The organism is Natronococcus sp. (genome assembly GCF_047921035.1).
In the GTDB taxonomy this organism is placed as follows: Archaea; Halobacteriota; Halobacteria; order Halobacteriales; family Natrialbaceae; genus Natronococcus.
Genome location: NZ_JBLRWX010000001.1, coordinates 53336 through 109361, shown reverse-complemented (window position 1 = coordinate 109361; position 56026 = coordinate 53336). Strand labels below are relative to the sequence as shown.

Genomic DNA, 56026 nt, shown 5'->3' with positions numbered 1-56026 from the left:
TCGGGGAGTTCCTCGAGCCGCTCGAACGGGTCGACGATCGGGCCCTCGCCCTCGTGGGTGTAGCCCAGCACGTCGATCAGCCCGCTCGCGTTCCGGAGGGTGCTCTGCTTGTGGGTGACCAGTCGGACGTCGGCGCCCTCCTCGGCCGCGGCGAGGGCCGCCGTCGCGCCGGCGATCCCCCCGCCGATCACGAGGACGTCGTCGCTGATCGCCATCTCAGTCACCCCCGGATCGCTGCCGTGAGGGGGTCCGCGCGCTCGAGTCGCCCGAGTCGAACGCGCCGTAGTCGACGTCCTCCGTGCGGCTCGCGGGATCGTTGTCCCGGTTCATCGTCGTCGCGTGCAGGGCGTAGTTGAGCATCGCCTGGGAGAGCTGCTCGCCCCAGAGGGCGTGGCGCTCGCCCTTCCAGCGCTCCTGGAACAGCTCGTCGAGCGCCTCTCGAGTCGTCTCCTCGTCGTACTCGGGGTGGAGCTCGTTGGCCATATTCGCACAGCAGAAGCCGCCCTGACAGTTGCCCATCGACGCGCGGGTGCGGATGCGGACCGCGTTGAGGTCCGAACCGGACTGCGAGATCGCGTCCTGCACTTCGGCCCGCGTGACGCCCTCGCACTGGCAGACGACGGGGTTCGGCTCGTCGGTCTCGAGGACCTCGGCCGAACGGCTTCCCAACCGTTGCTTGCTCCGGCGGGCGATCGGCGAGCGCAGCCCGAAGTCGTCCATCCCCTCCTCGAGGACGGCGAGGTTCTCGCTGCCGGGCAGGGCCTCCTCGGCGGTCGCACAGGAAGCGCGAACGCCGAGCTGATCGCAGACGTGGTTCGAAATTTCTTCGGCCATCGCCCGGTAGGTGGTGAACTTCCCGCCGACGATACTGGACATGCCCGAGACGCCGTCCCGCTCCTCGTGATCGAGCAGGAAGAAGTCGCGGGTGATGTCGGTCGGGTCCTTCGTGCCCCGGCCCGGGGGCTCGTACAGCGGTCGGACGCCCCAGAACGAGCGGATCGTGCGGGCCTCTTTCAGGATCGGAACGAGCTCCGAGAGGGTGTCGATCATCATGTCGACCTCCCAGCGCTCCTCGGGGTAGTCGTCGGGGTCGGAGACCTCCTCGTCCGTCGTGCCCAGAATCGCGGTCGTCTCGTGGGGGACGACGATGTCGGCGTCGCCCTTCGGCCGGCAGCGGTTGATCACGGTGTCGACCTGCCGGACGTTCATGATCGTCATCACGCCCTTCGAGGGGCGGACCTCGACGTCCAAGTCGGCCATCGCGCCGATCTGGCCGGCCCAGGCGCCGGTGGCGTTGACGACGTACTCGGCGGTGATCTCCTCGGTCGTCCCGGGTGACTTGTGCGTGCGCTTGCCGGGCCCGGAGTCGTGGCGTACTTCGACGCCGTAGATGTCGTCGCCCTCACGGAGCAGGTCGATCACCTCGGCGTGGGTCTCGACGCGGGCGCCGTAGTTCTCGGCGTCGATCGCGTTCGCGACGCAGAGCCGGAACGGATCGATCGCGCCGTCGGGCACCTGAACGGCGCGTTTGACGTCTTTCGCGAGGTAGGGCTCGACCTCGCGGGCCTCCCGCCCGGAGAGCACCCGCGCCGGAATATTACATTCCCGGCAGCCCTCGAGCTTCTCCCGGAAGTAGTCGTCGGGGTCCTCGGGCCGTTGAACGAACAGTCCGCCGGTCATCTCGACGCAGTGGCCGGCGATGTCCCGGAGGATCTCGTTTTCCTCGATACACTCGACCGCACTGGCCTGGTCCGAGACCGCGTATCGTCCCCCGCTGTGTAGCAGGCCGTGCATCCGGCCCGTCGTCCCGTCGGTCAGATTGCCTCGCTCGACGAGCGTGACCTCGAGGCCGCGCATCGCCAGATCCCTGGCGATGCCACAGCCGGTCGAGCCGCCCCCGAGCACGAGAACCTCGGTGTCGTGTGCCATCCCTTGGTCCGTACCTAGCCCTCGTCCGCCTTTATTTTATCGACGCTATCTCACCGTCGATAACAACCAGCTAGTGCGCTGATCAGTTCGATGCGAAACAGTTTCTCATGTTAGACTTTCATTTGAAATGGTATTTATTTGGTCGTTTAGAGCCGACTTTTCGGCCCGTTCGAACACGTTTCGTTTGGCAGTAACTGACAGTCACGTTACCGCTTCGACAACGTTTATAATGATCGTAGGAAATGTTTACCAGTAGGATGCGATCGTCAGTAAAGACATCGCTCGGGACGATCCGGGGTGACCACGAATGACAGCACAGACGTACGTCGGCGCGGTGGATCAGGGAACGACCGGGACGCGGTTTATGGTGTTCGACCACGGCGGGCAGGTCGTCGCCAACGCCTACGAGAAACACGAGCAGATCTATCCGGAGCCCGGCTGGGTCGAGCACGACCCGATGGAGATCTGGGAGAACACGAAGAGCGTGATCACGACGGCACTCGGCAAGGCGGGAATCAGCCCCGACCAGCTCGAGGCCATCGGCGTCACCAACCAGCGCGAGACGACGCTGCTGTGGGACGCCGAATCGGGCCGGCCGGTCCACAACGCCATCGTCTGGCAGGACCGACGGACGACCGATCGCGTCGAACAGCTCGAGGAGGACGGCCTCGTCGACACCGTCCGCGAGAAGACCGGTCTCGAGGCCGACGCCTACTTCTCGGCGACGAAAGCCGAGTGGCTCCTCGAGAACGCCGATCCGATCAAGATGGAGCGGACCCGTCCCGAGGACATCTACGACCGGGCCGAACAGGGGGAGGTGCTGTTCGGGACGATCGACACGTGGCTGATCTACAACCTCACCGGCGAGCACATCACCGAGGTCACCAACGCCTCGCGAACGATGCTGTACAACATCCACGACCTCGAGTGGGACGACGAACTGCTCGAGGAGTTCGGCATCCCTCGGGAGATGCTGCCCGAAGTCCGGCCCTCGAGCGACGACGAGACCTACGGCTCGACCGATCCGGACGACTTTCTCGAGGCCGAGGTTCCCGTCGCCGGCGCGCTGGGCGACCAGCAGGCGGCGCTGTTCGGCCAGACCTGCTTCGACGCCGGCGACGCCAAGAACACCTACGGCACGGGCTCGTTCTTCCTGATGAACACCGGCGAGGAGGCCGTCGAGAGCGATCACGGCCTGCTGACGACGATCGGCTTCCAGCGCTCGGACGAACCCGTCCAGTACGCCCTCGAGGGGTCGATCTTCGTCACCGGCGCGGCCATCGAGTGGCTCGAGGACCTCTCGCTGATCGACAACCCGGCTCAGACCGCCGAACTCGCCCGCAGCGTCGACTCGACCGACGGTGTCTACGTCGTCCCCGCCTTCACGGGACTGGGCGCCCCCCACTGGGACCAGCGCGCCCGCGGGACTATCGTCGGGATGACCCGGGGCACCCGCAAGGAACACGTCGTCCGGGCCACCCTGGAATCGATCGCCTACCAGACCCGCGACGTCGCCGAGGCGATGGAGGCCGACTCGGGTATCGAGATGACGAGCCTCCGGGTCGACGGCGGCGCGGTCAAGAACAACTACCTCTGTCAGCTCCAGGCCGACATCATCGGCTCGAAGATCGTCCGGCCGCAGGTCGACGAGACGACGGCGCTCGGTTCGGCCTACGCCGCCGGACTGGCCGTCGGCTACTGGGAGGACATCGAGGGCCTGCGCGACAACTGGCAGATCGACCGCGAGTTCGACTCCGAGATGGACCGCGACGAGGCCGACCGGAAGTACGAGCGCTGGGGCGACGCGCTCGATCGGGCGCGGGACTGGGCCCGGGACGGTGACTGAGCATGCTCGACGCGCTCCTCGACCTCGCCGAGATCATCGCCGCGTTCGGCGGGGGCGCCTTCGGCGCCGCGCTCGGGCCGCTCCCGGCGTTTATTTTCACCGGCTTCATGGTGATCGCCGGCGAGGCCGCGACGCTCGTCGATCCCGAGGCGGCCGCGATCACCGACCAGGTCGCGTTCGGACCGCCGTTCTCGCCGGCGATTAGCTTCGCCGGCGGTGTCGCGGCGACGGCCTACGCCGCCCGCCGAGGGTATATGGACACCGGCTTCGACTACCACGAGGCCAAGAACATCGCCTACGCGCTCGGGACGAAACCCGACGTGCTCGCGGTCGGCGGCGCGTTCGGTATCCTGGGTTACTGGCTCGTCACGCTCTCGGCCGAACTCGGGATGCCCTACGACCCGATCGCGATGGGCGTCGTCCTTTCGGCCTTCGCCCACCGGCTGATCCTCGGTTACAGCATCATCGGGAAGGTTCGCGGCGCGAACATCCTCGACATGGGCCCCTTCGAGCGCGAGGAGATGCGCGTCATCGGCGAGTCCGCGACCGACGGCGGCGAGGCGGCCGACCGCGCGGAGGGGAAGCCGACCGCCGCCGCGGCGCCGCAGAAAGAACGGCTCAAGGTCGAGCCGTGGCTCCCTCACCAGTACAAGTGGGGCCACGTCGCGATGATCGGCCTCGCGGCGGGGATCCTCGGCGCCTACGTCGGGATCGTAACCGGCAGCGCGTTCCTCGGGTTCGGGATCAGCGCGGCGTCGCTGGTCTTCCTGAACTGCGGCGTCGAGAAGATCCCGGTGACCCACCACATCACGCTACCGGCCGCGACCGCCGCGCTGGCGGTCTACGTCCCCGGTGACGGCGGCGTCGCGGAGGGCGCCCCGGTCGCCTACGACGGCGGCGCGCTGCTGGCGGGAACCGGCGCCGAGGCCGCCCTGATCGTCGGCCTCGTGGTCGGCGTGATCGCTGCGCTGTTCGGCGAGGTCTTCCAGCGGGTGTTCTTCGCCCACGGCGACACTCACGTCGACCCGCCCGCGGCGGCGATCGTCTTCGGGACGTTCCTCGTCGCGATCCTGTACGTCCTCGGCGTCTTCCCGACGACGGTATGGGTCCCGTGGTTCTGATCGCTCGCTGAGCCTTCCTTCGGTTTTATCGCCGCGTTCGACGCGCTCGAGCGATCGCACTCGCGCTCGTTCGGATCCGTTCGCTTTAGGCGACCGCGGCCCGACCTCCCGGCATGACCGCCGACCCGCCGCTGGTTCTCGACATCGACGGCACCCTGACCCGCCCCGACCGGTGGGGGATCGACCCGCGCGTCTTCGACCCGATCCGCGACTGGGAGGCCCCGGTCGTGATCGCCACCGGGAAGGCGTTCCCCTACCCCGTCGCGCTCTGTCACTTCGTCGGCGTCCCCGAACTCGTCGTCGCCGAGAACGGCGGCGTCGTCTACACCGGCGACGACGTCTTCTTCACCGCCGACCGGGAGGCAGCCCAGGCCGTCGCCGAGCGCTACCGGGGCGCGGGCTACGAACTGGGCTGGGGCGAGGAGGACACCGTCAACCGCTGGCGCGAGACCGAGGTCGCGATCAACCTCGAGCAACCGATCGAACCCCTCCGGGAGATCGCCGCCGAGTACGGCCTCGAGGTCGTCGACACCGGCTACGCCTACCACGTCAAGGATACGGATCCGAACAAGGGCGACGGGGTCGAGACGATCGCCGACCACGTCGGCTTCGACCTCGCCGAGACCGTCGCGGTCGGGGACTCGATCAACGACGTCTCGACGTTCGAGGCCGTCGGTCGGAGCTTTGCGGTGGCAAACGCCGACGCGGCCGCGACCGAGGCGGCCGACGAGGTGCTCGAGGAGGTCCACGCCGACGGGACGCTGTCGGTGCTCGAGCGCGTTCGCGGGAGTCGATAACGCTCGAACCTGTTCGGCCCGCGGACCTACGTCGACGAGGGGAGCTTCCGGCGGTTCGTCTGGAACGAGTTTCAACCGACCGAATAACGCTCGGTGGCGCGCGCTGTCGGCCGTCCGAACGCCAGAGAGGACGGTCGACAATGTTGCGCGAGGGACGAACGAGCGCAGCGAGTGAGTCGGCTGGGGAGGGCGTGGCGATCCCCTGTGTTCGCGTGAGCAGGACTACCACTCGTCGGTATGACCGCGAAAGCCCCTGGCCCGCTCGCGATCACTGCGTCTGCTCACAGGTCACGGACCCGTTCACGGTTCACTTCGTTCCCCGTTCACATCGCGGTTCTCGCTCGCTGCGTTCGCTCCGAACCGCGCACCGTTCACATGGTATGTGAGACCGAAGGTCTGGCGCTATTCGCTTTTCGAGGCACTCGCATACTTGCACCTCGAGACGCTCGAGCGCTCGACAGCACAGCGCCACCGCAGGAGGACTGATCGGCCCGAGTTCAGTTTGACAACTGATACGTAGATCACCTATACCGGACAACGTTTTCGCTCGCTCGAGCGCGTCGATACACGCGAGTGACTCGCCTGAGCGACGACACCGGCTCAAGATCCCCTCTCACTCGGTTTCGCTCGTCACCTCGAGAAAGACGTCCTCGAGCGTCGGGTCCGCGCCGGACTCCAGGCGCTCGAGCAGCTCCTCGGGCGCCCCCGACTCGACGAGCCGTCCCTCGTAGAGAATTCCGACGTCGGTGGCGATCCGTTCGACGACGGGGAGGACGTGCGTCGAGAGGAAGACGGTCGTCCCGTTCGCCGCCAGCTCCGTCAGTAGCTCCCGAACCGTGCGCGCGGCCCGCGGATCCAGCCCGGAGGTCGGCTCGTCGAGAAAGACCACGTCGGGATCGGAGAGGATCGCCTGGATGAGCCCCGTCTTCTGGCGCATCCCCTTCGAGTACGTGACGATCCGGTCGTCGGCGTCCGCGGCGAGCTCGAGTCGCTCGAGCAGTTCGTCCAGCCGATCCTCGACCTCGCCGGGAGTCATCCCGCAGAGGCCGCCGTAGTGCTCGAGCTGCTCGCGGGCCGTCAGCTGCTCGTAGATCGGCGGCGACTCGGGGAGGTAGCCGATGCGGTCGACCAGCGCCTCCCGGTCCGTGATCGGGACGCCCGCGACGGTCCCGGAACCGCTCGTCGGGGTCGCCAGCGCGGTTAGCAGTCGAATCGTCGTCGTCTTGCCGGCGCCGTTCGGGCCGAGAAAGCCGTAGATCGAACCGGGCTCGACCTCGAGCGTGAGGCCGTCGACGGCGGTCGTGTCGCCGTAGCGCTTCGTGAGGGCGTTCGCGACGACGGCCGGCTCGCCGTTCAGCTCGTCACACGGATCGTCGGGGTCGCCGTTCGGCTCGTCGCTCGGATCGTCGGAGGTGTCGTCGTTCGATTGCCGTGTCATGATCACTCGAGTCGGTAGTCGCGGTAGCGGTCGACGGCGACCCGAAACGCGAGCCTCGAGACGCCGACCGCGAGGACGATCGAGACGACGCCGAAGTTCTTCGCCAGCCCCGAAAACGCCCCCCAACCCGGCTCCGAGTACGCCGGTCCGTCGGTGAAGAAGCCGGAAACGGGGACGAGATCGGCGCGGTCGACGTCCAGTTCGATCGCGGCATTGACTGTCGCGGTACACGCACAGAGCGCGACGCCCGTCACCGCGAGCGCGCCCGTCTCCGCGAGGCTCGCGTCGCTGACGATCCCGAGGGGAACGACCACGAGGACGACGAGCGGAACGCCGAGCAGGAGGCTCGCAAGGACCAGTCCCCCGACGAACTGCCGTCCTCGGACCGTCGTGAGCAGCATCGGGAGGACGCGGTAGGCGCTCCCGATCGTCTCGGCGGTGAAGACGATGCCACTCGCCGCTCCGAGGCCGAACACCACCAGCAGGAAGCCGGGGGTTCCGAGCAGGGCGCCGAACACCGGCAGTCCGACCAGGGCGACGAACAGGAGGACGTACCCCGTCGACAGCAGTCCCCTGGGAGCGCGTCGCTCCGCGAGCAACCGCTCCCGGGCGACGGTGAGCGTCGGCCGCGAAACGGAGCCGCCCAGCAGGCGTTCCAGTCGGCCGCCGCCGGCCAGCGAGCGCGAGTCCGAGGGGATCGTCGACCGCGTCGAACCGACGGGGTCGGTCACCCAGAGACGCCGGGCAAAGACGGTTGTCGAGCCTAGCAACGCCGGGACGACGACCGCGACGGCGCTGACCGCGGCCAGCGCGCGAAGCGGTTCGACCCCAGTGGCCTCACCGGCCCCCAGGAACGCGAGGTCGACCAGCAGCGCCAGCGGCAGCCACTCGAGCCACGCTCCCAGCGCCGCGGCCGACACCGACAGCTCCCGGAGGAGGAACCACAGCGCCACGAGCGGCACCCAGCCGAACAGGACGAGGAGGTCCCGGTACAGGCCGCCCCGCGCCAGCCGTCGGCCGACGAGCGAGCCCGCGAGCCTACCTGCGACGCCGACCGCGACGGCCAGCGCTGTGAGCGCCACAATTGCGGCGACGGCGGAGAGGGCGATCCACGGCGTCCCGGCACCGAGCGCGAGCCCGATGGCGACGCCGACGGTCGGAAGCGCGACCGCGACGCCGACTCGAGCGTCCGAATTCGCGTTCGTGGCGTCGCCACTCGATCCGGGCGATCCGCCCACCGTCGCCGAGCCAGCCGTCGAACATCCGATCGGTTCTCGAGCGAACGTGCAAACGCAGCGCACATATCTCTTTACCTACAGCTTCGCTCGAGCGCGGTCGCGAAAAAACAGCGGAAACCGGTCGTCCGTTACGTCAGGCTTCGTCCTCGTCCGTGAGATCCTCGATCCAGCTGATCGCGGCCATCGCCTGCGGGAAGCCGAGCGTCGGGATCGAGAGCGCGGCGACCTGTTTCAGCGCCTCGGGGTCGACGTCCTCGTCTAACCCGCGGCGAACGTGGGAGTGGACGGCTCCCTCCGATTGGGCGCCGATCGAGAGCGCGAGTTTGACGAGCCGTTTCGTCTCGTCGTCGATCGGGCCGGCCTCGGAGCAGGCCTCGCCGAGGTCGGCGTACGCCTCCCAGACCTCGGGGTAGTCGTCTGCGAACTCGCCCGCCGTCGACGGCAGTTCGTCGGGATCGTCTATTTGATCGGCCATCTGTGTGCGAGACGTTAGCCCGAATCGACAAGATAGTTCTGCCGGAACCCGATCGGTGGGAACCGCGGGAGCGGGGACTCGAGCGAGCGGTCGCAGAACGCTTTTCTATCGACCACCCCGTCTCTCGAGTATGGACGGATTGGACGTCGCGGTGGGGGCCTTCGGCCTCAGTGGAACGGCCGCGATCTTCGCGCTCGTTCACCGGGACGCGATCGGCCAGGGGATCTCCCGGCCGCGGCTGTGGGCCGGGATCGCGGCGATCCCGTTCCTGCTCGGGATCGGGCTCTACCTGTTCACTCCGGCGCCGATGACGGGCGTGATCATGACGGCCAACACGGGGATCGTCCTTTACACGTTCGAGCGCGAGATCGCCAGCGAGAGCGACGAGGACGACGGCGAGTCGGTCGAACCCGGAACGCTGCCCGATCGGAAGTGACGCCCTCGAATCATCCCCTCGTTCTCGAGTAGTTCCCGACACCACACGGCTTTTGCCCGCGCCGCCGAAAGGGAGGCCAACATGAGCGACTCCGCGGATCCCGCGACCGGGTCGGGGACGCCCGAGGCCGACGACGGGGAGACCGACGACACCCCCGCGCAGGTCTCGAGCCCGAACTACCACAGCGAGAACCACACCGCGGCCCAGACCTGCGGCTGGACGGCCAACGCCCTCCGCGGGGAGGGGCGGTGTTACAAGAACGTCTTCTACGGCATCCAGTCCCACCGCTGCATCCAGATGACGCCGGTGGTCAAGTGCAACGAGCGCTGCGTCTTCTGCTGGCGCGACCACCGGGGCCACGCCTACGAACTGGGCGACGTCGAGTGGGACGACCCCGAGGCGGTCGTCGACGCCTCGATCCGACTGCAAAAGAAGCTGCTGTCGGGGTTCGGCGGGAACGACGAGGTCCCCCGCGAGGTGTTCGAGGAGGCGATGGAGCCCCGTCACGTCGCCATCTCGCTGGACGGCGAGCCGACGCTGTACCCCTACCTGCCGGAGCTGCTCGAGGCCTTCCACGACCGGGATATCACCACCTTCCTCGTCTCGAACGGCACCCGTCCCGAGGTGCTCCGGGAGTGCGATCCGACCCAGCTGTACGTCAGCGTCGACGCCGCCGAGCGCCACACCTTCGACCGGGTGGTCAAGCCCGTCGAGGACGACGCCTGGGAGCGCCTGCTCGAGACGATGGACGTCCTCCGCGAAAAGGACGAAACGCGGACCGTCCTGCGGACGACGCTGGTCAAGGGCGAGAACATGCACCACCCCGACTGGTACGCCGGCTTCTACCAGCAGGCCGACCCGGACTTCATCGAATTGAAGGCGTACATGCACGTCGGCCACTCCCAGGGGCGGCTCGACCGCTCGTCGATGCCCGACCACGAGGAGGTCGTCGACTTCACCGAGCGGGTACGGGAGTACATGCCCGAGTTCACCGAACTGCGGGGCGTCCCGCCCTCGCGGGTGACGCTGCTCGCGAAGGACGAGGAGACGTGGGTGCCGAAACTCGAGCAGGGGAGCGAGTTCTGGGCGCGCGATCCCGTCACGGGGGATTGAGCCGACTGTCAACTCGTACAGTCGATCCGTCGACGCACCCGGCGGCGAAGGTGTTAGCCGGAGGCCTTTTACCGACGTCGGGCTGACGTGCAGTACGAACCGAATAAACGGCCGCCAACTGCATCACAGTTCTGTTACGCGTTCCATATCCGATACGCTTTTGAGCACCCCTGCGAAATCCCTAGGTATGTCAGTGACAGCCGAGTCCGCCGTCGGCCACGACGAACTCGCCGTTCTCAAACTGCTCGCGCTCGAGGGCGGACTCGAGGGCGACGTCAAGATCTCCTGTTCCCGCCTCGCGGACCGACTCGAGGCGTCGAACCAGACGGCCTCGCGCCGGCTCCAGCGCCTCGAAGCGTCCGACCTGCTCGAGCGCGACACGGTCAGCGACGGCCAGTGGGTCGCGGTTACGGACGCGGGCGAACGCGCCCTTCACGCCGAGTACGAGGACTACCGTCGCATCTTCGAGACCGACCCGGAGGTCGAACTCGAGGGGACCGTCACCAGCGGGATGGGCGAGGGGCGCCACTACATCTCGCTGTCGGGGTACAAACGCCAGTTCGCCGATCGGCTGGGGTACGAGCCGTTCCCCGGGACGCTGAACGTCGACCTCCGGGAGGACAGCGTCCGCCGACGGAGCGCGATGGCCTCCCTCGAGCCGGTGCCGATCGACGGCTGGGAGGACGAGGACCGGACCTACGGTCCCGCGGTCTGTCACCCGGCGACCGTCGAGACCGCAGACGGCGACAGCTACGAGGAGGCCCACATCATCGCCCCCGAACGCACCCACCACGACGAGGACCAGCTGGAAGTCATCGCCCCGGAGAAGCTCCGTGAGGAACTCGATCTCGAGGACGGAGACCGCGTGACGGTCTCCGTGGGTGATCGCCGATGACCGGGCGCCACGCCAGCGCGAACGCCGGCGCGGGGTCGCAGGCGCCGACGGCGTTCGAACGCGCCCTCGAGTCGCTGCGAGCGGGCGAGCCGGTGTTGGTCCACGACGCGGCCGACCGGGAGGGCGAAACCGACATCATCTACCACGCCGATGCGGTCACGCCCGACGCCGTCGCCCACATGCGAAACGACGCCGGCGGGCTGGTCTGCGTCGCCCTCACCCACGAGATTGCCGAGGCGTTCGACCTCCCCTTTTACACCGAGGAGATCGACCACCCCGCCGCGGCCGACCACGAACTCGGCTACGACGAGCGCTCGTCGTTCTCGCTGACGGTCAACCACCGCGACACCTACACCGGGATCACCGACGCGGATCGCTCGCTGACGATCCGGACCCTGGGCGAGGCCGCGGCCGAGCCGTCGGCGACGGAGTTCGCGACCGAGTTTCGGGTCCCCGGTCACGTCCACCTGCTGAAAGCGGCTCCCGACCTGCTCGCCCAGCGGGAGGGCCACACCGAACTCGGCCTCGCGCTCGCCGACGCCGCCGACCTCCCGCCCGCGGTCGTCGTCTGTGAGATGTTAGACGACCAGACCGGCGAGGCGCTGACCCCCGCCGACGCCCGCGGCTACGCCGACCGCCACGACTACGTCTACCTCGAGGGCCGGGACGTCCTCGAGCGGCTGAGCTGAGGTCTCCTCGTCCGATCTGGTGGACGTTTCCTCCGGTACAACCGCCGCTCGGGTCGCGGTTGGGCCGGTACTGACGTACAGTAAACCGTATCAGTCGCCGTCGCTCTCGACCGACGTTCGGTCGGCACCGGGACCGCTGCGGTACACCGCGTAGAGGACGAGAACGGCGATCGAGAAGTCGACACCGTGCTCGAGGAGGTGGTGAAACGTCATCGGCACGAGCCCGAAGACGGTTCCCAGTCCGACGATCGATCGCGTGGCGAGCAACCCGAGCGCGATCGTAATCAGCAGATACCGCGTCGACCGCCGTCGAGAGTAGGCGACGACCCCGAGGCAGAACAGCACCGCCGTTCCGGCGACCGCGAGCACGATGACGGCGAGCAGGACGGGCGTCAGCTGGGGGTCCACCCACTCGACGTCGAACGGGTTCGTGTGCTGCATCTCCGTTGGTAGACCTCGAACGGAGAGTCACCTATGTGCTTCGATCGAAAAACAGGGTTATAGTCGTCCGGAACGGAACGCCGGTACGAACCGCGGACGGCGAAGCGGGAGCCGACACCGTTCGCTCCACTCACAATGACAGAGACGAGACGACAGATCAGAGCGCACGTCCACGCAAACGCCGGGATCCACTTCAACGAACTCGTCAGGGAGTCGTCGTTCGCACCGGGGCAGATCCAGTACCACGTCCGCCGATTGATCGACGACGGCGAACTCGTTCGCGGGGAGTTCTACGGTCGAACCCACTACTACCCGCCGGAGTACGACGAACGCGAGCGGGCGATGCTGGCGGTGTTCCGGCGCGAAACCGCCCGTGGGATCGTCGTCCACCTGATCGAGCACGAGCCGACGGGACCGAGTGGGGTCGCCGACGCGCTCGAGATCGCCCGGAGCACGCTCGAGTACCACCTCGAGCGACTCGTCGAACGGGGGGTCGTCGAGAAGACCTACGACGAGCGCAACCGTGTCGTCCTCCGACTCGCGAACCGCGAACGCACCGCGGCGTTGCTGTCGACGGTCGAGCCGACGGTTCCGGATCGCCTGCTGGACCGGTTCACCCGCCTCGTCGACGATCTGCTCGAGGGCGGCCCGGGCTCGGGGTAGCGCCGAGCGTCGACGGCCCGGTCTCGATCGCCCGGGGACGAGAGGCGCATCTCTCCTGTGACAGGTGATTTCGAGAGTCGTACCCTGATTTCGACGATCGCACCAGAAGGAACGTAGTCGACCGTGAGGAGAGTCGAGTATGGACCGATCGGTCACGCGACGGCGTTTCGCACAGGTAGCTGGAAGCGGACTCGTCGTCGGTATCGCGGGCTGTGCCGGTGAGGATGGCGACGACGAGGAATCGGAGACCGACGGCGAGAACGGCGACGGCGAGGGACTGATCTACGCCTTCGCCCCGAACGCGATCGCGGTCATCGATCCCGAGGACGGCGAGGTCGTCGACGAGATCACCGACGGACTCGAGGACGAGGGATGGGGCGACCCGCGGATCACGGCCGACTACAGCGAGATCTACGTCCTCAGAGAGTCGCCGTCGCAGGTGCTCGTCATCGACACCGAGAACCACGAGATCGTCGACGAGGTCGATATCGGCCCGGATCCGACGCACATGTATCACCCGAACGACGACGAGATGTGGGCTCACGCCGACGACGAGGGCACGTTCTACGTCATCGACACCGACTCCCACGAGGTCACCGAGATCGTCGAGTCGGGGCTCGAAGCGGAGGGCCACGGCAAGCTGCTCTACCACGAGGACATGGGCTCGATGGGCTACGCGACGAACGTCAACGACCCTGCGGCGCTGATCATGGACCTCGAGGAGTACGAGCGAACCGATTACATCGAACTCGAGAACGAGGAGGAGGGAACTCACTACAAGGCCTACGCCCCCGAGACGGAGCTGGCGTACTTCGAGCACGGAGACGAGACCGCCGTCGTCGACACCGAGAGCGACGAGGTCGTCGAGTACCTCGACTTCGCGGGCGGGATGTACCTCTCGCCCGACGAGGAGGTCCTGGGCGTTCTCGACGGGAACAGCGTTCGGTTTCTCGACGCAACCAGCGAGGACAGCGAGGAGCTCGCGGTCGTCGAGGTCGACGAAGGCCCGGACGCGCTCCGCTACCACGAGAGCGAGGACGGAACGCTGTACGCCTACACGGCCCACACTCGGACCGATCAGGCGTCGGTCATCGACGTCGAGGCCGGCGAGGTCGTCGAGACGGTCGAGATCGGCGACATCGAGCGCCCCGAGGGAGCACAGCACCTCCACCGGACCGGCGTCGCCGGGGGCGGCTACTTCGTCAGCCCCGCTGACGCCGACGGTACTGTCGCCGTCGTCGACATGGACGCCCAGGACGCCGTCGCACAGGTCGAGGTCGAGGAGGGCGTCGACACGGTCCAGTACGTCGGCGACTCCGGGACCGGCTACACAGGCAAGCTCCGCTAACCGATGCCGTCGAACTCGTCGCTCGCCGGGCGCGGATCGCGAACCCGCACCTCGCTCCTCGCGGCGGTACTGGCGTGTCTCGTCGTCGCCGGCCTCGCGATCGCTCTCGTCGCGACCCCGGTCGCGGCCCACGCCTACCTCAGCGAGTCGGATCCGGCGAACGGCGAACAGCTCGAGACACCTCCGGATGCCGTCACGCTGTTCTTCTCGGGCGACGGGATCGTCAACGCCGATGTCTCCGTCCAGGGGCCCGACGGCGAGGACGTCGCCGGCGAACCCGAGATCGATCCCGACGATAGCCAGATCGTTCGCGTGCCGATCGAGGGCGCCGACGAGGAGGGGATGTACGCCGTCGACTGGGAGATCCTCGCCGACGACGGCCACACCACGTCGGGCTCGTTCTTCTTTGCCGTCGGCGACGAACCCCTCGACCGCGACGCGGTGCTCGAGGCCCAGGAGGGCGACGAGACCGACGAGTCGATCTCGCCGATCGAGGCGGGCTCGAAGGGGCTGTTGCTCGTCGGGATCGTCGGACTGGTCGGGATTCCGGTGACCGCAGCCGTCGCCGCCGGCCCGGTCTTCGCTCGGAATACCGGCGATCGGCGGGCCTCCCTCGACCGACGAATCGGTCGACTGCTCGTCGGCGCCGCGGTTCTCACCCTCGCGAGCGCACTCGTGCTCGGGCTCGTCCGGAGTACGAGCCTGGGTCCGCTTTCGGTCGACACCCTCACCCAGTTCCTCGAGACGCCGCTCGGGCAGGCCTGGCTCGCCCAGCTGGTCGTGGCGGTACTCGTCACCGCGGTCGTCGTCCGGCGGAGTCGAGGTGGTGCCCGCGGATCCGCGCTTGCCGGCACGTTCGTCGGGGCGCTCGCCCTCGCGGGAACGGTCGCCTGGACGAGCCACTCGGCGACGGCGATCGATCGCCTCCAGGGAACGATCGTCGACGTCGTTCACATCGTCGGTGCCGGGCTCTGGATCGGCGGCCTGGCGGTGCTCGCTCTCGCCGTCGTTCCGACGGCCCGGGAGGCCGCGGTCGGCGACCGAACCGCCCTCGTCGCCGACACGATCCGGCGATTTTCCGTCCTCGCACTGGGCGGTGTCACCCTCGTTGTAGCGACGGGATTCGTCCTCGCCTCCTGGCACGTTCCCGAAGCGGACGGCCTCACCGAGACGACGTACGGGCTCGCCCTCGTCGCGAAGCTGGCACTCGTCGCCCTCGCACTCGGGCTCGGGGGCGCGACGCGGTTCGTCCTCCTGGGACGGCTCGAGTCCTCCCGTCCCGTCAGCTCGGCCGGATCCTCGAGACCGACGACCACCGACGGCGGAACCGACGCCCGCGAAGCCGACGGCCGGTTGCGAACGACCGTCCGGACCGTCCGGCTCGAGCTAGCCGTTCTGGTCGCCGTATTGCTCCTCTCCGGGCTGCTCACGTCGGCGCCGACGGCGGCCGTCGCCGGCGCGGACGACGACCTCGTCGAGTCGACGATCGAACGCGAGTACGACGACGGGCTCCTCGAGATCGCCGCGGTCCCGGCCGCAGAAGAGGGCGACGGGGACGACTACTTCGTGCTCGAGGCCGACGAACCGATCGTCTTCGAGGTGGCGTTCCTCGACGACGACGGGGAGCCGATGGCCTCGGAGCAGCCCGTTCGGTTGCTCGCGAGCAGCGAGGACGGAACCGAGATCGAGGTCGAACTCGAGGAGACCGACGACGGCGCCTACGCGACGGTCCAGCCGCTCCCCGCCGCGGGCCACTGGGACCTGCGCGTCACCGGCGCGCCCGACGGCTCGTACGTGAGCGAGTGGATCGACGCGATCGCGGTCTCGGGCGACGAGCACGCGGATCACGACCACGGCGACGATGCCGCCGATCCCGATGCGGAGCACGATCACGACGAGCACGATCACGGCGCGGACCACGACGACGGAAGCGAGGATTCGCCGTTCGTCGTCCTCCTGCAGTTCGGCGCGGTCGCGGTCGCGGTCGTCGGGGCCGTCGCCGTCGCGCTCGAGGCGGTTCGGCTCCGGGATCGGTAACGGACCCTGTCGGTCGCAACACGTTCCTTACCCGTCGCCCGGCGGCACTTCTCCGGTCAATCGCGAACGTTCATTACGGAGGGCTCCGTCCCCCCGTCCATGGGATTCGACGAGATGGACGTCGACACGATCTGGATGGACGGGGAGTTCGTTGACTGGGACGACGCGCAGATTCACGTCCTCACGCACGCCCTCCACTACGGAAGCGGGATCTTCGAGGGGGCGCGCTGCTACGACACCGAGGAGGGGCCCGCGATCTTTCGCTGGGACGCCCACCTCGAGCGGCTCTACCAGTCCGCCAAACCGTACGAGATGGAGATCGGCCACGACGCCGAGGAGCTGACCGAGGCGACGCTCGAACTCGTCCGGAGCCAGGACCTGGCCTCGTGTTACATCCGTCCGGTCGCCTTCTACGGCTACGATAGCCTCGGCGTGAGCCCGAGCGACTGCCCGACCCGGATCGCGATCGCCGCCTGGCCGTGGGGGACCTACCTCGGCGAGGACGCCCTCGAGAACGGGATCGAGGTGATGGTCTCCTCCTGGCGGAAACACGCCTCGAGCCAGATTCCGACGAACGCGAAGACGACGGGGCTGTACGTCAACAGCATGCTCGCCGGCGAGGAGGCCCGCCGGAACGGCTACGCCGAGGCGATCGTGCTGAACAAGGAAGGCGACGTCGCGGAAGGGCCCGGCGAGAACATCTTCATGGTTCGGGACGGCGAGATCTACACGCCGGGGCTCTCGGAGTCGATCCTCGACGGCATCACCCGCAAGACCGTCATCACGCTCGCGGAGGATCTGGGGTACACCGTCCACGACAGAGCCTCGATCTCGCGGGGCGAACTCAACACCGCCGACGAACTGTTCTTCACCGGCTCGGCGGCCGAGGTCACGCCCATCCGGAAGGTCGACAACGTCGTCATCGGGGACGGCGACCGCGGCCCGGTTACCGAGGAGATCCAGTCGAAGTTCTTCGAGGTCGTCGAGCGTCGTACCGACGAGTACGACGAGTGGTTCACGTACGTTTAGGAACCGCCCTCTGTTCTGCGGTCTTTCGCGCTATGCGGCAGCGACGCCGCTCTAGCAGCGTCGATCTCGAGAAGTCGGAAAGAAGACGGCTTGAGAGCTCCGCGTGACGCGTGAGTCTGCCGTAGCAGGTACCAACCGAACGCCTTTCGTGAGGACGTTCGTCGGCCCAGTTTCGGACTCGCTCGTCAGGGCGGCCCTCACTCGGTAGTCGACACCTCGAGGACCATCTCGTCGCCGTCCTCGAGCGTGTACTCGGTCGGGTCGACCGATTCGCCGTCGACCAGAAACGTCATTTCGGTGCTGGCGTCGGCCTCGTCGTAGGTGTCGCCGTCGTGCTCGAGGACGTAGTCGTCGCCGACCGTTTCGAACGAGAAGTACGGCAGCAGGTCGATCCCTTCGGCGAACGTGACCCGTTCCTCGCCCTCCATGTACCACTGATCGCTGCCCTCGTGGAGGTGGAAGTCCATCGAGTGGTTTTCGGCGTGTTCGGCCTGGTACCGATCCTCGGAGAGGTTCACCGGCTCGCCGTCGATCACGATCTCGATCTCGCCGCGGTCGTCGACCTCGTCGTCGGAGAGACAACCGGCAAGCACGGCGAGGCTCGAGGCTCCGGCGAGAACCGCTCGTCGTTGCATAGTCGATCGGAGGGGGGCGCCGGCTCAAAAGGTTCTGGTTTCCCTGTCGAACGGGCTCGCGGCCGACGTTCTCGAGAACGGCTTCGACGGGTGTTCGCGGTCAGTCCTCGAGCCGCCCCTTCTTGGCGTCGGTCTCCCCACCGTCGGTCGTCGCCTCGTCGACGACGTCGATCGAGACGCCGGCTCCCATGTCCCGGTTTCGGCTCGAGTCGCCGAAGCCGGCACTCAGCACGCGGGTCAGGGCGTCCTCGACGTCCTCGTCGAGTTCGGTGATCCGGCTGGACTCGACCTCGATGACGAACCCGGTCGTGATGTTCGGCGACGTCGGCAGAAAGAGGACCTCGCGGCCGTCCTCGGTCACCTTCCCGGTCTTGAACGCGGTCATTCGAAGCCCCTCCCAGGTCTCGAGCTTGACGGGTTTCTGCAGGGAGTCCTGCTCGCCGAAGGCGGTCTCGGCGGCCATCTTCGAGGCGTTGTAGACGACTCGGATCACCGGCACGCGGTTGGCGACGTTGTCGACCAGCCGTTCGACCAGCCCGCCGACGGTCGTCCGCATGAGGTAGCCGACCGAGAACGTCAGGATCACCAGGACCGTCAGCGCGACGATCACCCGGAGGAACTGGGCGATCTCCTCGCGGGTCTGCTGGGCCTGGGCGCCCTCGCCGGGGATCAGCGGCCGGAGCGCGGCCTCGTCGAGGATCAGCCCCGGAGTCAGCCCTGCGATGAGCCCGTAGAGCCAGTAGATGACGTAGAGGGTCACGAGGATGGGGCCGAGGACGATCAGCCCGCTCGCGAAGTCCCGCTTCCACGAAGCCATTGTCCGTCATCTCTCACCAGGGGCTAATGAGCCCTTTCCTTTACCGACCCAGAACCGCCCGAACCGCGAACCAGAGGTTCTCCTTGCGTTCCATCGCCCGGCGGTAGAAGTACGACATCCAGCGGTCGCCGTAGGGGACGTACTGGTAGACCTCGTACTCCTCGGCGAGTTCGAACTGGGCGTCGTCGCGCACGCCCATCAGCATCTGGATCTCGAAGCCGGTGCCGTACTCCTCGTGGAGTTCGATCGCGCGGTCGATCATCGCCGGATCGTGGCTGCCGATCGCGATCCCGCCCTCGAACTGTTCGAAGGCGTACTCGAGCAGGGCCTCGTACTCCCGGTTGACGGCCTCTTTGTCCTTGTAGGCGATCTCGGCCGGCTCGTCGTAGGCGCCCTTGACGAACCGGACCTTCCCGGGGATGTCCGCGAGCCGCCTCACGTCCTCCCGGGTCCGTTTGAGGTTCGCCTGAACGCAGACGCCCACCCCTCCCCCGTGCTCCCGCGCCAGCTCCTCGTAGGCGTCGAGGGTCGCGTCCGTCGTCGTGTGATCTTCCATGTCGATCCAGACGAACACGCCCCGGTCGGCCGCCGCGTCGACGATCCCCTCGAGGTTCTCCCGGAAGACGTCCTCGCCCAGATCGAGCCCGATCTGGGAGGGTTTGACCGACACCGTCGCCTCGAGGTCGGACCGCGCGATGTCCGCGACGAGTTCGCGGTACTCGTGGGCGTCGGCGGCGGCGGCCTCGCGGTCGTCGTAGTGTTCCCCCAGCAGGTTCACGATCGCCTTCACGTTCCGTTCGTTCAGCTGGCGAACGTGCTCGAGGGCCTCGGCTGGTCCCTCCCCGGCGACGAATCGGCCCGCGACTGGTAGCATCATACGGTAACTACGTCGCCGAGCTTATATGGAGCTGATGTTATCGACGGCGCGACGGGTCGGGGACGAACCACCCCCGATTAAGACCTGCGGGTTCGTCCCGCCGAACATGGCAGTACTCGAGACGATCGTCGTCGCCTTCTGGGCGATGTTGCCGGCCTACGTTCCCAACAACGCCGCGGTGTTGGCCGGCGGCGGTCGGCCGATCGACGGCGGACGGACGTGGGGCGACAAGCGCGTACTCGGCGACGGGAAGACCTGGCGGGGAACCGCCGCGGGGATCCTCGCGGGCGTGCTCCTCGCGGGCGCGCTGACCCTCGTCGCCGACGACGTGAGCGCGGCGTCCGGGATCGACGTCCCGGCGTTTACGCCGCTGGCGGCACTCGGCCTCGCCGCGGGGGCGATGCTCGGCGACATCACGGCCTCGTTTCTCAAGCGCCGAACCGGGCGCCAGCGCGGCGCGATGTTCCCCGGACTGGACCAGCTCGATTTCGTCGTCGTCTCGCTTCCGCTGACGGCGCTACTGGCAACCGAGTGGTTCTTCGAGGTGTTCACGTGGGGCGTAATCGCCGTCGTCGTCGTCCTCACGCCGATCCTCCACGTCACGACGAACATGATCGCCTACCAGCTCGGACTGAAGGACGAACCCTGGTAACCGCTCGAGTCGAGGGGATCCGTTCTCCCGTCCCGTTCCCGCGGCGGTTCGGCGACGCCTTTCGTCCCGTTTATATCCTCGTTCGTCCTCGGTAGTGAACGTCTAGCGACACCGATTCCCGTGTACGCCCGTCGTCCGCGCGGCTCGACCGCCGGTTATCGAACCGATTTCTGTGTACGTCCTCTATAGTTACTGTGGACAAATTATTTATCACTGTTCCTCCTGGCCCTACGTATGACGAGCAGTCCACCGATCGACGAACTCCACTACGACGAGGCACCGAACGTCGACAGCGTCCCAGGCCAGCGCTCGCGGGAACTACTCGAGAAGCAACGCGAGATCGACAGCAGCGCGGTCGCCTACCCCGAGGACATCCCGGTCGCGTTCGAGGAGGGCTCGGGCGCGACGGTCCGTGACGTCGACGGAAACACCTACATCGACATGTTCGCGGGCATCGGCGTGCTCAACGTCGGCCACGCGAACCCCTACGTGCTCGAGGCCGTCCACGAGCAGGCCGACAAGCTTGTTCACACGGTCGACTTCCCGACCGAGGCCCGCCTCGAGCTGATCGAGAAACTCGACGAGATCGCTCCCTCGGGACTGCAGGGCAACCAGAAGGTCGTCTTCGGCGGCCCGACCGGCAGCGACGCCATCGAGGCCTCGATCAAGCTCTCGAAGTACAACACGGGCGGCGACGGCCTGATCGCGTTCCGCGGCGCGTACCACGGCGCGACGACCGGCGCGATGAGCGTCACCTCGAACAAGAGCTTCAAGGAACACTACACGCCGCTGCTGCCCGACGTCGTCCACGCGCCGTATCCCAACCCGTTCGAGCAGGGCAAGGAGCCCCAGGAGGCCGTCGACCACGCCCTCGAGGAGGTCCAGGCGATTCTCGAGGATCCCTACGGCGGACTGGCGAACCCCGCGGGAATGATCGTCGAACCGATTCAGGGCGAGGGCGGCGTCATCACTCCCCCGGAGGGATTCCTGCAGGGACTGCGCGACCTCGCGGACGACAACGACGTCACGCTCGTCTTCGACGAGATCCAGAGCGGCTTCGGCCGCACCGGCGAGTGGTGGGCCAGCGATTGGGCCGACGTCACGCCGGACGTCATGACCTCGGCGAAGGCGCTTGGCGGCGTCGGCTTCCCGCTGTCGGCGACGATGTACCACGAGGACCTCGACACGTGGGGTTCGGGCGACCACGCCGGCACCTACCGTGGCCACGTCGTCGCGATGCGGGCCGGCAGCCGCGCCATCGAGTACATTCAGGACCACGACCTGCTGGCTCACGGCCGCGAACTGGGCACGTACATCCGCGATCGGCTCCGGGAGGTCGCCGACGGGAACGACCACCTCGGCGACGTCCGCGGCCAGGGGCTGTTCATCGGCGCCGAGTTCGTCGATAGCGACGGCGCGCCGGCCGACGATCTCGTCGACGAGATCCAGCAGTACTGCTTCGAGCACGGCGTGCTCGTCTGGTCGGCCGGCCGCCACGGCAACGTCCTCCGACTGCTGCCGCCGCTGGTGCTCACCCGGGAGCTCGCGGAGACGGCGCTCGACGTTATCGCCGACGCGATCGAACACGCGACCGCCGAAACCAAACAGACGGCCTGACGCTCCGAACGATGTCCGACACCGAACCCATCAGTACCGACGGCGCACCGAACAACGACAACCCCTACTCGCAAGGCGTCCGCGCCGGGGACACGCTCCACGTCTCGGGCTACGGCCCCGTCGATCCCGACACGGGTGAGGCCGTCGACGGCGACATCGAGGCCCAGACCGACCGCGTCCTCGAGAACATCGCCGCGGTCGTCGACGAGGCCGGCGGCGACGGCCTCGCCGACGTCGTGAAGGTGACTGTCTACCTCACCGATCTCGAGGACTACGAGCGGGTCAACGAGGCCTACGGGGAGAAGTTCGGCGACGAGCCGCCCGCCAGGGTCTGCGTCGAGGTCTCGAGGCTGCCCGAGGATGTCCGGGTCGAGATGGACGCGACCGCCTACCTCGGCTCGCAGTAGGTTCGGATTCGGTTTCCGTTTTCGGGTCGAGCTGATTCGAACCGAATCCCGCTATTGACTACCGTTAAGTGTACCGGCTTCTTACCGCCACGAAAGATGGTGTACGACGTTCGAAGCAGGGTATCGGAGCTCAGACGGGAGTTCCACCGATGTCCGGAGCCGGGGTGGCGCGAGTTTCGGACGACGGCCCGAATCGTCGAGGAACTCGAGCGGATCGGCGTCGACGAGATCGCCGTCGGCCGCGAGGCGCTCTCGACCGACCAGCGGATGGCGGTCCCCGAGGTGAGCGAGCTCGAGCCCTGGCTCGAACGCGCCCGCGAGGCGGGGGTTCGCGAGGACGTCCTCGAGCGGACGGCGGACGGCCACACCGGCGTGGTCGGCGTCCTCGAGCGCGGCGACGGGCCGACGATCGGGCTCCGGGTCGACATGGACGGGATCTCGATGACCGAGTCCGATCTGGCCGAGCACCGCCCCGCGGCGGAGGGGTTTCGCTCGGAACACGAGGGGTACATGCACGCCTGCGGCCACGACGCCCACATCGCGATGGCGCTGGGAACGATCGAGGCGATCGCGGGAAGCGATGAGCGACTCGACGAGTCGCGATCCTCGTCGGAGCGGGGTTCCGACGGCGATTTCTCGGGGACGCTGAAGGTCTTCTTCCAGCCCGCCGAGGAGATCTCGGGCGGCGGGAAGGCGATGGCCGAGGGGGGCTATCTCGAGGACGTCGACTACCTGTTGGCGCTCCACGTCGGGCTCGACCACCCGACGGGCGAGATCGTCGCCGGCGTCGAGAAGCCGCTGGCGATGGCCCACCTGACGGCGACGTTCGAGGGGGCGAGCGCCCACGCGGGGAAGGCGCCCAACGAGGGCGGCAACGCGATGCAGGCCGCGGCGACGGCGATCCAGAACGCCTACGCGATCCCCCGACACAGCGACGGGCAGACCCGCGTCAACGTCGGCCGAATCGAAGGCGGCACCGCGAGCAACGTTATCGCCGAGGAGATCACGATCGACGCCGAGGTCCGCGGCGAGACGACGGGGCTGATGGAGTACATGCGGACCGAACTCGAGCGGGTGCTGTACGCGGCCGCGGAGATGCACGACTGCGACGTCACGCCGCGGGTCATCAGCGAGTCACCGCGGGCCGACAGCCACCCCGCCTTGCGCGAACTGATCGGCTCGGTCGCCCGCGAGGTCGAGGGGGTCGACCGGGTGATCCCCTCGACGGAGTTCGGCGTCAGCGAGGACGTCACCTACCTGATGAACCGCGTTCAGGACGACGGCGGGCTCGCCTCGTACCTGCTCGTGGGGACCGATCACCCGACCAACCACCACACGCCGACGTTCGACGTCGACGAACGAAGCCTCGAGATCGGCGTCGGCGTGCTCTCGGAGACGATCGCCGAACTCTCCCGACGACCGATCTGACGCGCTCGCGACCCGCAGAACTATCGGATACCCGTCACGTTGTGCGGATCAGAAACGTTAATTCGCGCGCTCCACCAGTAGCCTGTATGAGCCAGGATGACGTCCCGCAGTCGCTTCGAACCGCGGCCGACTCGGACCGGCCCCGCGGGATCCTCACCCCCTCCGACCGCGATTTCCTGCTCGGCCGGAAGACGGACTACACCGACCACTCGAAGAAACAGAAGCGCAACCGGATCCGTCGCCGGGTTCGAAACGCGGTGCTCGATTTCAGCATCCTCTTCGAGTACATGGAGGAACGGGACCGGGAGACGGTGTTCGACCCCGACGACGAGGACCGGGACGCCTACACCCAGGGGATCACGGACATGCTCGCCTTCCTCCACCTCGGTACGATGGGGTACCACACCCCGTTCAAAGACATGCTCTCGGAGGGCGTCGGTAAGGCCGAACAGCGCCTCGCGGGGTCGAACTACCGGATGGTCAACGTCGAGTTCAGCGTCGAACCGGTCGGGCAGATCGACGTCGATGAGGTCGTCGAGAAGCTCGAGAACGAGGAGTTCGCCCAGCTCACCGACGAGGAGCTGCGAGCGTTCGTCCGGCTGCTGACGATGTCCGACTCCTTCTCTCCGGAGGCGACCCGCGAGGAGATCAAGGACCGCGTCGACGAGTTCGCCGAGCGCGCCGAGGAGAGCGCGGCGGCTCGCGAACGCAACCTCGAGGAGCTGACGAACTGACAAGTTCCGTCTCGGTCACGGCTCGGACGGGGACGCCGGGACGAGATCGAATACAGTTCGTGAGTACGACGATTTGTAATGCGGACGCCGGGTAATTCGTCGAGAGACGGTTCCGAGCGACAGATGTGATCATCGAACGCTATGTCGTAAAGACCTGAAGATATATCTATATACTCTGCACGAGTGTTAAATTATAGATACTGTTGAGAGACTTCGTACGGGATCCGTATAATAAACGCAATCTGTGTATGGCGGGTACGAAAAGGAAATGTTTATGCAAGATACTGGCAATTGGTTCGGTATGCCATCGCAGCGCACGGCGAGCGGGTGGGAGGATCGACGCGGATCGAACCGGCTACTCGGCTCGAGAGCCGGAGGTGAGTCCCCGTGAGCAATAGTGAGCAGGGGATGGTCGGTCGATTCCTCGACGAACTCGATCCAGTCGTCTTCGTGTTCGGCGCGTTGCTTACCGTCGGGGTGATCGTGGCGTTTTTCCTCGACCGGGATCTCGTCGCCGGCGGGATCGAAACCGTCCACGGGGAGATGCTCAGCTACATGAGCTGGGCGCTGCTGGTGATCGTGTTCCTGGTCGTCGTCTTCCTGTTGTACCTGATCGTCGGCCCGTGGGGGAAGCTCAAACTCGGCGACCAGGACCCCGAGTACAGCTTCCTCTCGTTTTTCGCGATGCTGTACTCGGCGGGCTTCGCCGCGGGCGTCGTGTTCTGGGGGCCGACCGAGGGGCTGTTCTACTACGCCGATCCGAACCCGCTGTTCGGCATCGAAGGGGGAACGAGCGAGGCGATACCGTTCGCGATCCAGCAGACGCTGTTTCACTGGGCCCTGCCCCAGCTGGCGGTGTTTACGATTATGGGGATCGCGATCGGCTACTTCGCGTACAACTACGACAAGGTTCCGCTGCGGGTTTCGTCGGCATTGACGCCGATCATCGGAAAAGAGAACCTCGACGGACCGGTCGCCAAGGTCGTCGACATCCTCGCGGTGTTCGCGACCATCGGCGGGGTCGCGACGTCGCTGGGCTTTATCGGTAGCCAGTTCATCAGCGGCCTCGAGTACCAGTGGGGACTGAGCTTCGGTGACACCGGCGTCTTGCTCGTGGTGACGACGATGACGATCCTCTTTACGATCTCGATGGTGCTCGGCGTCGACAAGGGGATCCGCCGGCTCTCGAACTTCAACATGGGGCTGTTCGTCGTGATCATGCTGGCGACGTTCATCCTCGGACCGTCGATGTTCCTGCTGTTGCTCGGCTCGCAGGCGATCGGCGGGATGATCAGCAACTTCGTCTCGATGAGCCTCTACACCGGTGCCGGCGACGGCGGTACCGGCTGGGTCGAGAGCTGGACGGTATTCTACTGGGCGTGGGCGCTCTCGTGGTCCCCCTTCGCGGGGCTGTTTATCGCCCGGATCTCGAAGGGCCGAACGATTCGCGAGGTCGCCTTTACGGGAATCGTCGCGACCTCCGCTGCGACCATTCCGTGGTTCACGTTCGTCGGCGGAACCGCCGTCTACCTGCAGGACACCGGCGGTGCGGACTTCAGCGAGGTCATCGCGGGAGAGGTCGGTGCCGAGGTTTCGGGCTTTATCCTGTTCGACGCCCTGCCGTTCGGCGCGGTCTTCATGGTCGCGTTCCTCGTGATCGTGACGACGTTCTTTATTACGTCCGCTGACTCCTCGACGCTCGCGGTCTCGATGATGACCACGGGCGGCAAGGAATCTCCCTCGACTATCAACCGAGTCTTCTGGGGCGTCGTCCTCGGGGTGACCGCCGCGATCCTGATGATCATCGGCGGCGAAGGTGGCGCCGGCGCGCTCGAGCAGGCCGTCGTCATCACCGGCGCACCGTTCGCCATCGTCTGTTTCCTCGCGATGCTGTCGCTGATCAAGAACCTGAGTGGCACCAACGGCCGCGTATTGCTCCAGGAGGAGACGGTGATCGTCGGCTCGACGGAACGGCGATCCGACGACCCGGCGACGACTGCGGAGCCGGGCGACGACGACTAACGGAGCCGTTCGGTCCAATTCTGTAACCGCTTGCATCGGGTCGTTCGGCGCGACGACCCGGTCCTCGCCTCCCGGCGACTGTGCTCATCTATAACAACATTTAATGTACGACGTACACATTATCTGTGTATGGACAGGGACACTGCCGAACCGAACGTGGACGCGTTCCCCGGCCCCAACGCCCAGGAGTGGGTCGAGTTCCACGGGGAGAACGCGGCGCCCAGCGAGTACTCCCACGAGTTCGTCTGGGACGTGACTCGCGAGGCCGACGGACCGTTCGTCACCGACGTCGACGGCAACGTGTTGCTCGACTTTACGTGTCACATCGGCGCCGCACCGCTCGGCTACAACAACGAAAAGGTCACCGACAAGCTGCGGGAGTTCGACCTCGTCGAACCGATGAAGATCGCCGGCCAGGACATGTACTTCGGCGCGGGCCCGACCCCCGAGGAGTCCGACGTGCCGGGCTCGAGTCACCTCATGGAGAAACTGGTCGACGTCTCGAGCCAGTACGGGATGGACACCGTCTTCCTCTCGAACTCCGGCGCGGAGGCCATGGAGAACGCGATGAAGATCACCCACGACCACCGGGCGCCCGCGAAGTACGGCGTCGCCTTCGCCGGCAGCTTCCACGGGCGCACCTTCGGCACCCTCTCGATCACCAAATCGAAGGAGGTCTACACGCGCCACTACCCCGAGATCAGCGGGATCGAGACGGTCCCGTTCTGTGCCGACCGCGGCTGTGACGCCGCCAGCTGTGACTGTGGCTTCTTCGCGAACGAGGGCTCGCAGCTTCGGAACTCGCTGTCTCCGGAGGGCGGCCACATCAATCCCGACGAGATCGCGTTCCTGACCCTCGAGCCGATCCAGGGCGTCGGCGGCTACCGCTTCCCCAGCGACGCGTTCATGCAGGAGGTTGCCGACGTCACCGACGAGTACGACATCCCGCTGGTCGTCGACGAGATCCAGTCCGGCGTCGGCCGCACCGGGAAGCTCTGGGCCTCCGATCACTACCCGATCGAGCCCGACGTCATCTCCGCCGCGAAGGCACTGCGCGTCGGCGCGACGATCTCCCGCTCGGAGATCTTCCCCAGCGAGAAGAACCGACTGGGCTCGACCTTCGGCGGGGGCGACCTGCTTGGCTCGATGATGGGCGCGTTCACCCTCGAGGCGATCGACGAGTACGATCTGCTCGAGAACGCTACCGACCGCGGCGAGCAGGCGAAGGAACTGCTCCGGGACGATTCGCCCGACCACGTCGTCGACGTTCGAGGCAAGGGACTGATGCTGGCCGTCGAGTTCGACACCCCCGAGCGCCGCAGCGCGGTCGTCGAGGAGTCCCTGCGCCGCGGGCTGTTGACCCTCGGCTGCGGGAAGAAGACGATCCGGCTGCTCCCGCCGCTGGACTCGAGCGAGCGCGAGATCGACCTCGGGATCGGGATCTTCCTCGAGGCGATCGAGGCCGCGGGACGAAGCGCAACGGTAGCGTAACGGAGTCGACCGGGCAGTTTCGAAGTTCCGGGTTGCCGGTCCGGTTTCCCGCGTTCCACAGTACAGACGGACCGAGACGACGTTCTACACCGCGGGAAGCGTGAACGTGAACGTCGTCCCCTCGCCGGGTTCGGACTCCACCCGGATCTCGCCGCCGTGGCGTTCGACGATCCGCTCACAGAGCGCGAGTCCGATCCCGGTTCCGGGGTGTTCCTCGCGACCGTGGAGCCGTTCGAACACGTCGAAGACGCGGTCTTGCTCGTCGGCGTCGATTCCGATTCCCTCGTCGCGGACCGCAACCGCCCAGGTTTCGCCGACGCGCTCGGCCTCGACGCGGATTCGGGGCGCCCCGTCGCCGGAGTACTCCATCGCGTTGCTCAGGAGGTTCTGGAAGAGCTGTCGAAGTTGGGTTTCGTCGCCCCGCACGCGGGGAAGCGACTCCGCCGCGATTTCGGCTCCGCTCTCGTCGATCTTCATTCGGAGGGTATCGAGCGTCTCATCGAGCACGCCGTCCAGGTCGACGGGCTCGAACGGCTCGCCTTTCGTGTCGACGCGCGCGTAGTCGAGCAGCCCGTCGATCATCTCGCGCATCCGGTCGGCGCCGGCGACGGCGAACCCGATGAACTCCTCGGCGTCCTCGTCGAGGTCGTCGCCGTACCGGCGCTCGAGCAACTCGAGGTAGCTCGTGATCATTCGCAGCGGCTCCTGGAGGTCGTGGCTGGCGGCGTAGGCGAACTGCTCGAGTCGCTCGTTGGACTCCTCGAGCCGCTGTTCGTACGTTTTCCGCTCGGTGATGTCGGTGAGCGTCACGATCGCTCGGATCACGTCTCCGGCCGCGTTCCGCACCGGCTTGCCGTGTTCCATGATGATCCGACGCTCGCCGTCGAACGCGTGGATCTCGTACACGTTGGGATCCGTGACCGATTCACCCCGAAGTACCTGGGCCATCGTCCACTCCTCGGGATCGACTGGCTCGCCCGTGTCGGCCCACACCGCGGAGTACTTGTCGTACTCCTCGACGGACTCCGCGTCGAACACGTCTCCGCCCCAGATCTCCTCTGCGACGTCGTTGGCTTTGAGCAACGTTCCGTCGCCGTCGGCGACGACCGCGCCGACGGGAAGCACCTGAAACAGCGTCTCGAGCTGCCGCGACTGGTTCTCGGCCTCGAGTTCGGCTCGCTTTCGGTCGGTGATATCGGTGAGCGTTCCGGGGAACGTCAGCGGATTCCCGTTCTCGTCGCACTCGACGTGACCCCGGGCGACCACCCACCGGAGTTCGTCGTCGGCGTTGCGAACGCGGTACTCGGCCTCGTACTCCCCGCACGTCTCGACCGCGGTTTCGATTTTCTCCCTGACGCGCTCGCGGTCGGCCTCGTGGATCGAGGAGACGAACTGCTCGAGCGGAACGCCCTCGCGGGCGGCGTCGGGATCGATCCCGAACTGATCGGCGAACGACGCGCCGACGACTATCCGGTCGTCGGGAACGTGCCACTCCCAGGTCCCGACTGCGCCGGCCTCGGTCGCGGCCTCGAGCCGCGATTTCGCGTCCTCGAGATACTTTTCGTTCTCCTTTTGCTCGGTGACGTCCTGTACGACCCCGATCGCACGAACCGGCTCGCCGTCGGTGTCGTAGTAGAACTCGCCCTGGGCCGCGATCCACCGCTGTTCCTCGTCGGCTCGGGTGATCCGACAGTCGAACTCCCACGTTCCCGTCTCGAAGGCCTCCTCGAAGCTGTGCTCGACGAACTCGCGATCCTCCGGATGGACGTGCTCGAGAAAGATCTCGAAGCTCCACTCCTCGCGGGGCTGCTCGTAGCCGAAGATCCGATCGTGCTGGGGCGAACGGACGGGCGACTCCCGGGTCTGGAGGTCGAGCTCCCACATGCCCAGCTCGCCGGCCTGGAGCGCGAGCCGCAAGCGCTCCTCGCTCTCCTGGAGGTCGCGCGTTATCTCGTAGCTTTCGCCCTCGTACTCGAACTCGCGGTGCTGTTTGCGCCAGTCGAGTTCCGTTCGGTCCCGGCGGGAGATCTCGCGGACGGTTCCGACGGCGCCCCGCAGGGACTCGTCTTCGTCGAAGGGATTCACTCGAATCTCACAGAGCACCAGGTTCTCGTCGGCGGTCCGGACGGGAACCTCGAGGAGCCCACTCTGTTCGGCGGGATTCGTCCGGAGTCGCTCGATTTCGCGCTCGATCGCCGACCCGTCGGTGTCGAGGACGTCGGCGATCCCCTCTCCCAGCAGTTCGTCGTACGCGTACCCCGTTAACTCGGCGATAACGTCGTTTACCGCGACGAAGCGGCCCTCGACGTCGAGCTGAAAGATGCCGTCGCCGATCGTGCGAAGGAGCGTTCGATACCGCTGATGGGCCTCGTCTTCGGCCGCATCCTCCCAGAACGCCATCCCGGGCGCGCTCCGCTCACTCATACGTTAGTAACGCCCGGCGACCCGGATAAGCCCTCTGCGAGAGCGACAAGGGTCGAGATCCCGTCGTGGCGGAGTCCGTGGTCGAACGGACAGCTGCCAGTCGGCCCGCCTACTCGGCCCAGTACGCCTCGCCGGGCTGTTCGCGGAAGACAGCCCGCTCGAGGATTTCGACCGCCTTCTCGAGACCTTCGCGGGAACTGGTCAGCGAGTCCTCGTGTTCGATCGAGAGCGCGCCGTCGTAGCCGACCATCCGCAGCGTCGAGACGACGTCCTTCCAGTGGCCCTCGCCGTGGCCGTAGCCGACCGACCGGAACAGCCACGAGCGATTGGGTTCGTCGTCGTAGGCCGTGGTGTCGAGGACGCCCTTCTCGCGGGCCTGTTCCTCGTAGACCTTCGTGTCCTTGGCGTGGAAGTGGTGGATCGCGTCGCGCTCGCCCAGATACCGGATCGCGTCGGTGATCGAGATATCTTGCCAGTACAGGTGCGAGGGATCGAAGTTCGCGCCGACGCGCTCGTTCGTCTCCTCGCGCAGGCGGGCCATCCCGTGGGGTTCGTAGACGAGCATGTTCGGATGCATCTCGATCGCCAGGTCGACGCCGCGGTCGTCGGCGTACTCCGCGAGCTCCGACCAGTAGTCGACGGCGACCTCCCACTGGTAGTCGTGGGCGTCGGCGTGTTCGGTCGGCCACGGCGCGGTGATCCAGTTCGGAACCTCGTCGTCGGGACCGCCGGCGGGGAGTCCCGAGAAGCAGGTTACGGTCCCGACGTCGAGCTGGTCGGCGAGTTCGATCGCCTCGCGGAGTTCGGTGTCGGCCGTCTCGGCCTGCTCGTCGTCGGGGTGCAGCGGGTTGTTGTGCGTCGCGAGCGCGCTGATCCGCATGTCGAACTCCGAGAGCAGTTCCTCGAGTTCGGCCTGGGCCTCTTCGTCGTCGAGATACTCCGCCCGGACGAGGTGGTCGTCGCCGGGGAAGCCGCCGACGCCCGGTTCGATCGCGTCGACGCCGATATCCGAGAGGTACGCCAGGGCGCCCTCGAGCGATTCGTCCGCGAGCGGTGGGGTGTGTACGCCGATATCCATACGGGTAGACCGTCGTGACGAGAGTCAATAAATCCGGGTGGAGCGAGGTCTGCGGAAAGCGGAGAGACGGCCTATGAAACGGCGTTTCCGGAAAAATCCACTGGGCGTTCAGTTTCCACGCATCGCTCGAACCGAGATCGAAAACGGCTTCTGTCGGCCGTTCAGTACAGCTGCTGTTCCTGCTCGTTCTGCTCTTGCTCGCGTTCCTGTTTTGCCTGCTGGCGCTTGCGTCCGCGGCGGTACTGCTTGATACCGGGGATGACCTTGTTTTTCACGTCCAGAGCGAACGAGACGATCCCGTAGATCCAGAAGAAGAACAACACGAGAAAGCCCCCGTAGTAGACGACGGGAACGAGACTACTCATGCTGTCCCCTGGATTCGGCCGCCGCTTCCGTTCGCTCTGCCTCCGAGAGGTCGACGATGCCGTGTGCCAGCGCGTCGCCCGATGCGGTGTCGAACAGGTGGACCTTCGAACGGTCGAGGACGACCGAGACCGACTCGTCGGCCTCGATCTCGGTGTCGGGATCGACGCTCATCAGCAGCTGGTTGGCGGCGCCGGCGGCCTCGTCGCTGGTCATCGAGGAGCTACTGGAGCCGTCCAGCGTAAGGTAGACGAAGATTTCGTCGCCCATCGGCTCGAGGACGTCGGTCGTCGCCTCGATCACTTCGGAGGGGGAGGTGACCTCGTCCTCGTTTCTGATGAGGTAGATGTCCTCCGGGCGGACGCCGGCCGTGATCTCGTCGCCCGGTCCGACGCCGAGTTCGGTCGTGTCGAACTCGATATCGAAGTGTTCGGTCGTGATGCCGCCGTCGACGAGTTCGCCGTCGGTGAAGTTCATCGACGGCGAGCCGATGAAGCCGGCGACGAACAGGTTCGCGGGCTCGTTGTAACAGGTAAGCGGCGGGTCGATCTGCTGGAGCTGACCCGCGTTGAGGACGGCGATCCGATCGGACATCGTCATCGCCTCGGCCTGGTCGTGGGTGACGTAGATGATCGTCGTGTCCAGTTGCTTGTGCAGGCGCTGGAGCTCGGTCCGCATGTGCACCCGCAGCTTCGCGTCCAGGTTCGCCAGCGGCTCGTCCATCAGGAAGACGTCGGGGTTGCGAACGATCGCCCGTGCGATCGCGACCCGCTGTTGCTGGCCGCCCGAGAGCTCGTTGGGCTCGCGATCGAGCATCCCCTCGAGCTGAACGATCTCGGCGGCGTCGTCGACCCGCCGATCGATCTCGTCCTGGTCGTACTTCCGCAGCCGAAGCCCGAACGAGATGTTCTCGTAGACGTCCATGTGGGGGAACAGCGCGATGTTCTGGAAGACCATCGACACGCCCCGATCCTTCGGCGGCAGGTTGGTGACGTCGGCGTCGCCGATCCGGATCGTTCCCTCGGTCGGCTTCGTGAGGCCGGCGATGGTCTCCATCGTCGTCGACTTCCCACAGCCCGAGGGGCCGACGAAACAGACGAACTCTCCGTCCTCGATCTCGAGATTCATGTCGTCGACCGCGACGACGTCTTCGTAGCGCTTCGTGACGTTGCTGAGTGATACGCGTGCCATAGGTTACTCCTTGAGTCCTCCCGCAGTTAGTCCGCTAACGATTCGTTCCTGTGCGACGATCACGAGGATCAGGATCGGGATGACCCCGACGATGCTCGCGGCCGCCATGAGATTGAAGTCGGTCGTGTACTGGTCCTGATAGCTCAGGATCCCGCCGACGAGCGGCGACCAGTTCTCGGGGACGTTCTCCAGGGCCATGATCGAGCTGAAGAAGTACTCGTTGTAGACCGCGATGAACGTCAGGACGGCCGCCGTCGCGACGCCGGGCGCCGACAGGGGGATGATGACCCGGAACAGCGCGCCCAGGCGGGTCGTCCCCTCGACCCGAGCGGCGTCCTCGAGCCCGTCGGGAATCTGTGAGTAGAAGGTGGTGAGGATGAAGATCGCCAGCGGCATGAACAGCGCGCTAAACGGCAGGATCATCGATCCTGGCGTGTTCACCAGCCGCGGCGGCTCGAACAGCTCGATCCCGAGGAACGGGATCACGACGGCGTTCCCGAGGAACGCGTCGAACAGCGGGATCAGAAACGCCGCCGGCGGGAAGTACGACACCATCAACACGGCGAGCATGAGCGGTCCCTTGCCGGGGAAGTCGAGCCGCCCGAAGACGTAGCCGGCGAGGCTCGCGACCAGCAGGACGATGATCGTCGTGACCGTCGCGAGCACGAAGCTGTTGAACACGTAGAGGTGGAACGGGATCTGCTGGAACACCTCGACGAACGCCTGGGGGTTGAACCCCTGCGGGTGCGGGAACTCGATCCCGATTACCGGCAGCGACCAGTCACCCGTGAGGATCTGGCTGTTCGGCGTCAGCGCCAGCACCAGCAGCCAGTAGAACGGGAACAGCGTCGTCACGAGGAAAAAGCCCGCGGCGACGTAAAACAGCACCCGGTAGAGGCGGCTGCGCTTCTCGTCGTCTCCGATGACGCCCTGGGTCCACTGCGCGAGGACGCCGTCCTTGGTGTCCGAGCCGTCGGACTGTTGTTCGGTTGTCGTAGCCATGTCAGAATCCCTCCTTGTACTGTCTGTAGATCACGATCATCGCGAGGATGCCGATGATCCCGGCCGTCACGAACGCGATCGCGGACGCGAGTCCGCGGTTCGTGTTGAACGTCTCGACGACCATACACGACAGCGACGGGACGACCGTACAGCTCGAGGCGATGTCGATCAGGCCGTAGACCCGCATCGCGTCGATCGTCCGGAACAGCACGGCGATGGCGACGGCCGGCAGGACGAGCGGCAGCGTGATCAGCCTGAACTGCTGCCAGCGGCTCGCGCCGGCGACCTTCGCGACGTCGTAGAGGCTGCGGTCGACACTTTGCAGCCCGGCGAGGATCAGCAGGGCCATAAACGCCGTCGTCTTCCAGATGTCGGCGACGGTGACGATGATCAGGGCGCTCAGCGGATCGTTGAGCGTGTTCGTCGGCGCGAGAAGTCCGAAGTTCGCCAGGTACTCCGTGAGAAAGCCGGTGCTCGGGTGGAACATCAGGTAGAAGATCATCCCCTGAATGACCAGCGGCACCGCCCACGGGATGATGATCGCGACGCGGACGAGACGCCGGCCGCGGAACTCCTGGTCGAGGATCAGCGCCTGTCCGAACCCGATAAGCGTCTCGAAGAAGACGCTCACGACGGTAAACACGAGCGTCACGATCAGTGCGCTACGGAACCATCCCTCGACGTGGACGAACGGGAAACTCGAGCTCGTCGCGATGTCGGGAAGGAACGTCGTCGATCCGGGGAAGTCCGGATCGCGATCGCCGGTGAACATGTCGACGTAGTTCTGGAGCCCGACGAACTCCGGGTCGCCGGTGCCGAGCACGTTGATGTACATCGACAGCTCGAACGTCCGCAACAGCGGGTAGAGCGCGATCGCCCCCAGGATGACGAAGACGGGCGTCAACAGCAGGTAGGCGAACGCGGTTTCGCCGAGGTTTTCCAGCCACCGCGTGACCGCTACCAGCGGTCCCGAGCGCCGCGATTCCCGGGTTGCGGTGTCCGGTTCTTGTTCAGTGCTCATCCTTACGATTCGCTTTCTTCGAGCGCTTCCTGGAGATCAGCCGCGGTGTCCGCGGGACTCTGGTCGCCGGCGACCGCCTGGTTGACCTGTTCGGCGATGATCTCGGCCTGGGACGGCCACTGCGCGGTGACGGGGCGGGGCATCGCGTTCTCGCCGGCCACGCGCAGCGTCTCCATGTAGTGGCCGATCGGACCGACGTCGTCGGGATCGGTCGCCTCCTCGTCGTCGAACAGGTCGGGTTTGGGCGGCAGCCAGGCGACGATCTCGAGCATGCCGAGGTTGAAGTCGTCCTCGGTCATCGCCTGCATGACCTGTATCGCCTCCTCCGTGCGCTCGGAGTTGGGGTTGAGGCCGATGTGCCAGCCACCCTGTGCGGACGCGGTGCCACCGGCGCCGGGCTGGGCGGCCTCGTCCTCCTCGACCGCGTAGGGGACCGGCATCGCGCCGAGGTCGTCCTCGTCGTCGAACGGGTAGTCGTCGCCGTCGAGTGTCGCCGGCACGATGTACGGCCAGTTGCGAAGCATCGCGGTCTGGCCCGAGGAGAACGGCTCGCGGGCGCCCTCCTCGTCCCAGGACGTGATGTCCGTCGGAGCGATCCCGGTCGGGAACTCGTCGAGGGTGTCGTCGTCCTGCTCGTCGGAGACGAACGTCCGCATCATCGCGAGCGCGTCGATGAACTCCTCCTCGTCGACGGTAACTGGTCGGTCGCCGACGGGACCGCCGAGGTTCTCCTCGCCGCCGAAGTACGCGCCGCCCCAGGAGGTCATGACCTCGTTGAAGCTACAGCAGGAGGTCCCCTCGTAGATGTCCCACTGCGTCGCCAGTCCGGCCTCGGCGTCGGAGGCCTCGAGCATCTCCCCGGTCAGCTCGGCCCACTCCTCCCAGCTCATCGGCTCGGTCGCCCACTCCTCGAAGTCGTCGTCGTCGTAGCCGGCATCGCGGGCGTAGCTCTTGTTGTAGTACATGCAGCCGTAGTCCGGGAACAGCGGCAGCGCCATCAGGTCGCCGCTCTCGGGGTCCCGGGCGGTGTCGACGAACGCCTCGAAGTACTCCTCGTCGATCAGGTCCAGCGTGTCGTCGTCGAGCTCCTCCGAGAGGTTCGCGAGGTAGCCGTTCTCGATGAGGACGTTGGTCCAGCCGGTGTCACACATCATGAGATCGGGCTCGGTCTCGCCGGCCTCGATCAGCTGCGAGTAGGTGTCTCGCTGGTCGCCGGTGTCGTCCGACTGGGAGCTGAAGGCGATCTCGATGTCCTCGTCGAGTCCGTTCTCGTAGAGCAGGTCCGGCATCCCGTCCTCGACGTCGTCGATGGTGGTCGACCCCATCGCGATGACGACGTCGCCGTCGCCCTCGTCGCCGTCGCCGTAGATACAGCCGGCCAGGCTGACCGTCGCGCCGGTCGCCCCGGCTGCGGCGACGAACGTCCGTCGCGAGACGCTGGATTCGTTTTCGGTACTCCCCCGTGAATATCTACCACTCATGAACAGGACCATTGAATTGTACCTATTTATAATTGCTGGGTTGAGTACAACGGATGTAGTTAACTTCTCTCGCCCGTGTCGGGAAACGAGGATGTTCCGATCCTCGACTCGTCGCGAATCGGCCGTCAGTCGGCGTCGATCGCGATCACGCGGCCGAGTCGATCCGGATCCGAACCGCTTCGACGTCCTCGACGATCGCTCCCCAGCCGCCGACGCTGTAGGTTTCGCTCCCGCTCTCGAGCGTGAACGCGGCTTTGCCCGCGAACTGCGTGATCGGCACCGATCCGCCCTCGCCGCCCGCCGTCCCGGTGTAGCTGACGTCCGTCACCGTACCGGAGACGGTCGTCTCGTTTCCGGTGTCCGTCTCGAACCCCTCGACGACGGCCTCGACGCGCCGGTCGTCCTCGAGGAGCGGTTCGACCCGGCGCAGACACTCACGGATGTCGACGTACGTGATCGGAGCGTGCTCGTTTCGGTCCGAGTAGACGGGGTCGTACACGTCCCAGAGACAGGTGTTGAAGTACCAGTAGAAGACGTACGCGTGGGTGCGGTCGTTGACGATAACGCCGTACTCGTTCGCCGAGTGCCTGTTCGGCGCGAAACACGTCCAGGTGCGATCGACGAGCGCGACGAACGGTGCGGGAATCCGACGGTACCGGGCCTCGGTACACGTCCTGGCGAGCCGTTCGGTCGACGGCAGCGACGGCTCGTCGGCCGTCTCCGGGAACAGACACACCTTGACGTCGGCGCCGCCCGCGAGGGCGGCCTCGAGGGCGCCCTCGAGCGCGTCGAACTGCGCGGGGGTGAGTCCGATCTGGACCTGGTGGTCGGCCGACCGGACGAGTTCGTTCGCCCGCGTGAGGACGGTGTCGAACCGCTTGACGATGCTGACGGCGTGGTCCTCGATGTCGGGACGGGTCCACCGGGTCTCGATCTCGTCGGCCGCGCTCTCGAGGCGGGTCGCCCGCGACCGGAGGTCCTCGAGCACCCCCGCGGGGTCACACGCCCGGGCCTGAAGACTTCCCTGTTCGTACGTTTCGACGTACCCGCGGTCCTCGAGCCCTCGCAGCACGTCGTAGATCCGCGGGTCCGGAACGGAACTCGCCTGTGCGACGTCCGTCGCGGACGCGGAGCCGCGCTCGAGCAGCGTCACGAAGGCGTCGGACTGGTACGGCGAGAGCCCCGCCTCCTCGAGGGTCGCCACGAGTTCGTCGGGGTTCATCCGGCGACCACCGCGGGAGTCACGCGACGAACGGAGCGAGCGCCCGTCAGACCGCGCCGAACCGTCCGCAAGCGGTTGCCCACGCTACGCCACCGGAGACGCCCCCCGCGTCGTGTGACCAGTTGTCGCATAGCAACGGTGTACAACAGTAATTGTAAAAAAGACTCTCGTTGTCGCTACACTGAAGGCCGTCGGGTCGAAACGCGACCGTATGACCCGCCTCCTCGAGCGGATTCGACGCCCCGAGTACACCGGCTCGAACCGGTGTTGGCCCTGCACGATCACGAACGGCGCGCTGGTCGCGGTCGCCGCTGCCGCGCTCGCCGTGGCCCGCCGCCGACGACTGGCCGCCGCGGTCGGGGTCGCCGGGCTCGCTTCGATCGGGCTTCGGGGCTACGTCGTTCCGTACACGCCCCAGTTTGCGCCCCGGCTCGCGGCCGCGCTCTCGCTGGATCCACACGACGCCGACGAGCCCGGCTCGCTCTCGGGGGTTTCGGACGGCGACGAGACCGACGACGAGGCGGTCTCCGGCGAGGCGGTTCTCGCCGCGCTGGTCGAGGCGGACGTCGTCGTTCCCGACGGCGAAGAGCTCCGGCTCGAGCCCGCGTTCGGATCGGCCTGGCGCGACGAGATGCGATCGCTTCGCGACCGCGACCTCGAGGAACTCGCCGCGCTCGCCGACCGGCACACGGCGCCCGACACCGAAGCCCGGGTCGGGAGCAGCTTCGGGCGCTCCTACCTCGTCTTGCAGGGCGAGGGCGGCGGTATCGTCACGCTCCGCCGGGAGATCGCGGTCGCCGAACTCGGCGCCGCGCGGGCGCTCGAGTCGCGGGTCGACGATCCCGCGATCAGGCGTGCGGCCGGCCGCCCGCTGCGCTCGCTGCTCGAGGCGTGTCCGCTCTGTGACGGCTCCCTCGAGATCACGCAGTCGACCTGCTGTGGCGAGGTGACGCCGATCGGCTCGCTGCCCGCGGAGAAGTTGTTCTGCCCGGACTGTAACGTCCGACTGTTCACGTTCGGCCGGGACGAGTGAGGCCTACTCGTCGGCTCTGATTCGCCGAACCGCATCGCGATCCGGCAGCGCCGTCATCGCGCCCGCGGCCGTCGTCGCGGCGGCGCCGACGGCGTTGGCGAACGCGAGCGTCTCCTCGAGATCCTCTCCGTCGGAGAGCGCCGCGATCGCGCCGGCGACGAAGGCGTCGCCCGCCCCCGTCGTGTCCACGACGTCGGCCTCGTACCCGGGGTGGTCGGCGGTTCCGGACCACGGCGCGTCCTCCCCGGCGACCGCGAGCGCCCCCTCGCCGCCGCGGGTCGCGAGGACCGTCGATGGCCCCTCCTCGAAGGAGCGGGCGTCCCGGGCCACCTCCTCGACGCCCGCTCCCGCGAATCCGAGCGCCTCGAGTTCCTCCTCGGCCGCCTTCAGCACGTCGACGTGTGCCAGCGCCTCCCGAACGACCGCCCGGAACTCGGCGTCGTCGGACCACAGCTCCGGTCTGGCGTTCGGGTCGAACGAGACCGTACAGTCGTTGGCGGCAGCCCGTTCGAGCAGGTCCAGCGTGGCCTCCCGCGAGGACCCCGTCGAGAGGGCGACCCCGCCGGCGTGGACCCACTCGAGTTCTTCGAGCACGGCGTCGTCGATCCGACCGGGCTCCATTCGAGTGTCGGCAGTGTCGTCGCGGTAGAACGAGAACTCCCGGTCGCCGGTCTCGTCGTGGGTGACGAACGCCAGCGTCGTCTGGGCCGCGGGATCGCGCTCGAGGAACCGATCCGGAAGCCCGTGTTCGTCGAGCGTCTCGACGAGGTAGCGGCCGAAGGGGTCCTCGCCGACGCGGGTCCAGAACAGCGGCGTCCGCTCGAGGCGCTCGAGGGCGACGGCGACGTTCGCGGGCGCGCCGCCGGCCCGTCGGTCGAAGCGCTCGACGCTCGAGATCGGTCCCGGATGCTCGGGCAGGAAGTCGATCAGCGTCTCGCCGGCGACCAGGATGTCGCGAGTCATGTGCCCCCGTTCGTCCGCCGAGTGATAATGTGTTGCGAAGCGGGACGTCGAGTCAGACGATCAGTAACGAGCCGACCACGACGGCCGAGACGTACAGCGTGACGACGGCGGCGTAGGTCGCGAACTCCCGCCAGTCGAACCCGTAGATCGAGAGCACGCTGGCGAAGAGGAACGCGAGCCAGAGGTTCGAGACGCCGGCGCCGTACATGGTCGCGACCAGCGCGGGCACCCCTTCGACTCCCGCGGCCGCCACCGCGGGGCCCTGGAGCAGCCAGAGGGAGCCGGGATCGGGCACCAGCAGGCCGAGCCCGAACGCGGCGACGTAGGAGGCGACGTACGGCAGCCCGGTCGCCGCCAGCGCGTCGCCAAGCGGCGCGTACAGCTCCGCCTCCGTCAACAGCGCGAACGTCGCGGCGTACAGCAGGAACGGGATCGCCATGTGGTTGGCCCACCGCGTCGCGTCCTCGGTCTTCTCGCGGAACGCCATCGGCGGCCCCTGCACCGCGAGCCCGACGACGACCAGCCCGAACGCCAGCCAGGGCAGGGTCAACGCCCCGCCGGTACCGAAGTGCCACCCCAGCGAGGCGACCCCGATCGCGACGACGATCCAGGTGAGCGACTCGGCGTTCTCGAGGCGGTCGCCGGGCTCCCAGTCGACGGGATCGCGAACGGGTGCGTAGTGGTCGAGGGTCTCGGCGATCGAGCCCTCGAGGATGCGATCCCGGTCCTCGAGCGGTTCGATCTCGTCCTCGTCGTCGGGCGCCAGCCACACCAGCAGGAGCGGCAGCGTCAGGACGAACAGCAGCGTCGGGGCGAGGTTCGCCGGGTGGAGGAGGAACTCGCTCATCCCGATCGTCCCGACGTCGTCGATCATGAAGTTCGCCAGCCCGGTGTCGTCGGCCGCGATCAGGGCGCCGAGGCTCGAGGGCCCCTGGTTGGCGACGACGAGCGCCAGCAGCCCGCCCGTCAGCACCGACGGGTAGTGAACCGCGGTGCCGCTCTCGCGGGCGCGCCGACAGAGCCGCTGACCCAGCAGGACGCCGCCGATCAGGCCGAGCGCCCAGTTGAGCCAGCCGAGCGCGAGCGAGGTGACCGCAGTCGCGTAGATCACGCCAGTTTGGCTCGTCGGCAGCCGGATCGCGAGGCGGTCGAACGCGGCGCCGACCCGCGGGGACTCGACGGCCGAGGCGCCGAGCACCCAGTAGAGGAGCAACAGCATGTGCAACGCGAACAGATCGTAGACGTAGAACCCGCCGCCGAGCAGCTCGAGCTGGGTCGTCGGCTCGAGTTCGGGGACGGTGGCGACGATCGCGAGGGCGGCCAGCCCGAGCGCGCCGACCAGCGACTCGGGAAAGTACTTCCCGAACGTCGGGACGAACGCGGTTCGGAGGTCGGCCTCGGTTTCGCGGTCGGCGTCGGCGGTATCGACGGGTCGTTCGTTCTCTGCCGAGGTTGGTTCTCCCGCCATCGCGATCACCCGAGCACCCCGATCATGAGCGCGCCGGTTCCCATCACGACGCCCGAAAAGACGAACAACACCGCGACGTAGCCCATCATATCGCGGATCGTGAGTCCGGCGATGCCGAGCACCGGGATCGCCCAGAACGGCTGGATCATGTTCGTCCACTGGTCGCCCATCGCGAACGCGATCATCATGTGGTTCATCTGGGTGCCCTCGATCGACTGGGTCGCGGAGGCGTAGATCTCGCCCATCACGACCCACTGCCCGCCGCCGGAGGGAACGAAGAAGTTGACGATCCCGCCGGAGACGAACACGAGCGCGTACCACGTCGTGTCGGTGGCGTACTGGGCGGCCGTGGTCGCGATCAGTTCGACCAGCCCCGAGAACACCATGATCCCCATGATCCCGCCGTAGAACTGGAACTGGATGATGATCTGGCTGGCGCCGCGGATCGCCTCGTGGAAGACGTCGATGTAGCTCCGCAGCGACATGTGCGCCAGAAAGCCCAGCCCGAACATCGCCGTGATGAGGACGTTGATGTCGAGGACGTCCATGAACGGCTGGGTCGAGAACAGGTAGAGGAGGTAGGCCCAGATGGCGGCGCCGACGCCGACACACACCAGCGTGCTGTCGAGCACGGCCGCCTTGAGCCGCGAGTCCCGCATCCGATGGGGGCGCTCACCGACGTCGCTGCCCTGCGCGCTCTCACCCCGGGCAGCCCGCAGCTTCTCCTCGGGGACGGTCGTGACGTTCTCCCGATCGGGCGCCATCAGCGGCATGAGGACGACGACGACCGCGACGACGGCGGCGATCATCACGAGGTTGATCGGGTGGAAGATCGTCTCCGAGACCGGGATGACGCCCATCGTCTCCTCGGCGAAGTGGCCATCGGTCGCGACGAGTAACAGCGCCGCCCCCGAGAGCCCCTGGTGCCAGGGCAACAGCCCCGCGTAGGCGGCCGCGACGAGCAGCGGGTAGTGGACATCGGTCCCCTGCTCGGCCATCGCGATCCCGACCTCCCGGGCCAGGATCGCGCCGGCGACCAGGACGACGCCCCAGTGAAAGAGCCCGAGTAGCTGGCCACAGAGCGCGACGACGAAGATCGCCTGCGTCTGACTGCTCGGTATCGAGGCGATCCGTCGGAGCCCGCGTTTGATCGGCGGCGAGTCCGCCAGCGCCCACCCCGTCAGCAGGGCGAGCGAGGCCTGCGTCGAGAACGTGATGACCTCCCAGAACCCCTCGCCCCAGTGGGTCGCGACGCTCGCCGGCCCCTCGTCGGTGACGACCACCGCGATGACCATCGTCAGCAGCGTCAACAGCAGCGCGAAAATGAAGGCGTCGGGCAGGTACCGCTTGATCAGCCTGCTCGCGACGTTGCCCAGCTGCGTAAAGAAGCGTCCGATCCGTCCGGATCCCGCCGAACCGATCGTACTCATCGTTCGCTCCGGGCGAGCGTCGGTGCCCGCCGTTTCGAAACCGCTCGGCGATCGTGATTCGGCACTGTCATCTACCGGCTACGGATTCCGGAACCGGAAAAAGATGCAGCCTGATTGGAAGGCTTGCCGGCTTTCGGCCCGAGCGAACGGCGGTTCCCCGCCCGCTACTCGAAGCCGCCCCGGTGGACGATCTCCTCGAGCGGTTCGCCGGTCATCGCGCGCGGCGACCAGCGGTTGACGAACAGCGGGTCGATCTCGTGGTCGGGCTCGCGGTGGTCGGCGACCTCGTCTCGGATCTCGCGTCGCTCGGCGAACGTCTGCATACTCGAGTGAAGACGGTCGCGACCTATCACTGTTCCCGGACGCTCGAGTCACCCGGTGACGGTCGCGTCGTCGGAACGCGTTCACGCTTCTCTCGGTACCCGGTACCGCTGGTCGACGTGGTTCAGCCCAGCGAGATATCGAGATACAGCATCACGATCACGCCGAGGATCGTCCCGAGGGTCGCGACCCGTTCGTACCCGCTCGCGTGCGTCTCGGGGATGATCTCGTCGCTGATGACGAACAGCATCGCCCCGGCGGCAAACCCCATCGCGTACGGCAGCAGCGCCGAGATCGAGACGACGGCGTAGGCGCCGAGGACGGCCATCGGAATCTCGACCACGCCCGCCCGAATCCCGGCGAGAACGGCGTAGAACCGCCTGTCCAGCCCGGCGTTGACCGCCGCCAGCGAGACCGCGAACCCCTCCGGTATATTCTGAACCCCGATCGCGAGCATCAGCGGGATCGCCGTCTCGAGGTCGCCGCTGCCGAAGCCGACGCCGACGGCGAGCCCCTCGGGCATGTTGTGGAGCGTGATCGCGAGGATGAAGAGGACGACGGCCGCCAGCCGCTCGTCGTCGACCGGGAGTTCGGTGCCGGGTTCGGCGGCGTCGCGTCGTCGTCGGCCGGTGAGCAGGAAGTGGGCGTGAGGGACGAGCAGATCGGAGCGATCCAGAAACAGCGCGCCGAGCGCGACCCCGACGAGAACGGGTATCGGATTTCCGTCCGAGTAGGTTTCGATGCCGGGGATGATGAGGCTCGTGAAACTCGCTGCGAGCATGATCCCCGCGGCGAACCCGAGCGCGGCGTTCATCGCCCGATCGGAGGGGTTTCGCCAGACGAAGATCAGCGACGCGCCCAGCAGGTTGAGCGCGGCGATGACGAGGCCGCCGACGAGACCGTGAACGATCGGATCGGTGCCGAACAGATCGACGAAGGAATCGACTACCACGCGCTCCACCGCGGTCGCGTACCACCGCTGTCGAGCCGACGAGGACGCCACCGCCGCGTTCGACGAGTCATGACGAACGCCCCTATGACCTCGAGCGGAAAGAAACTGTGACATCCTCCTCGCCGTAAACGGCGAGGCTTCCCACAACAGTGGGATTCCGGCTATGCCGTAGGTTTCAGTCCGAGTAGGCCGCGAGCGTCATCTGCGAGGATTTCTCGCTCGTCTCGCGGTGGACTGTGGCGCTGTCACTGGCGCTCCCGTTCCGTGGCGAGTCATTGCGTTCCAGTTTCCAAGGAACGCTCTCTCCCCACGGATCTACGCTACCGGCGATGTTCGCCGCCGCGTTGATATCTGCGTGGAACTCTGTTACGTGGCAGTCGTCGTTCGTGCACTTGAACTCGGCTTGCGACCCACGACGGCCGATGTAACCGCACTCGTGGCACGTTTGGGACGTGTAGCGCGGATTCACGAACCGGACCGGAATACCGGCCTCGGTGGCCTTGTCCTCGATACGACCCTGAAGACGGGCGAACGCCCATGCGTGGAGGCGCCGGTTCATGTACTTGCCGTAGTCCAAGTCCTCCCGGATGTACGATAGATCCTCCATTACGATTACTGGATCGTCGAACGACTCGGCATACTCAACGGCTTCCCGAGAAACCTTCTCAACGATATCCGTCAGCGCGTTCTGGTAGTAGTCGAACCGTTCGTCCACACGCCATTCGGCGGCGTCGCGTTCCTGAAGGCGCTTCAGGGTCGTGAACATCTCTTTACGGAGGTGTCGCGCACGACTGCCAGTTTCGAGCATTGGTTTCGTCGGCGTGTTGCGCTTGAGGGCACAGCCCGTAATCAACGCGGATTCGCCGATATCGAAGCCGATGTGCGTCTCGTCGCCGTCCGTCTCTGGTTCTTCGACCGAGTATGTGACGGCAATGTGCAACACCCAGCTGCTCCGGTTCTGCTGAAGCCGGATCTGTCCGGCTTTGGCGTCTTCGCCGAGGAGGTCGTGCCACAGCGATTCCTGTTCGGGGTTGATCCGAAGCGGAATCCAGAAGTTCGTTCCGTAGCCCGGAAGCGGCACGTTCCAACAAATCTCGTGGTGTCGAGATTCGTCGCGGTCGAACTTCGCGGCCTGATTCGTGAGCCGGATCGGGTGTTCGTCGTCTAACTCGCGTGCGTTGTACGTTTTCCGGAGTTTCGGGACGTAGCTGCACAGTGCAGCCTTCGCCTGATACGGTAGGTCGAACGGCGTTACTACGTCGGAGACGCCGTTCATCGTATCGGCACCGGAGTCGAACGCATCGTGCAACGCCTCGCGGTAGGTGGAGAGAAGGCGCCGGAGACGCACCGATTTCCCCTGTGTCGGTGGGGAGAGCGTCGCCTCGAGCGTTTTCGTCACCTCCTCTGCCATACCCATCTATACACATAAGCCACACTTATACATTGCGGAGTTGTAGCGTGACGTGATGCAACGGAAGCAGATAACGATTCGAGAGGATCAAGTCGAATGGATCGACGAAAACCACATCAACCTATCCAGCCTCGTGAGAGGCTGCATCGACGAACGTATGGAATCCAGTTCCGCCGAGTAGCGGCGGCTGCGAAATCAAGTGACGCGATTCACGCCCGCCGTGAACGGCGCGATTCTCTCGCTGTTTAAGGATAGGCGCGTCCCACCACACGCGATCGGCGTGCCCCGCGGCGCGCTACTTTTCCCAGTCGATCGCGTCCGTTCGCTCCGCCTGCCGGAGGATGAACGGCCCGAGCGAACCGGTTCGTTTCGAGATGGTCGCGATTCGCAACACGTAGGCCGCGAGGAGGAAGAAGGGGACGAGCGTGATCGTCGTACTGGCGCTGACGAGCCACACCATGTTATCGACGCCGAGGAACGTCCCGGGAACGGAGTCGGGCTCGAGGTACAACACCGTCGCGGTCGCGACGACCACTCCAGGTAGCCCGGCGTACAGTATCGACCGCGTGAGGTGGACGAGTTCCCACTGGAAGTACAGCGACTTGAAGTGCTCGAGCGCCGGGCCGAACAGCCGCAGCACGTCGATCAGTTCGTCGAAGGTCTCCAGCTCGTCGTCGTCGAGGCTGTCCTCGTGCTCGTGTCGAAGCCGCCGCACCGCGTAGATCTTCCACGAATAGTTGTAGTTCAACCCGGATCGCAGGACGCCGAACTCGCCGAACTCGGAGGTCTCGAGCTGCGAATCGATCTCCTCGGAGTTCCGACAGACGTTCTCGACGAGCCGATCGGTCCGGCGCCGAAGCGTCTCGTCGGCGTTATCGGCGACGACCTCTTGAAGCGCCTCGGCCCGTTCGCTGCTCGTCTGCACGAGCGCCTGCAGGAACTGGGAGGGGTCGGGCGGGCCGACCGTTCCGAACAGCTCCTCGACGCTGCGTCGGTACTCCATCGCCTCGTTCATCCACGCCTGCTGGTCGCCCAGCCGACCGAGTTCCTGTGAGAGCACCAGCTGATTGATCGAAACGACGAGCGTCACGCCCGTGAGGGTCGCGGCGATCAGCGCCTGGAACGCCGTGTCCACGGGCGACCCGTTCGCCATCATCTCCCGAAGCGGCAGGGCGACCGCTCCGAGCCCGACGAGCGCGGCGAAAGTCGCGACCGAGAGGAGTCCCGCGAGCAGCCACCGGTTCGCGTCGAGCAGGAGCCAGTGGGCGATCCGACTCTCGCCGGTTCGGCCCCGAAGCGTGTCCGTCGACAGCGGGTTCTCCATACCCTTCGTTCAGCCTCCAGCGGAAAAGCGGTTGAGCTTGGAAGCGGAACCCGTCAGGTGCCGAAACGCTCCGGTCCGGAGAGTGTGAAAAATCGGTGCCCGTCGTTCGAGCGGTCAGACGGGCCGCTGTACGTCATTTGTGGTGCAACCGTGACCGTCTTGTGGTTGCGCCGGCAAATCGTTGCAGCAGTCCGTCTCAGTCGTCCGCGGGCGCCGGCTCGCCGCGTTCGACGTCGATCTCGCCCGCGTCGAGGGCAGCCTCGACGTTGCGGGCGGCCTCGACCATGTTCGCCATCTTGCCGTAGGCGACCTCGCGCGGGAGGAGTTTTACGCCACAGTCCGGCGAGACGACGAGCTGTTCGGGCGGGACGACCTCGAGTCCTTTCTTGATGTTCTCCTCGATCTGCTCGACCGATTCGACCTCGCCGACGTGGACGTCGGTGACGCCGAGTGCGAGATCCGCAGTGAACTCGGGATCCTTGAACACGTCGAGCTGGTCGTAGTCGCCGTTGGCGAGCTCGAGGTCGAACTCGTCGACGGGGAACTCGAGGATCTCGGGGTAGATCCGGGAGTAGTCGCCGTAGCAGACGTGGAGGCCGATGCGGACCTCCTCGGGGATGTCAGCGACGATGTGCTCTAAGGCCTCGCCGACGATGGCGTGGTCGTCGGGCGTCGTCGCCAGCGCGGGCTCGTCGATCTGGATGTAGCGGGCGCCGGCGTCGACGAGCTTCTCGATCTCCTCGTTGACGAGGTCCGCGAGCGCCAGGGTGAGTTCGTCGTCGTCGTCGTAGGCCTCGTTGAACGACCAGTTCGCCAGCGTGTAGGGTCCCGTGATCGGGACCTTGACGGGACGGTCGGTCGCCTCGGCGACGAACTCGTACTCGTCGACGAGCCAGCTATCCGTGTACTCGACCTCGCTCACGACGGAGGGTTTGTCGAAGTAATTGTGTCCCCAGACCTTGACGGGGCCGTTGAACTCGTAGCCCTCGATCCGGTGGGCGAAGAACTCGACCATCTCGTTGCGCCGCATCTCGCCGTCGACGACGACGTCGAGTCCGGCGCGCTCGTGTTCGTTCGTGATGAGCCGGGAGGCGTCGTCGAGGGCCTCCTGGTAGTCGTCGTCGTCGAAGCCGTGGTCGGGGTCCTGGTGGAGTTCCTTCGCGCGGTTGAGCCACTTGGGCTTGGGATAGGAGCCGACGACGGTCGTCAGCAGGAAGTGGTCGTTCTCGTGATCCTCGGGTCGGAACTGATCCTTGTTCTCGTTTGTCATGCGGCTTTCACCTCCGCGAGGTCCGCGGCTTCCGCGAGGACGGCGAGTTTCTCCTGGAACTTCGCGTAGGGGAGGTAGAACGTCTCCGTGTTCGTCGTCAGGTAGACCGTCTCGAACTCCGAGACTGGGACCTTGTCGTACACCCAGTCGACGCGGTCGCGGATCGCCTCGGCGTCCTCGAGGAGGGTGTTCTGGCCGTCGGCCAGGCCGAGCGAGAGCTGGTCGGTCGCGCCGTACTCCTGGAGGTTGTAGACGTTGTCGTCCTGCTCGGTGACGAAGTCGAAGCCGACCGCGTCGATGTCGGCGTCGAGCAGGTGGGCGTAGACCTTCTCCTCGAGCGCGCCCCAGTAGGGCTGGACGACGACGTCGGCGTCCGTCGCGCTCGCGACCTGATCGATCGCCTCGCTTGCGCGCTCGTCGACGCCGTCTTCGGGGGCGTTCTCGACGAGCGACGGCTCGAGCAGGAACAGCGTCTCGTGGTCGGGGAAGGCGTCGACCTCGCCCGCGAGGAACTCGCCGACCGCCGCGAGGAACTCCTCGTCGTCGCCGTAGTGCTCGTCCGTTGCGAGGTCGGCCAGGGAGTACGGACCCGGCAGGACGGCCTGCAGGTCGTCGCCGCCCGAAAGCTCCGATGCGGCCTCGAGCTCCTCGGCGACGTCGCCCGAGAAGTCGAGGTCGCCCTGCACGACGGGGTCGCGGTAGAAGTTGTTGTTGTCGTAGTAGCGGACGATCCCCTGGGTGTCGACGGCGTCGTGGACGGCCAGCGGGTGGGCGAGCATGTCGTCCCAGCGAAGCTGGCCCTCGCTGATCCGGTCGAGGCCGGCCTCCTGCTGTACCTCGATCACTTCCTCGCGGGCCTCGTCGTAGGCCGCGGTGATCTCCTCGCCCTCGTCGCCGCTGACGAGGTCGCCCTTCTGGTGACCCTTCAGATCCGAGAGGTCGTCTTTCGCCCAGTCCGGGAGCGGAAACAGCCCCGGCGTGGTCGAGACGTATTCGGTCATCGTGAGCGCGGCTAGGCTATGCCGATGCTTAATATTTTCCATACCGATTGATACGTGGGAGTAATTACTGCAGGTCTCTCGGGCTCGACCGATTCGCGACCGGCGGCGACACGGACCAGCGGCGGGAGTTATGCCCTCGGCGCACGGATCGCGGGTATGGCTCTCACCGTCGATCACGTCCCTTTGGCGTTCGCGGACCTCGAGGCGATCACCGCGGAGTTCGAGCGACTCGGCCTCGCGCCCGACTACGGCGGCGCCCACGACAACGGCGTCACCCACATGTCGGTCCTCGGCTTCGACGACCGCTCGTACGTCGAACTCATCGCCGAGCGCGACGAGGGCGACCACGACTTCTGGCCCAGGCACATCCGCGCCGACGCGGGGCCAGCGGCGTGGTGCGTCCGGGTTCCCGATATCGTCGACGAGTGCACGCGGCTGCTCGAGCGCGGCGTTCCGGTTCGCGGCCCCCTACCGGGTGCTCGCGAGCGCGAGGACGGCACCCTCGTCGAGTGGGATCGCGCGGAGTTCGGCCGACCCGATCGACGGCTCCTGTTCCCGTTCGCCATCGCGGATCGAACGCCCCTCCCGTACCGGGTCGCCCCCTCGCCGAGCGTCGCCGGCGGGCCGCTCTCGGGGATCGGCCAGGTCGTCCTCGCCGTCTCGTATCTCGAGGACGCGATCGAGCGGTTCGAAACCGCCTACCGGTTCCCGACGCCGGTTCGCGAGGAGGTTCCGGAGTTTGGCACTGTCGCCTCGGTCCCCGGCCAGCCGGTCGCGTTCGCCGCGAGCGACGAGGGCTGGCTCGCCGATCGACTCGAGCGGTTTCCCGACGGCCCCTGTAGCTGTCTCCTCGCGACCGACGACCTCGCGGCCGCGCGGGAGGCGTACCCGCTGGGCGACCCCCTCGAGTGGCCTGACGGCCGCGTCGCCTTTTTTGGCTCCGAACTGCTGGGCCGACAGCTGGGCGTCGTCGAACGGGTCTGAGAACGGCGAGCCGTGCTCGAGTCGGCGCTACTCGAGCGCTAGCAGCGAAAATTCGTCGTCGACCTCTGCGACGACGTAGCAGACGCCGTCGTCGAGCACCGGGCCGCGACCGACGTGGCCGTCGAACTCGTGTTCGAACCGAATCGCGGGCCCGTCGCTCGGATCGCCGGTCGGCGCGGGATCGAGCGCCCAGAGGCGGTCGCCGCCGACGAACACCGTCTCGCGACCGACGACCGGCGCCGTGCGGTTCGTGTCGCCGATGCCGAACGTCCAGCGCTGCGTCCCCGAGTCGGCGTCGATCGCCCGCAGCGTGCTTCCGGCGGCGGCGAGGACGAGGCCATCCGTGACGGCGAGGCCCGTCGAGACCTGTCCCGTTTCCGCAGACCAGACCGTCTCTGAGACGGTGTTTCCGGTGTCATCGACCGACAGCGCGTACGTCTCGCCGTCGTGACACGGGATGTAAACGACGTCCTTGTCCGCGGTCGGGGAACCCCTCGGCCGGGCCGGCAGCTCCCACCGGGCGTGCGCGATGCCGTCGTACAGGACGTACACCATCCCCGCCTCGGTCGCGACGGCGACACCGCGAGGACCCGCGTAGGCCGGGTGGTCGAGGACCTGACCCAGGAGGTCGCGTCGCCAGCGCTCGGAGCCGTCCTCGGGGTCGAGTTCCAGAATCCGTTCACCGACGCCACAGAGCACCCCGTGGCCCCTGATCGTCGCCGGCGCCGTAACGCTGCCCGGCGCGTCCAGCTCTCGGCTCCAGATTTCGTCGCCGGTCTCGGCCTCGAGGGCGGAGACTCCTTCGTGAGTCGAGACGTAGGCGGTTCCCTCCAGCAGGAGCGGGGGTTTCCACACGTCCTCGGCCGTCCACAGTTCGGTTCCGTCGCCGACGTCGAAGACGCGTAGTCCCCGGTTCTCGACGACGTAGACGCGCCCGTCGGCGACGATCGGTTCGTAGAAGCCGAGTTCGGCAACCTCGACCCGCCAGCGTTCGGAGACGCCGCCGACGGGTGCCTCGCCGTCCCCGACGGCCCGCGTGTTGGCGGCGTTGCAGCCGAAACTCGACCACGAGCCGTTGGCGCCGTGGACGCTGTTGCTCGGATCGGGTTCCCCGTCGACGCCGGCTGCGGGCGGTTCGCGGGGTTCTGGCGGTTCGTCGGCGTCGCCGCTCGTAAACTGCGAGCAGCCGGCGAACAGCGCGCTGCCGGGGGCAACGGCCGAAAGAAACGCGCGTCGCGAGGGAGTCATCGTGTTCCTCCCTGCCGAGGTGGGGGCAAGTGCTTTCTGCTCGCTCGAGCACCGTCAACGAAACAGCTCGAGCACCGTCAGCGTCTCGAAGGGGAAGGAGTGGTCGGCGACTGCCGCGGCGCTAAAGCCCTCCTCGCCCGCGCGCTCGACCACCGCGTCGACGTCGGTGAGGCTGCTGACCAGCAGGTAGACGGAGCCGCCCGGAGCGAGCACGCGGTCGACGCTCGAGAGGAACGGGTCGATGATCGCCCGACCGTCCTCGCCGCCCGACAGCGCCCGTTCCATCCAGTCGTCCCACTCGGTGTCGGGCTCGGTCGGCAGGTACGGCGGGTTGAACGCGACGGCGTCGAACGCGCCGTCGACGAACGGCGAGACCAGGTCGGCGCGGACGGCCTCGAGCCCTCTCTCCCGTGCCTGTCGAACCGCGTGGGGATTCAGGTCCGAGGCGATCACGCGGGCGTCGGTCTCTGCGGCGATGCGGCCGGCGACGTACCCCGAGCCCGTGCCGACCTCGAGGACGGTTCGCCCGGAGCCACCGCCTCGATCGGTACTTCCTCCATCGTCCGACAGTCGCTCACAGACCGCCTCCGCGAGCAGCTCGGAGTCCTCCGCCGGCTGGTACACGTCCGTTTCGAGTCCGCGTCGTTCTCGTAGGTCCATTATTCGTCCTCCGGTGGTGGCGTCGGCTGTCTGTCGTCGGTCGGCTCTCGGTCCGTTTGCGTCGTCGTCTCCGGTTCGCCCTCGTCGGCGACCCGGAAGCCGCCGGTCTCGGCCCGTCCCGAGAGTTCGCGCTGCGGGTACGGGATCTTGATCCCCTCGCGCTCGAACGCCGCCTTGATCGCGTGGATCGCGGCCGTCCGGGCCTCCGCGTGTCGCCTCGCGCTTGGCTTGTCGATCCAGAACCGAACGCCGAGGGTGATCGCGGAGTCGGCGAACGACTTCGTGACGACCTGCGGCGAGGGGGCGTCGATCGACTCCTCGAGGTCGCCGACCGTCTCCCGTGCGAGTTCGCTGGCGCGCTCGACGTCCGCGGCGTAGTCGACGCCGACGTCGACCTCGACCCTGAGCCGGCCCTGTTTCGAGCGGTTGGTGACGACCTCGCTGGCGATCACGTCGTTGGGGATCATGATGAACTCGCCGTCGAACGACCGAATTCGGGTGTTGATGATCGAGATGTCGGTGACGATCCCCTGGTCGCCCTCGACCTCGATCCAGTCGCCGATCTCGAACGGCCGGGCGAACATCAGGACGAAGCCGGCGAGAATGGTGCCAAGAACCTGCTGGGCGGCCATCCCGATGATGATCCCGAGGAAGCCGGCCCCGACGAGCAATCCGCCTAAGTCGTCGATCCAGAGCGCGAGGATCACGATCACCGAAACCGACAGGATGATCACCTGCGAGAGCCGGTGGGTGACCTCGCGCTGGTGGTCGGTCACGGCCGCCGCCGAGCCCAGCACCTCGTCGATCAGGCGGTGGACGACTCGGGTGACGATCAGCGCCGTGACGCCGATAACGAACGTGATAACCGCACGAGCGACGGCGTCGCCGCCGACGTCGTACTCCGAGGCGATGTACCGGAGCTGGTCGGTCTGTCCCCAGACGCCGACGATCGTCGCGAGCGCGAGCAGAAAGGTTCCGACCAGCACCGCGGTCGAGAGGATGTCGCTGTACAGCGGCCGCATCCGCCTCTCGAGGCGCTCCTGGAGGCGCTGGAAGGAGAGCACGACGGCGACGAGCGCACCGATCGCTACGAGCGTCACCGCGATCCGGAGCGGCGTCGCCTGGAAGACGTCGGCCAGCCAGTCCAGTCCCGTCGTCTCGGTCATCGTTCCGTTCTCGAGCGAGTCGGCGATCCAGCTACCTGTATCCGTCGGTCAGTTCGTTGCGCGAGCCGTTTCGATTGGATTAGCCGTCCGTCGGCTCGCCGACCTCGAGCGCGAGCGTCGCCAGTTCGGCGAACTCTGTCGGCGTCATCGCGTCGGCCCGTTTCCGGAGCAGTTCGTCGTCGGCCGCCTCGACGACCGCGTCGGGCGCACCGAGGTTCGTAATGTGGGCCGTGTTCCGAATCGCGTTCCGGATCGTCTTCCGGCGCTGGGTAAACATCGCCTTCACGAATCGGAGGAAAAACTCCTCGTCGCCGATCTCGTAGTCGGGCTCGCGGGGCTCGAGTCTGACGACCGCACTTCGAACCGCCGGCGGCGGCGAGAACGCTTCTTTTGGAATGGACTCGACCAGTTCCGGCTCGGCGTAGTGTTGGGTCGACACCGAGAGCCGCCCGTACTCGCTGGTCCCGGGATCGGCGACCATCCGTTCGGCGAACTCCTGCTGGAACATCAGGACGAGGGGGCGCTTCTCGGGCAGCAGTCGGAACGTGATCTCGCTCGAGACGCCGTATGGGAGGTTCGACACCGACGCCGAAAACTCGGGGAGGTCGACCTCGAGGGCGTCGCCCTCGAGCACAGTCAGCCGGCCGTCGTCGATCTCGTCGGCGAACTCCTCGTGGAGGAAGGCGGCGAGGTCGCGGTCGCGCTCGACGACGGTCACCGCGTCGGCGACCGCGAGCAGGCGGTCGGTCAGCGCCCCCGTTCCGCCGCCGATCTCGAGGAGGTGACTCGTCTCGGCGTCCGTCTCGGTAAGGTAGGTCGGCAGGCGATCGAGCACGCGGTCGTCGACGAGGAAGTGCTGGTCGCGGTCGGGATCGCCGCGAACGCCGGCGCGCGCGATCAGCCCGTCTGGGTCTCTCATTGGCGGGGCTAGCGGCGCGGTCGGTGTAAACGCACCGTCTCTGGCTGCGCTCGCCTCGCGAGTGAGCCGCGGTTCAGGACTGGTCGCGGACGTAGGTGACCGGACAGGGCGCGTTGAGCATGATCTGCTGTGCGGTGCTGCCGAACACCGCCTTCCCCGCCGGCGATCGCTTCCGGCCGCCGACGACGATGTTGTCGGCGCCGGATTCCTCCGCGATCCGGAGGATCTCCGACTGGCGGTTGCCGACCGAGGCCCTGATTTCGACGTCGATCCCGGCCTCCTCGAGCCGGTCGACGATCTCGCCGACCGGCTGGGTCTCCCGGGCTACCTTCTCCGCCGGCAGGTCCCGGCTCTGGACGTCGAATCCGATCTGGGCGACGGCGTCGGGGTAGCTCTGGACGTCGTCGTCGTACTCGTCGGAGCCGACGACGTGTGCGACCACGACCGTCGCGTCCGCCGGCTCGGCGACGTCGATCACGTGTGAGACGAGGGCGTCGACTCGGTCGCTGTCACCCGTTCCGACCGGGAGCAGAATCGTCGAGAGCATTGGTACTGATTGTCGTGGTCGTCTCTTAAAGATGAGGGATGTCGGATACGGAGGGTACAGCGCGGCGGAACCCGTTTTTCTCTCCGTTTACGGTTCGGTAGCCCGCCTCGGCGCTCGGCGGCTACTCCCCGTCCTGCTGGCGACCGACGAACGTGCGGTACTTCAGGTCGTCGTCGCGAAGCTCCTCGAGGATGCGCTCGACGAGGATGTCGCTGGGGTCGTGAAGACCCGAGACGCGCTCGGAGAGTTCCTCGAAGCTCTCGAACGGTTTCCGTTTTCGCTCGTCGAGGATGCCGTTTCGCAGCTTCTTCCCGATCCCCGGCAGGAGGTTCAGCTGGTGGAGCCGCAGCGTGATCGGCTGGGCGTCGTTGTAGAAGTCGACGAACCGCTCCTCGTTCTCCTCGACGAGGTCCTCGACGACGTACTCGAGTTCGCTCTGGGCTCCCGAGGAGAGTTCCTCGTACTCGACCGACTGACAGTCGACGACGACGTCTCGCTCGTCGGCCGGCTCGATGACGACCTCGCTGCCGATGGTGAGTCGGGTCTCCTCGTCGAACGCGACCTGGTAGAGCCCGAAGTCCTCGACGTCGAGGGCGTACCCCGCGGGCGACTTCGCGTACTGGGGCCGGCCGTCGTCGGAGAGCCCGTGTGCGAGGTAGTCCAACACGACTGCGCGTCGAACGTCCGTCTCGTCGCTATCGACTTCGCTCATTGGACGAGGGTACGGCGACGTTACACTTAAAGAATCGGCCCGCCGTCAGGCGTACTTCGCGACGACGTCGAGGATCTCGTCGAGTTCGTCGCCCGACAGCGAGTAGCGCTGCTGGGCGTACACCGATCGAAGCTCGTCCCGGTTGCGGGGCAGGAGGTCGGTGATCTTGTAGGCGGTCGGCTCGTCGACGTACTCGAGTTCCTGCAGCTCCGCGACGAGTTCGCGAGATTCCTCGGGCTCGAGGACCGCAAAGCGGTTTGCGTGTTCGATCGCTCGCGCGAGCTCGTAGCGCAGCTCGCGATCCTCGTCCATCGCGCGCTCGGTCTCGATGTCGGCGAGGAGCTCCTTGGTCTCCGAGACGGTCAGGTACTCCTCGTCGACGATCTCTTTGAAGATCGTCATCGGTTCTCAGACCTGAACTTCGTCCTGGTCTTGCGCGCGGAGGTGGGCGGCGGTGACAATCAGGGTCTTGTCCTTGCCGCCGTCGGTGATCTGCACCTTGAAGGCCTTGCCCTGTTTCCCGAGGACTTCGCCGGTGAGCCCGTCGAAGCGCGGGTGGAAGCGCCCGTTCTGGACGCTGGGGTCGATCTTCAGGTGGACTTTCTGTCCCGCATCGTACTGCTGGATCGCCCGCTGCGGCGGGGAGGCGCCGCGATCTCG

Annotated in this window: 53 protein-coding genes and 1 pseudogene (2 of these 54 cut by a window edge); 20 read left to right on the top strand and 34 right to left on the bottom strand. The window is 66.7% G+C overall.

The window, feature by feature from the left end; translation table 11 throughout:
* Positions 1–215: the start of a glycerol-3-phosphate dehydrogenase subunit GlpB gene (gene glpB / locus ACNA7R_RS00570; protein WP_416281576.1), read on the bottom strand. 1072 nt of this gene lie to the left of the window's left edge; 215 of the gene's 1287 nt are visible here — the first part of the coding sequence; it begins with the start codon at positions 213–215; its stop codon lies off the left edge, out of view.
* Position 216: 1 nt separating this feature from the next.
* Positions 217–1929: an anaerobic glycerol-3-phosphate dehydrogenase subunit GlpA gene (glpA, locus tag ACNA7R_RS00565; protein WP_416281575.1), complete on the bottom strand. Its 1713-nt coding sequence runs from the start codon at positions 1927–1929 to the stop codon at positions 217–219.
* 307 nt (positions 1930–2236) lie between these two features.
* On the opposite strand from glpA, the gene glpK reads away from it, so the two are divergent.
* The 3 genes from glpK (at position 2237) to ACNA7R_RS00550 (ending at position 5693) form a co-directional block, all read left to right on the top strand.
* On the top strand, positions 2237–3775 hold the full coding sequence (gene glpK / locus ACNA7R_RS00560) for a glycerol kinase GlpK (RefSeq protein ID WP_416281574.1): 1539 nt from the start codon (positions 2237–2239) through the stop codon (positions 3773–3775).
* A gap of 2 nt (positions 3776–3777) precedes the next feature.
* Positions 3778–4896 carry a hypothetical protein gene (locus ACNA7R_RS00555; RefSeq protein ID WP_416281573.1) on the top strand — a complete coding sequence of 373 codons (1119 nt, stop codon included), beginning with the start codon at positions 3778–3780 and terminating at the stop codon, positions 4894–4896.
* Positions 4897–5009: 113 nt separating this feature from the next.
* Positions 5010–5693 carry a phosphoglycolate phosphatase gene (locus ACNA7R_RS00550; protein ID WP_416281572.1) on the top strand — a complete coding sequence of 228 codons (684 nt, stop codon included), beginning with the start codon at positions 5010–5012 and terminating at the stop codon, positions 5691–5693.
* Positions 5694–6306: 613 nt separating this feature from the next.
* On the opposite strand, the gene ACNA7R_RS00545 is transcribed toward ACNA7R_RS00550, so the two are convergent.
* The 3 genes from ACNA7R_RS00545 to ACNA7R_RS00535 all read right to left on the bottom strand — a co-directional run bounded on the left by ACNA7R_RS00545 (position 6307) and on the right by ACNA7R_RS00535 (position 8844).
* Entirely contained in the window at positions 6307–7131 is an 825-nt protein-coding gene (locus ACNA7R_RS00545) for an ABC transporter ATP-binding protein (protein WP_416281571.1), read from the bottom strand.
* Positions 7132–7133: 2 nt separating this feature from the next.
* Positions 7134–8369, bottom strand: coding sequence for a hypothetical protein (locus ACNA7R_RS00540; RefSeq protein ID WP_416281570.1), 1236 nt, complete (start codon positions 8367–8369; stop codon positions 7134–7136).
* A gap of 133 nt (positions 8370–8502) precedes the next feature.
* Positions 8503–8844 carry a carboxymuconolactone decarboxylase family protein gene (locus tag ACNA7R_RS00535; protein WP_416281569.1) on the bottom strand — a complete coding sequence of 114 codons (342 nt, stop codon included), beginning with the start codon at positions 8842–8844 and terminating at the stop codon, positions 8503–8505.
* A gap of 130 nt (positions 8845–8974) precedes the next feature.
* Between ACNA7R_RS00535 and ACNA7R_RS00530 the strand changes: the two genes are divergently transcribed.
* The 4 genes from ACNA7R_RS00530 to ribB all read left to right on the top strand — a co-directional run bounded on the left by ACNA7R_RS00530 (position 8975) and on the right by ribB (position 11977).
* On the top strand, positions 8975–9280 hold the full coding sequence (locus ACNA7R_RS00530; protein WP_416281568.1) for a hypothetical protein: 306 nt from the start codon (positions 8975–8977) through the stop codon (positions 9278–9280).
* A gap of 81 nt (positions 9281–9361) precedes the next feature.
* Positions 9362–10393 (top strand): 4-demethylwyosine synthase TYW1, encoded by a 1032-nt coding sequence (gene twy1, locus ACNA7R_RS00525; protein WP_416281566.1) that lies wholly within the window; start codon positions 9362–9364, stop codon positions 10391–10393.
* Positions 10394–10580: 187 nt separating this feature from the next.
* The gene (locus ACNA7R_RS00520) at positions 10581–11288 is read left to right on the top strand and encodes a DUF120 domain-containing protein (protein ID WP_416281565.1); all 708 of its coding nucleotides are present in this window, start codon (positions 10581–10583) and stop codon (positions 11286–11288) included.
* Positions 11285–11977 (top strand): 3,4-dihydroxy-2-butanone-4-phosphate synthase, encoded by a 693-nt coding sequence (gene ribB, locus ACNA7R_RS00515; protein ID WP_416281564.1) that lies wholly within the window; start codon positions 11285–11287, stop codon positions 11975–11977. The genes ACNA7R_RS00520 and ribB overlap by 4 nt, the downstream gene beginning before the upstream one ends.
* A gap of 90 nt (positions 11978–12067) precedes the next feature.
* On the opposite strand, the gene ACNA7R_RS00510 is transcribed toward ribB, so the two are convergent.
* Positions 12068–12418, bottom strand: a complete 351-nt coding sequence (locus tag ACNA7R_RS00510) for a hypothetical protein (RefSeq protein ID WP_416281563.1) — start codon at positions 12416–12418, stop codon at positions 12068–12070.
* 135 nt (positions 12419–12553) lie between these two features.
* On the opposite strand from ACNA7R_RS00510, the gene ACNA7R_RS00505 reads away from it, so the two are divergent.
* The 4 genes from ACNA7R_RS00505 to ACNA7R_RS00490 all read left to right on the top strand — a co-directional run bounded on the left by ACNA7R_RS00505 (position 12554) and on the right by ACNA7R_RS00490 (position 17495).
* The gene (locus ACNA7R_RS00505; RefSeq protein ID WP_416281562.1) at positions 12554–13081 is read left to right on the top strand and encodes a winged helix-turn-helix transcriptional regulator; all 528 of its coding nucleotides are present in this window, start codon (positions 12554–12556) and stop codon (positions 13079–13081) included.
* A 139-nt stretch (positions 13082–13220) separates the two neighbouring features.
* Positions 13221–14429 (top strand): hypothetical protein, encoded by a 1209-nt coding sequence (locus ACNA7R_RS00500; protein ID WP_416281561.1) that lies wholly within the window; start codon positions 13221–13223, stop codon positions 14427–14429.
* A 3-nt stretch (positions 14430–14432) separates the two neighbouring features.
* A complete protein-coding gene (locus ACNA7R_RS00495; protein WP_416281560.1) occupies positions 14433–16466 on the top strand; it encodes a copper resistance protein CopC in 2034 nt (677 codons plus the stop codon).
* A 99-nt stretch (positions 16467–16565) separates the two neighbouring features.
* A complete protein-coding gene (locus ACNA7R_RS00490) occupies positions 16566–17495 on the top strand; it encodes a branched-chain amino acid transaminase (RefSeq protein ID WP_416281559.1) in 930 nt (309 codons plus the stop codon).
* Positions 17496–17692: 197 nt separating this feature from the next.
* Here the strand turns inward: ACNA7R_RS00490 and ACNA7R_RS00485 are convergent, their stop codons facing one another.
* The 3 genes from ACNA7R_RS00485 to ACNA7R_RS00475 form a co-directional block, all read right to left on the bottom strand.
* Positions 17693–18130 (bottom strand): hypothetical protein, encoded by a 438-nt coding sequence (locus ACNA7R_RS00485; RefSeq protein WP_416281558.1) that lies wholly within the window; start codon positions 18128–18130, stop codon positions 17693–17695.
* A 100-nt stretch (positions 18131–18230) separates the two neighbouring features.
* A complete protein-coding gene (locus ACNA7R_RS00480) occupies positions 18231–18947 on the bottom strand; it encodes a DUF502 domain-containing protein (protein ID WP_416281557.1) in 717 nt (238 codons plus the stop codon).
* A gap of 40 nt (positions 18948–18987) precedes the next feature.
* A complete protein-coding gene (locus ACNA7R_RS00475) occupies positions 18988–19824 on the bottom strand; it encodes a proline dehydrogenase family protein (RefSeq protein ID WP_416281556.1) in 837 nt (278 codons plus the stop codon).
* A 106-nt stretch (positions 19825–19930) separates the two neighbouring features.
* Between ACNA7R_RS00475 and ACNA7R_RS00470 the strand changes: the two genes are divergently transcribed.
* The 7 genes from ACNA7R_RS00470 (at position 19931) to ACNA7R_RS00440 (ending at position 28175) form a co-directional block, all read left to right on the top strand.
* Entirely contained in the window at positions 19931–20476 is a 546-nt protein-coding gene (locus ACNA7R_RS00470) for a CDP-2,3-bis-(O-geranylgeranyl)-sn-glycerol synthase (RefSeq protein ID WP_416281555.1), read from the top strand.
* A gap of 234 nt (positions 20477–20710) precedes the next feature.
* A complete protein-coding gene (locus ACNA7R_RS00465; RefSeq protein WP_416281554.1) occupies positions 20711–22093 on the top strand; it encodes an aspartate aminotransferase family protein in 1383 nt (460 codons plus the stop codon).
* A gap of 11 nt (positions 22094–22104) precedes the next feature.
* On the top strand, positions 22105–22500 hold the full coding sequence (locus ACNA7R_RS00460; protein WP_416281553.1) for a Rid family detoxifying hydrolase: 396 nt from the start codon (positions 22105–22107) through the stop codon (positions 22498–22500).
* 96 nt (positions 22501–22596) lie between these two features.
* On the top strand, positions 22597–23928 hold the full coding sequence (locus ACNA7R_RS00455) for an amidohydrolase (RefSeq protein ID WP_416281552.1): 1332 nt from the start codon (positions 22597–22599) through the stop codon (positions 23926–23928).
* An 86-nt stretch (positions 23929–24014) separates the two neighbouring features.
* The gene (locus tag ACNA7R_RS00450; protein WP_416281551.1) at positions 24015–24662 is read left to right on the top strand and encodes a hypothetical protein; all 648 of its coding nucleotides are present in this window, start codon (positions 24015–24017) and stop codon (positions 24660–24662) included.
* 408 nt (positions 24663–25070) lie between these two features.
* Positions 25071–26684: a BCCT family transporter gene (locus ACNA7R_RS00445; protein ID WP_416281594.1), complete on the top strand. Its 1614-nt coding sequence runs from the start codon at positions 25071–25073 to the stop codon at positions 26682–26684.
* A gap of 129 nt (positions 26685–26813) precedes the next feature.
* Positions 26814–28175: an aminotransferase class III-fold pyridoxal phosphate-dependent enzyme gene (locus tag ACNA7R_RS00440; protein WP_416281550.1), complete on the top strand. Its 1362-nt coding sequence runs from the start codon at positions 26814–26816 to the stop codon at positions 28173–28175.
* Between the two features lie 84 nt (positions 28176–28259).
* On the opposite strand, the gene ACNA7R_RS00435 is transcribed toward ACNA7R_RS00440, so the two are convergent.
* The 8 genes from ACNA7R_RS00435 to ACNA7R_RS00400 form a co-directional block, all read right to left on the bottom strand.
* Complete coding sequence (locus tag ACNA7R_RS00435) at positions 28260–30599, bottom strand: PAS domain S-box protein (protein WP_416281549.1); 2340 nt, start codon at positions 30597–30599, stop codon at positions 28260–28262.
* 109 nt (positions 30600–30708) lie between these two features.
* Positions 30709–31677, bottom strand: a complete 969-nt coding sequence (locus ACNA7R_RS00430) for a sugar phosphate isomerase/epimerase family protein (protein ID WP_416281548.1) — start codon at positions 31675–31677, stop codon at positions 30709–30711.
* Positions 31678–31838: 161 nt separating this feature from the next.
* The gene (locus ACNA7R_RS00425; protein ID WP_416281547.1) at positions 31839–32042 is read right to left on the bottom strand and encodes a hypothetical protein; all 204 of its coding nucleotides are present in this window, start codon (positions 32040–32042) and stop codon (positions 31839–31841) included.
* Positions 32035–33231: an ABC transporter ATP-binding protein gene (locus ACNA7R_RS00420; RefSeq protein ID WP_416281546.1), complete on the bottom strand. Its 1197-nt coding sequence runs from the start codon at positions 33229–33231 to the stop codon at positions 32035–32037. The genes ACNA7R_RS00425 and ACNA7R_RS00420 overlap by 8 nt, the downstream gene beginning before the upstream one ends.
* A 3-nt stretch (positions 33232–33234) precedes the next feature.
* Entirely contained in the window at positions 33235–34233 is a 999-nt protein-coding gene (locus ACNA7R_RS00415) for a carbohydrate ABC transporter permease (RefSeq protein WP_416281545.1), read from the bottom strand.
* Position 34234: 1 nt separating this feature from the next.
* Positions 34235–35254, bottom strand: a complete 1020-nt coding sequence (locus ACNA7R_RS00410; RefSeq protein WP_416281544.1) for a carbohydrate ABC transporter permease — start codon at positions 35252–35254, stop codon at positions 34235–34237.
* Positions 35255–35256: 2 nt separating this feature from the next.
* Entirely contained in the window at positions 35257–36735 is a 1479-nt protein-coding gene (locus ACNA7R_RS00405) for an extracellular solute-binding protein (RefSeq protein ID WP_416281543.1), read from the bottom strand.
* Between the two features lie 145 nt (positions 36736–36880).
* Complete coding sequence (locus ACNA7R_RS00400) at positions 36881–37957, bottom strand: TrmB family transcriptional regulator (protein WP_416281542.1); 1077 nt, start codon at positions 37955–37957, stop codon at positions 36881–36883.
* A 211-nt stretch (positions 37958–38168) separates the two neighbouring features.
* Here ACNA7R_RS00400 and ACNA7R_RS00395 point away from each other — a divergent pair, with 211 nt between their 5' ends.
* Positions 38169–38990, top strand: a complete 822-nt coding sequence (locus ACNA7R_RS00395; RefSeq protein ID WP_416281541.1) for a hypothetical protein — start codon at positions 38169–38171, stop codon at positions 38988–38990.
* A 3-nt stretch (positions 38991–38993) separates the two neighbouring features.
* Here the strand turns inward: ACNA7R_RS00395 and ACNA7R_RS00390 are convergent, their stop codons facing one another.
* The 9 genes and pseudogenes from ACNA7R_RS00390 to ACNA7R_RS00350 all read right to left on the bottom strand — a co-directional run bounded on the left by ACNA7R_RS00390 (position 38994) and on the right by ACNA7R_RS00350 (position 49130).
* Complete coding sequence (locus ACNA7R_RS00390) at positions 38994–39953, bottom strand: carbohydrate kinase family protein (RefSeq protein WP_416281540.1); 960 nt, start codon at positions 39951–39953, stop codon at positions 38994–38996.
* 52 nt (positions 39954–40005) lie between these two features.
* Positions 40006–41421, bottom strand: a complete 1416-nt coding sequence (locus tag ACNA7R_RS00385) for a TIGR00366 family protein (protein WP_416281539.1) — start codon at positions 41419–41421, stop codon at positions 40006–40008.
* A gap of 5 nt (positions 41422–41426) precedes the next feature.
* The gene (locus ACNA7R_RS00380) at positions 41427–42851 is read right to left on the bottom strand and encodes a short-chain fatty acid transporter (RefSeq protein WP_416281538.1); all 1425 of its coding nucleotides are present in this window, start codon (positions 42849–42851) and stop codon (positions 41427–41429) included.
* Between the two features lie 167 nt (positions 42852–43018).
* Positions 43019–43174: pseudogene (locus tag ACNA7R_RS00375) on the bottom strand (nitroreductase); the annotation flags it as partial.
* A gap of 122 nt (positions 43175–43296) precedes the next feature.
* Positions 43297–44124 carry a ZIP family metal transporter gene (locus ACNA7R_RS00370; RefSeq protein WP_416281537.1) on the bottom strand — a complete coding sequence of 276 codons (828 nt, stop codon included), beginning with the start codon at positions 44122–44124 and terminating at the stop codon, positions 43297–43299.
* 175 nt (positions 44125–44299) lie between these two features.
* A complete protein-coding gene (locus ACNA7R_RS00365; protein ID WP_416281536.1) occupies positions 44300–45535 on the bottom strand; it encodes an RNA-guided endonuclease TnpB family protein in 1236 nt (411 codons plus the stop codon).
* Positions 45536–45830: 295 nt separating this feature from the next.
* On the bottom strand, positions 45831–46859 hold the full coding sequence (locus tag ACNA7R_RS00360; protein WP_416281535.1) for a hypothetical protein: 1029 nt from the start codon (positions 46857–46859) through the stop codon (positions 45831–45833).
* Between the two features lie 196 nt (positions 46860–47055).
* The gene (locus tag ACNA7R_RS00355; protein ID WP_416281534.1) at positions 47056–48129 is read right to left on the bottom strand and encodes a methionine synthase; all 1074 of its coding nucleotides are present in this window, start codon (positions 48127–48129) and stop codon (positions 47056–47058) included.
* The gene (locus ACNA7R_RS00350) at positions 48126–49130 is read right to left on the bottom strand and encodes a 5-methyltetrahydropteroyltriglutamate--homocysteine methyltransferase (RefSeq protein ID WP_416281533.1); all 1005 of its coding nucleotides are present in this window, start codon (positions 49128–49130) and stop codon (positions 48126–48128) included. The genes ACNA7R_RS00355 and ACNA7R_RS00350 overlap by 4 nt, the downstream gene beginning before the upstream one ends.
* Positions 49131–49286: 156 nt before the next feature.
* Between ACNA7R_RS00350 and ACNA7R_RS00345 the strand changes: the two genes are divergently transcribed.
* Positions 49287–50114, top strand: a complete 828-nt coding sequence (locus ACNA7R_RS00345; RefSeq protein WP_416281532.1) for a VOC family protein — start codon at positions 49287–49289, stop codon at positions 50112–50114.
* 27 nt (positions 50115–50141) lie between these two features.
* On the opposite strand, the gene ACNA7R_RS00340 is transcribed toward ACNA7R_RS00345, so the two are convergent.
* The 8 genes from ACNA7R_RS00340 to ACNA7R_RS00305 form a co-directional block, all read right to left on the bottom strand.
* Positions 50142–51362 (bottom strand): PQQ-binding-like beta-propeller repeat protein, encoded by a 1221-nt coding sequence (locus tag ACNA7R_RS00340; RefSeq protein WP_416281531.1) that lies wholly within the window; start codon positions 51360–51362, stop codon positions 50142–50144.
* A 54-nt stretch (positions 51363–51416) separates the two neighbouring features.
* Complete coding sequence (locus ACNA7R_RS00335) at positions 51417–52022, bottom strand: HemK2/MTQ2 family protein methyltransferase (protein WP_416281530.1); 606 nt, start codon at positions 52020–52022, stop codon at positions 51417–51419.
* Positions 52022–53188 carry a mechanosensitive ion channel domain-containing protein gene (locus ACNA7R_RS00330; protein ID WP_416281529.1) on the bottom strand — a complete coding sequence of 389 codons (1167 nt, stop codon included), beginning with the start codon at positions 53186–53188 and terminating at the stop codon, positions 52022–52024. Before ACNA7R_RS00330 ends, ACNA7R_RS00335 begins: the two co-directional genes overlap by 1 nt.
* A 79-nt stretch (positions 53189–53267) precedes the next feature.
* Positions 53268–54107 (bottom strand): 16S ribosomal RNA methyltransferase A, encoded by an 840-nt coding sequence (locus tag ACNA7R_RS00325; RefSeq protein ID WP_416281528.1) that lies wholly within the window; start codon positions 54105–54107, stop codon positions 53268–53270.
* A gap of 73 nt (positions 54108–54180) precedes the next feature.
* Positions 54181–54654: a universal stress protein gene (locus tag ACNA7R_RS00320; protein ID WP_416281527.1), complete on the bottom strand. Its 474-nt coding sequence runs from the start codon at positions 54652–54654 to the stop codon at positions 54181–54183.
* Positions 54655–54775: 121 nt separating this feature from the next.
* Positions 54776–55366, bottom strand: coding sequence for a DUF655 domain-containing protein (locus ACNA7R_RS00315; protein WP_416281525.1), 591 nt, complete (start codon positions 55364–55366; stop codon positions 54776–54778).
* A 45-nt stretch (positions 55367–55411) separates the two neighbouring features.
* Positions 55412–55768: an RNA polymerase Rpb4 family protein gene (locus tag ACNA7R_RS00310; RefSeq protein WP_416281524.1), complete on the bottom strand. Its 357-nt coding sequence runs from the start codon at positions 55766–55768 to the stop codon at positions 55412–55414.
* Positions 55769–55774: 6 nt separating this feature from the next.
* Positions 55775–56026, bottom strand: partial view of a 50S ribosomal protein L21e gene (locus ACNA7R_RS00305; protein ID WP_416281523.1) — the 3' portion only. 57 nt of this gene lie beyond the right edge of the window; only the last 252 of its 309 coding nucleotides appear in the window; its start codon lies off the right edge, out of view; the stop codon is at positions 55775–55777.

Bases quoted from the DNA above. Each gene is read 5' to 3' on its own strand.
- ACNA7R_RS00365 (WP_416281536.1), bottom strand. From the start codon at position 45,535: ATGGCAGAGGAGGTGACGAAAACGCTCGAGGCGACGCTCTCCCCACCG.
- ACNA7R_RS00520 (WP_416281565.1), top strand. From the start codon at position 10,581: ATGTCAGTGACAGCCGAGTCCGCCGTCGGCCACGACGAACTCGCCGTT.
- glpK (WP_416281574.1), top strand. From the start codon at position 2,237: ATGACAGCACAGACGTACGTCGGCGCGGTGGATCAGGGAACGACCGGG.
- ACNA7R_RS00475 (WP_416281556.1), bottom strand. From the start codon at position 19,824: ATGATGCTACCAGTCGCGGGCCGATTCGTCGCCGGGGAGGGACCAGCC.
- ACNA7R_RS00495 (WP_416281560.1), top strand. From the start codon at position 14,433: ATGCCGTCGAACTCGTCGCTCGCCGGGCGCGGATCGCGAACCCGCACC.
- ACNA7R_RS00435 (WP_416281549.1), bottom strand. From the start codon at position 30,599: ATGAGTGAGCGGAGCGCGCCCGGGATGGCGTTCTGGGAGGATGCGGCC.
- ACNA7R_RS00450 (WP_416281551.1), top strand. From the start codon at position 24,015: ATGAGCCAGGATGACGTCCCGCAGTCGCTTCGAACCGCGGCCGACTCG.
- ACNA7R_RS00490 (WP_416281559.1), top strand. From the start codon at position 16,566: ATGGGATTCGACGAGATGGACGTCGACACGATCTGGATGGACGGGGAG.
- ACNA7R_RS00390 (WP_416281540.1), bottom strand. From the start codon at position 39,953: ATGACTCGCGACATCCTGGTCGCCGGCGAGACGCTGATCGACTTCCTG.
- twy1 (WP_416281566.1), top strand. From the start codon at position 9,362: ATGAGCGACTCCGCGGATCCCGCGACCGGGTCGGGGACGCCCGAGGCC.
- ACNA7R_RS00350 (WP_416281533.1), bottom strand. From the start codon at position 49,130: ATGACCGAATACGTCTCGACCACGCCGGGGCTGTTTCCGCTCCCGGAC.
- ACNA7R_RS00535 (WP_416281569.1), bottom strand. From the start codon at position 8,844: ATGGCCGATCAAATAGACGATCCCGACGAACTGCCGTCGACGGCGGGC.
- ACNA7R_RS00440 (WP_416281550.1), top strand. From the start codon at position 26,814: ATGGACAGGGACACTGCCGAACCGAACGTGGACGCGTTCCCCGGCCCC.
- ACNA7R_RS00315 (WP_416281525.1), bottom strand. From the start codon at position 55,366: ATGAGCGAAGTCGATAGCGACGAGACGGACGTTCGACGCGCAGTCGTG.
- ACNA7R_RS00410 (WP_416281544.1), bottom strand. From the start codon at position 35,254: ATGAGCACTGAACAAGAACCGGACACCGCAACCCGGGAATCGCGGCGC.
- ACNA7R_RS00530 (WP_416281568.1), top strand. From the start codon at position 8,975: ATGGACGGATTGGACGTCGCGGTGGGGGCCTTCGGCCTCAGTGGAACG.
- ACNA7R_RS00550 (WP_416281572.1), top strand. From the start codon at position 5,010: ATGACCGCCGACCCGCCGCTGGTTCTCGACATCGACGGCACCCTGACC.
- ACNA7R_RS00445 (WP_416281594.1), top strand. From the start codon at position 25,071: ATGGTCGGTCGATTCCTCGACGAACTCGATCCAGTCGTCTTCGTGTTC.
- ACNA7R_RS00345 (WP_416281532.1), top strand. From the start codon at position 49,287: ATGGCTCTCACCGTCGATCACGTCCCTTTGGCGTTCGCGGACCTCGAG.
- ACNA7R_RS00555 (WP_416281573.1), top strand. From the start codon at position 3,778: ATGCTCGACGCGCTCCTCGACCTCGCCGAGATCATCGCCGCGTTCGGC.
- ACNA7R_RS00355 (WP_416281534.1), bottom strand. From the start codon at position 48,129: ATGACAAACGAGAACAAGGATCAGTTCCGACCCGAGGATCACGAGAAC.
- ACNA7R_RS00330 (WP_416281529.1), bottom strand. From the start codon at position 53,188: ATGACCGAGACGACGGGACTGGACTGGCTGGCCGACGTCTTCCAGGCG.
- ACNA7R_RS00380 (WP_416281538.1), bottom strand. From the start codon at position 42,851: ATGAGTACGATCGGTTCGGCGGGATCCGGACGGATCGGACGCTTCTTT.
- ACNA7R_RS00310 (WP_416281524.1), bottom strand. From the start codon at position 55,768: ATGACGATCTTCAAAGAGATCGTCGACGAGGAGTACCTGACCGTCTCG.
- ACNA7R_RS00505 (WP_416281562.1), top strand. From the start codon at position 12,554: ATGACAGAGACGAGACGACAGATCAGAGCGCACGTCCACGCAAACGCC.
- ACNA7R_RS00460 (WP_416281553.1), top strand. From the start codon at position 22,105: ATGTCCGACACCGAACCCATCAGTACCGACGGCGCACCGAACAACGAC.
- ACNA7R_RS00480 (WP_416281557.1), bottom strand. From the start codon at position 18,947: ATGGCTTCGTGGAAGCGGGACTTCGCGAGCGGGCTGATCGTCCTCGGC.
- ACNA7R_RS00360 (WP_416281535.1), bottom strand. From the start codon at position 46,859: ATGGAGAACCCGCTGTCGACGGACACGCTTCGGGGCCGAACCGGCGAG.
- ACNA7R_RS00465 (WP_416281554.1), top strand. From the start codon at position 20,711: ATGACGAGCAGTCCACCGATCGACGAACTCCACTACGACGAGGCACCG.
- ACNA7R_RS00335 (WP_416281530.1), bottom strand. From the start codon at position 52,022: ATGGACCTACGAGAACGACGCGGACTCGAAACGGACGTGTACCAGCCG.
- ACNA7R_RS00385 (WP_416281539.1), bottom strand. From the start codon at position 41,421: ATGGCGGGAGAACCAACCTCGGCAGAGAACGAACGACCCGTCGATACC.
- ACNA7R_RS00470 (WP_416281555.1), top strand. From the start codon at position 19,931: ATGGCAGTACTCGAGACGATCGTCGTCGCCTTCTGGGCGATGTTGCCG.
- ACNA7R_RS00430 (WP_416281548.1), bottom strand. From the start codon at position 31,677: ATGGATATCGGCGTACACACCCCACCGCTCGCGGACGAATCGCTCGAG.
- ACNA7R_RS00395 (WP_416281541.1), top strand. From the start codon at position 38,169: ATGACCCGCCTCCTCGAGCGGATTCGACGCCCCGAGTACACCGGCTCG.
- ACNA7R_RS00325 (WP_416281528.1), bottom strand. From the start codon at position 54,107: ATGAGAGACCCAGACGGGCTGATCGCGCGCGCCGGCGTTCGCGGCGAT.
- ribB (WP_416281564.1), top strand. From the start codon at position 11,285: ATGACCGGGCGCCACGCCAGCGCGAACGCCGGCGCGGGGTCGCAGGCG.
- ACNA7R_RS00405 (WP_416281543.1), bottom strand. From the start codon at position 36,735: ATGAGTGGTAGATATTCACGGGGGAGTACCGAAAACGAATCCAGCGTC.
- ACNA7R_RS00485 (WP_416281558.1), bottom strand. From the start codon at position 18,130: ATGCAACGACGAGCGGTTCTCGCCGGAGCCTCGAGCCTCGCCGTGCTT.
- ACNA7R_RS00500 (WP_416281561.1), top strand. From the start codon at position 13,221: ATGGACCGATCGGTCACGCGACGGCGTTTCGCACAGGTAGCTGGAAGC.
- ACNA7R_RS00455 (WP_416281552.1), top strand. From the start codon at position 22,597: ATGGTGTACGACGTTCGAAGCAGGGTATCGGAGCTCAGACGGGAGTTC.
- ACNA7R_RS00545 (WP_416281571.1), bottom strand. From the start codon at position 7,131: ATGACACGGCAATCGAACGACGACACCTCCGACGATCCGAGCGACGAG.
- ACNA7R_RS00320 (WP_416281527.1), bottom strand. From the start codon at position 54,654: ATGCTCTCGACGATTCTGCTCCCGGTCGGAACGGGTGACAGCGACCGA.
- ACNA7R_RS00400 (WP_416281542.1), bottom strand. From the start codon at position 37,957: ATGAACCCCGACGAACTCGTGGCGACCCTCGAGGAGGCGGGGCTCTCG.
- glpA (WP_416281575.1), bottom strand. From the start codon at position 1,929: ATGGCACACGACACCGAGGTTCTCGTGCTCGGGGGCGGCTCGACCGGC.
- ACNA7R_RS00420 (WP_416281546.1), bottom strand. From the start codon at position 33,231: ATGGCACGCGTATCACTCAGCAACGTCACGAAGCGCTACGAAGACGTC.
- ACNA7R_RS00425 (WP_416281547.1), bottom strand. From the start codon at position 32,042: ATGAGTAGTCTCGTTCCCGTCGTCTACTACGGGGGCTTTCTCGTGTTG.
- ACNA7R_RS00415 (WP_416281545.1), bottom strand. From the start codon at position 34,233: ATGGCTACGACAACCGAACAACAGTCCGACGGCTCGGACACCAAGGAC.
- ACNA7R_RS00510 (WP_416281563.1), bottom strand. From the start codon at position 12,418: ATGCAGCACACGAACCCGTTCGACGTCGAGTGGGTGGACCCCCAGCTG.
- ACNA7R_RS00340 (WP_416281531.1), bottom strand. From the start codon at position 51,362: ATGACTCCCTCGCGACGCGCGTTTCTTTCGGCCGTTGCCCCCGGCAGC.